We start from the raw sequence: 49,695 nt of genomic DNA on the forward strand, positions 1-49,695 counted from the left end.
TCTTGAATTTGGGATATCCAGCTTTTTTTGAGAAAAATAAGGAGAAGGAATCACCAAGATTGTCGAAAGCATATTGAGTTATCTTCTGGCAAATTCCCGTCTCTTTAATCCATGTGAACTCAGGTTTTACATGATTGTTAAAGAATTTCTTGAGCAGGTATTTATTGGGCTTCAATCCATCTTGATCAAGGTGGCTCCAAGTAGCCAATCCCCAGTTATAAGTAAACCTCGCTATTCCAGCGTGTTTGCTCATGACTGTTGCCTGACTCTTGTTTAGCTTTAACTTTGTTTTGATGGATAAAAGCATTGTTCGACCTCAACACTGTATTTCTTTGTTCAATTTAGCGAGGCGATCGCATGGTACACCAGGATTTTGTCTATAAGTGTACCACTTTGTCTATTTAATCGCTAGCTAAGGACTAGCTCATTGATTATTTTCATGCAATTTGAGCTTTAGATTAATACTCTCACTAATCCGTAATTTCACTGAGTTCAAATCCTGGGTCGGTTTTTACTCCCTGCTTTTTTCCTGAGACTCCCCTATAATCAAAATAAGCCGAATGTAAAGTTTTACTACAAAATTTACCGATAATGACAACTTTAAGCTTAGAGCAAATTGCAGCCAAGTTAGAAAGCGAAAACTCAGCCGATCGCATGGTGGCTTTGGCTAACTTGCGAAACGTGTCGGCTGAAACGGCTGTACCTTTGATTAAAAAGGTGTTGAACGACGAAAGTTTGCAAGTGCGATCGATGGCTGTGTTTGCTCTGGGAGTCAAACCGACAGCAGAGTGCTATCCCATTCTAGTCAAATTGCTAGAAACTGACCCAGATTACGGGATTCGCGCTGACGCTGCTGGTGCTTTGGGCTATCTGGAAGATATCAGAGCTTTTGAGGCTTTGGTGCGCGCTTTTTACGAAGATACTGAATGGCTGGTGCGCTTTAGTGCGGCGGTTTCTCTGGGAAATCTCAAAGATCCGCGGGCTCGCGACGTGCTGCTGAAAGCTCTCGACTGCGAACAAGTGGTGATCCAGCAGGCGGCGATTTCGGCTTTGGGGGAAATTAAGGCAATTGACGCGATCGATCGCATCCTCAACTTTGCTCAGTCAGAAGATTGGCTGATCCGTCAGAGGCTGGCTGAAGCTTTGGGCAATTTGCCGAGTGTGAAGAGTGTTTCGGCTTTGAAATACTTAGAAAAAGATAAAAATTCTCAAGTAGCTGAGGCCGCAACATTTTCTCTCAATCGCTTAGAGAAAACAGAAGCCTAAAATTTTTTAGAGGCGGGTTCACCAAAAATCTGTAAAAGCAGTAGAATCAGATAAACCCGCCCAGCCCTCTTTGCGATGTTTTAAACAAGTTATTAGACTTGAATTGCCTAAATCTTTGATTGATAGAACAACCGCAGATGCTCTTGGGATAAACACAGATAAACGCAGAGGTTTTTCAAGGCCAGAGAGTGAATGAGGGCGAGAGGTTTTTTGATTGTGTTGGAAGAGGGAGTTAAATGCCGTACAGTCAATTTAGCCTCGAACAAATTAAGAGAAATTTTGGCATAACTTTTACTAGGAGGGTTGGCTTGTTTGCCGACATTCCCGAAATAGAACCCAGCATTTTTTTGCAAGAAACTTTGCAATTTAATCTACCTTTAGCACTAGAAAATAATTCCGATAAAGCTCGCTCCGAGCTAATTGTCGCGCCGATATTAGTTGAAATCAAAAAACGGCTGCCGGAACGGATGAGTTTATTTTCAGGTAGAGAGTTTACTGTAGACCCTGCTAGGGGTTTGAGCGGTTATTGCGATTTTCTAATTAGCCGATCGCCCGAACAGCTAGTCATCGAATCCCCAGTCATCGCTTTGGTTGAAGCAAAAAACGACAACATTCTATCCGGCTTAGGGGAGTGCATGGCAGAAACGATCGCAGCCCAAATATTTAACCAGCGTCAAGAAAATAACATTCAGACAATTTATGGAGTTGTGACAACAGGAAGTATCTGGAAATTCTTTAAGCTAGAAGGAATTGCGATCGAGATTGATACAGACGAATATTTTATTAATAATGTTTCTAAAATCCTCGGTATCTTAATAAATTTTATCGACTGTTGAGTAAAATGAGAATGTATCATGTAAGTTGCGACGGCAAATCGCAAGTTAAAATAGTTGTTTAAATCCTTTAACCATCACTAGCCATGAATCAAGCACCGAATCCTTTTAACTCAAATCCCTCCGATCCGCTAGACCCCTTGGAGCAACAACCTGACGATCGAGGTGAAGAGTTGCCGAGACAGTACCACCCAGCTACTAAAAAAACTCTCCAAAAATTATTTCTGATTCTGATAGTTGTCGGGGTAGTGATTGGTGGGGTTCTATCTGTAGGTGTGATTTCGCTGATGCAAAAAGCCGGATTGACTGATGTGCCGGCGCGGGTACAGAATCCGAAGTAATATCTACTCGGAAGAATCTATCGATGCTAAATTCAGCAGTTTTCAGGGATGAAGCCTGACAAAATATGATGGTTTGTATGGATTTTTTTACAATAGACTTGAATTGTAAAAATACTGAGGACGGGCTAGAAGCCCATCCCACAAACTTTTTTTTCTTGTGGAATGGGCTTCTAGCCCGTCCTAAAATTTGATTGAAAGAACTTTTGCACTTCAGTTCTAATATAGCAACCACGCCCGACAGTGAGGACGTTCTTAATTGCTGAAACCGTTGCTTTTCTTGCTTCTTGCTTCTTGCTTCTTCCTTCGCCTATAATTGATGATTAAAAATTCGACAGCCAAGCCCGATCGCACTCCACAACCGCAGATTTCCGAAAAACTTGTTTCCGCTGGCTTTCACGCTCTTTCTGACCCCCTGCGGATTCAGATTCTGGAGTTGCTGCGGGAACAGGAGTTGTGTGTTTGCGACTTGTGCGATCGGCTTGGTGTCCCTCAGTCTAAACTCTCTTTTCACCTCAAAACCCTAAAAGAAGCCGCTTTAGTTCGCAGCCGCCAAGAAGGCCGCTGGATCTACTACAGCCTCAATCTAGCTCAGTTTCTCGCCCTGGAAGAGTACCTGTCGGACTATCGGCGCTTTAGCCAGATCCTGCCGGCGCGCCCTTGTTCCGATGCGGGTTGACATATCAATATTTCTTGATTAGTAATATCGTGTCCGGTAAAGTAACCGCTATTGGTTCGATCGTTCCGACGAAGAGTCCTGGCTTGATGCGGACTAAAGTCCGAAGGATCGAACCAATAGACTTGACACATCAACTTTTTTTGATATGATGATTTGGAACCAATGAGTTGAGAGCGATGGGTGCAGCAGCAAAGAAGTTAGCTTCGGGCGAAAATCGAGATTGCAGTCGAGAAGCGATCGCGGAATGCCTCGGCACGTTTATTCTAGTTTTTGCAGGCACCGGCGCGGTGATGGTGAACAAAATTAGCGGTGGTGCTGTCACTCATTTGGGCGTTAGTTTTGTATTTGGTGCAGTTGTAGCCGCGATGATTTATGCGATCGGGCATATCAGCGGCGCGCACTTTAACCCAGCCGTAACTTTAGGATTTTGGGCGAGCGGTTTTTTCCCAAAATACAAAGTTTTGCCTTACATTTTGGCGCAGTGTGCGGGGGCGATCGCAGCTTCCACACTGCTACTAATTAGCTTAGGAAAAGTGGGAAATCTCGGTGCAACTATCCCTCTTAACGGTAATTGGTTGCAGTCTCTAATTTTAGAAACAGTTCTGACTTTTATCCTGATGTTTGTGATTCTGGGTTCGGGGCTTGACAGGCGCGCTCATATCGGTTTTGCGGGGATAGCAATTGGCTTGACCGTAGGCTTGGAAGCTGCATTTATGGGGCCAATTACGGGAGCGAGCATGAATCCGGCGCGATCGCTCGGCCCGACCTTAATTGGTGGCATTTGGGAACACCACTGGGTTTACTGGGTTGCTCCAATTTGGGGCGCGCAGTTAGCCGTCGCTGTTTACCGACAAATATCTAACGGATTTCGGGATTTTAATTGAAAGGATTATGGCAAATTTCACGCATAAACCGAGAATTCTGTTTTTATATGGCTCGTTAAGAGAGCGTTCTTACAGCCGCTTGTTGGCGGAAGAATCGGCTCGAATTATTGACGATTTCGGTGCAGAAGTTCGGTTTTTCAATCCTCTAGAATTGCCGATTTATGGCAGCGTTCCCGATACGCATCCGAAGGTTCAAGAATTGCGGGAATTGAGCCTTTGGTCGGAGGGTCAAGTTTGGTCGAGTCCAGAAATGCACGGCAATATTACGGGCATTATCAAAAATCAAATTGACTGGATTCCTTTAAGTATTGGGGCTGTCAGACCGACTCAAGGCAGAACTTTGGCGGTGATGCAGGTTAGCGGCGGTTCTCAGTCTTTTAATGCTGTGAATACTTTGAGGATTTTGGGCCGCTGGATGCGGATGTTTACGATTCCTAATCAGTCTTCGGTGGCTAAGGCTTATCAGGAGTTTCATGATGATGGGACGATGAAGGATTCTCCTTTTCGCGATCGCGCGATCGATGTCATGGAGGAATTGTACAAGTTTACCTTGCTGTTGCGGGAGCACACCGACTATTTGACCGATCGCCACAGCGAACGCAAGGAACAAGCGGCCAAGGAGGCGATCGCAGTTGCAAATCGCGCCCTGGAAGTTAATTAAGGCGATTGAAATCGCGGAGAATCACCCGGCGATTGAAATCGCGGCTACACAGACAAAACCCGCCTTCGCGGGTTGAAGAATCACCCGGCGATTGAAATCGCGGCTACACAGACAAAACCCGCCTCCGCGGGTTAAAGAATCAAGGATTTTTCTTCAGTCCACGGAGGTGGACTTCGCTTGTGTAGCCGCGGTTTCTAACCGCCGGGGCCCTAACTAACAACCAACAACCAATAACTAACAACCAATAACCAACAACCCAAAAAACACCATGAAAAAAGTAATGTTCGTTTGCAAAAGAAACTCCTGTCGATCGCAAATGGCAGAAGGATTCGCTAAAACCATCGGCAAAGACAAAATAGCCGTCACCAGTTCCGGTTTAGAATCAAGCAGAGTTCACCCGACAGCAATTCAAGTCATGTCAGAAATCGGCATTGATATCACCGATCAAACATCTAACGCCTTAAGCGAATTCAACGCCGAAGATTACGATGCAGTAATTTCTCTCTGCGGCTGCGGCGTGAATTTACCTGAAGCGTGGGTATTGCGAGAAGTATTTGAAGATTGGCAACTCGACGACCCCGACGGACAACCAATCGAAACTTTTCACCGCGTTCGAGGTGAAATCAAAGCAAGAGTTGAGAAATTAGTTGAAACCCTCAAATAAGACTTCTCCGAGCTATCTGAGTTGTAGAATTACCCGGCGATTGAAATCGCAACTACAAAAACACTCACGCGCCTGCGCGGGTTGAACAATCAATAATTTCTCTTCAGTCTGCGGAGGCAGACTTTGCTTGTGTAGCCGCGGTTTCTAACCGCCGAGGCTTTGTACCGAATAATTCAAATCTGTCGCTGTCGCTTCCCTTGAATTCATGCTAAATTATCAGAGACGTTCCACCAGAACGCCTCTAAATTCGTTGCGAGCACAGACTAAAAAATTTAGCACATGATTCAGACCGCAATCACGCCTTTCAAAAATAAACTCAACTCAGCTTTAACTAAAAAGCCGATCGCAGTTTTACAAATTAATCTAGGCAAACGCTGCAATCTCGCTTGCAGTCACTGCCACGTAGAAGCTAGCCCAACACGAACCGAAGAACTTTCCCCAGAAATATGCGAACAATTAATTGAAATCATTCGCCGTTTTCCTCAAATTCAAACTGTTGACCTCACGGGCGGTGCTCCCGAGATGCTTTACGGTTTTAAACCGTTGGCGGAAGCTGCAAGGGCCGCAGGTAAAGAGGTTATTGTTCGTTCTAATTTGACGATTTATTTTGAGAAAGGCTTTGAAGATATTCCCGAATACTGCGCGCAACACCAACTCAGAATTGTGGCGTCGCTTCCCTGTTACCAAGCTAATAATGTTGACAAAATGCGCGGCAGCGGTGTTTTTGACAGTTCGATTCGGGCTCTGCAAAAGCTGAATCAGTTGGGCTACGGAAACAACCCAAATTTAATTCTAGATTTGGTGTACAATCCGCAGGTTCCGACAACAGATAAGTTTTCGCTGACGGCGGAACAGGGCAAGTTACAGCAAGATTATCAGGTGTATTTAGCCGAACATTTTGGGATTTGTTTTAATCACTTGTTCGCAATTACTAATTTGCCTGTGGGACGGACTAAGTTTCATTTGGAACACAAAAAACTGCACAAGCCTTATCTGGGGTTTTTGGAAAATAATTTTAATCCTGGTACTCTGGATCATTTAATGTGTCGGAACGAATTGTCGATCGACTATTTGGGCAATGTTTACGACTGCGATTTTAACCAAATGGAAAATCTGCCGGCGAAAACTGGCAGCGGGGAAACTATAACTGTTGCTAAATTGCTGGAATCTGGTAGTTTAGATGTAATTCAAGAGGTGCAAACTGCTGCTTATTGCTACGGCTGTACGGCGGGTAGCGGTTCTAGTTGTGGCGGTACGTTGATTTGAGAAATACAGGACATGGCAGTGCCATTTCCCTACCCTAGAAAATGAAATACAGTAGGGACACGGCACTGCCGTGTCCCTCCCTACACGGCACTGCCGTGTCCCTCCCTACACGGCACTGCCGTGTCCCTACCCTGGAAACGACGATGTATGCAATTTAGACGGGGAGTTTAGGTAATGAATGATTTGCGATCGCCCGATGACAAAAATCCACCATCAAATAAGTGGAAGCTGTTTTTAGGGATTGGTTTAGCTGTGGCTTTGATTGTGGCGGCCAAGTTTTTCAATTTTCAAGGAATTCTGACAAATGCCCTGGAGTCGATCGCCAATCTCGGCCCTTGGGGCCCCGCAGCTTTTATTCTAATTTACATTATAGCAACAGTTTTATTTATCCCCGGTTCCTTGCTGACTCTCGGTTCTGGCGTTTTGTTCGGAGTTGTTGGTGGCACGGTTTGCGTTTCCATCGGATCGGTTTTGGGCGCTACTTGCGCTTTTTTAACAGGTAGATATTTAACTCGCGATTGGGTTTCCAAACAGATAGCAGGTAATCTCAAGTTTCAGGCGATCGACTCCGCCGTTGCTTCAGAAGGATGGAAAATTGTACTCCTGACGCGACTGTCGCCAATTTTTCCGTTTAATTTGCTCAACTATGCTTTTGGAGTCACGCAGGTATCTCTGAGAGACTATTTTTTCGCATCTTGGATCGGCATGATTCCCGGAACCGTGATGTATGTTTATATCGGTTCCCTGGCTGGTAGTTTGGCTGCAATTGGATCGCAAGGGCGATCGCGCACTACTGCTGAGTGGGCTTTGTACGGCATTGGTTTAATAGCAACGATCGCCCTCACCGTTTATGTAACCCGCTTGGCCAAAAAAGCTTTAGACGCAAAAATTTCTCCTTGAAGCCATAGCGCAAATTTGTCAAATTGTCAACAGGGATTTCACCCTACATTATAATACATTGCTAATTTAAAAAACTCCGTATTTTCTCTGTGTTATTTACAAGAATTTTGTTATAAAAACGAGATAGATATTAAAGATATAGCAATTCTCAAGTGATTCAGGTCACAGATTGGCAATTCGTAAGATCACTGACAAGTACCTCACGAAAATTGACAACCACTATATCTTAAATCACTAATATCAAGTAAGCAAAGGGAAAGTCTGAATATCAAGTTGATGCTAAAACCGAATGCTATCGCGCGATCGGAATTTATTTGTCAAGTCAGAAATGTAATGCCATTTCTCTCAAACAACCTCACTTTCAACAGTTGACAGTTGACAGTTGAAAGTTGACAGTTTGAGAGCGACCTCTACCTAGAAGTCAGAGGATTGGAGTAATGAATAGTCTGATTTTCATTTCTCCCGATCGGGGAGAGGCTTTCAACCAATTCTTTCTGGTAAACTCTGTTCTTCATCCCAAGATTAATCAGTCATTTTCAATTGTCTAATCAAAAATCTAAAAACAAAAAGTGGTATAACCCCTGATTGGTATAACCAATGAGGACTCAAACCCTCACTATTTATCTAATATTAATTCTGCCGGATTACGAATAACAAATGCCGTTTGATCTATTAGACTCTCGACGAGAACATTTGATGATGCAAAACCCAGCAAATCAAGCCCGAACTGTGTCTGTGCAGCCACCCCATCAAACAAAAAAGCTGCGCCGCTTGTGGCAAAAAATAAGTAATTCTGCTCAATTGCGGTGGCAGCAAGCGCACAGTCTTTGGCAGCACAGACGGCAGCGCCGCCATTTGCTGACCCTACTAATACTGGGCAGCACGGCTTTAAGCATTAGCACCACTGCTTGCATTAGCTATTTCGTAGTGCGCGGACTAATCCTCGACAATTTAAAGGCAATAGCACTATTAAAATTAGAAAAAGGCAGTGAAGAAATCGATAAGTGGCTCAGCAGTCGCAAAGCAGAAATAGAAACCATTGCTTACTCTCCTACTGTTCGCACTCTCGATTGGAAATTAGTTGAACCAATTTTGCAAGGAGAAACCTACAGGTTAAAAGAGTATTTCTTATTGTCATTAGTTCAAGCCGATGGATCGGTGCAGAACACTTTAGGCACTAACACCAACACCAAAGACCGCCAACACTTTCAAAAGGCGATGAACGGAAATGTCAACGTTTCCGACCCGCTGATCGGACGCAGCAGCAAGCTTTCAGCAATCATTATTGCAGCTCCACTTTGGGCATTGCCCCCCAATCCCAACAAAGTAATTGGAGTTCTTGCAGGCAGCATTAAAGTAGACCGAGTAGCCTCTGTAGCTAACAGCTTGCAATACGGTTCTGACAGCTATGCTTTTGTGCTTAATTCAGCAGGAGTGCCAATTATTCATCCCAACAATAAATTAATCGGAACTATCGACCTGCCAGCCCCAACTTTTTTAAAATCACAAGACCCAGGATTAGCAGCAATTGCGCGCAATATGACCAGCCATCAGACGAATATCGAACTGGTAAAAATAGATGACAAATGGGTGTATGTAGCCTATGCTTCCCTCAGCGAAGTTAACTGGTCAATGGCTCTAGTAATTCCCCGCGAAAATATTGAATCCCAACTCCAAGCATTAAATTTGCTGACATCCGTCGTCGGCGGACTGCTCGTCCCGGCAATGCTAGCAGCAATTTGGCTAATTTACTCCTCCGAAAACAATCGCGTTCAAGCGGAGCGAGAAGCCATGCTAAACCGCATTGCCGGACGCATTCAAGATTCCCTAGAATTAGACAAAATTGTGCAAAGCACCGTGGAAGAAATAGTGAATTTGCTGCACCTAGAACGGGCGGCTTTTGGTTGGCACGAACCGCAAAATAAAACCTTACAAATTTTGTGGGAATCATGCGAATTTGAGTGTCCCAAAGAAGCGATCGAGTTCGACCCTTACTTTTCGGAAAATTCGTCACTCCGCAGCGATAAATGCGAGCTAATTATTCTGTCGAATGACACTGGGAGCCAGAGTGCAAGTCAACCGATCGAACTTAAAGCTAATAGCTATTTAGCCGTCCATGTCGAGACTAAAAACGAGCGACAGGGTTATTTAATTTGCAGTCATGCTACCCATTGGTTTTGGAGCGGGGAGGAGATCCAATTGTTAAAAGCTGTGGCAGACCAACTGGCAATTGCCATAAATCAATCTCACCTTTACAGTCAAACCCAAGACCAAGTAAAACTGCTCAATAGTGCCTTAGATGAACTCAAAAAAACACAAACTCATTTAGTGCAGAGCGAGAAAATGTCATCCCTGGGTCAAATGGTGGCCGGGATAGCTCACGAAATCAACAACCCGGTTAACTTCATTTCGGCTAATTTGCCTCACACCACCAAATATACTAAAGATTTGTTAGATTTGGTGAGTTTATACAAAAAAACCTTCCCAGAAGTGACTCCGGAAATCGAAGAGTTTGCCGAAGCAATTGAGTTGGAATTTATCGAGGAAGATTTGCCGCATATGTTGAATTCTATGAAAATAGGAACCGAACGCATTCGCACCATAGTTCTTTCTTTGCGAAACTTTTCTCGCCTCGATGAATCTGACAAAAAACTGGCGGACATTCACGAAGGTATCGAAAATACCTTGCTGCTGCTCTCCAACCGGATCAAGAATGGGATTTATATAGTCAAGAGATACGGAAAAGTGCCTTCAGTCGAGTGCTATCCCTCTCAGCTAAATCAGGTGTTTATGAACTTGCTGAGCAATGCGATGGATGCTTTGAAGGAGATCGATCGCCTGGATAAAATCATTACTATTTCTACGGGAGTAGTTCGACAAAATGGCGGTAAGTTTCTGAAGGTGACGATTGCCGACAACGGCCCTGGCATTCCCGAAAGCATTCAAGACCAAATTTTTAACCCATTTTTTACTACAAAACCAGTCGGGCAAGGTACTGGTTTGGGATTAGCAATTAGCTACAAAATTGTAGTAGACGGACACGGCGGCAGTATCAAGATTGCTCAGCCTAAGGGCGGGGGGACGGAGTTTTTGATAAAAATTCCGATCGCGGAGGGGTATCAAGAGGCAAGCAGGAAGAGGGAAGGAACGCCACGGATGAGTGCAACGCAGGTAAAGGAGCTTTCATGAATGCTAAATTGGCTGGCTTTGGCTAAAATTAAAAGAGTTGTTGTGCAAGGAGTTTTATGGCTGTTGGCAAGGATACAATTTTTGAGCGCTTTTTGTCGCCCCTGATACGACTGGCGATCGACGAACAAGCACTGAAACGACTCTACGAAGGTATCGACTGGGAAACAGCGGGCGATCGCCACCGACAACCAGACCTAGTTTATCCCGAATATTACAGCAGCCAAAACTTTCACGGCATCGAAGGCGGCTACCTCAACCCCAGTGCAGCGGTTTCCTACGATCCAATTACGCAATACGTTTTGCCTCCCCACGAAACAGTCGTCAGACAAGGCTTAATAGACGGTGTGCGGGTGAAGCCCCGCCGAATCATCGATTTGGGATGCGGCACTGGCTCAACCACGCTGATGCTCAAACAAGCCTTTCCCGAAGCCGAAGTTGTCGGCCTGGATTTGTCGCCATATATGCTGGTAGTCGCCGAAATGAAATCGCAAAAAGCCGGCTTAAATATCGAGTGGTTGCACGGAAATGCCGAAAGCGTTGCTTTTGCTGACGGCAGCTTTGATTTAGTTGCAACTTCCTTGCTGTTTCACGAGACGCCACCTGCGGTATCGCGGGCAATTTTGCGAGAAAGTTTCCGATTGCTGAAGGTTGGGGGACAAGTGGCAATTTTGGACGGAAACCAAAAAACTTTGCGGCAGACAGAGTGGCTGACTGATATCTTTGAAGAGCCTTATATTAAGTCTTATGCAACTGGTAGTATTGATGCTTGGGCGGGGGCTGCTGGATTCGCGGCGGTGCAAACTCAGGATCACTGGTGGGTGCATCAGGTAACGCAGGGTGTGAAACCTCTTCCTGGGGAAGATTTGGAACCGGTGCGGGCGGCGAAGGTGTGGAATCCGATCGATTTGGTTCCTGATTTGGATGGCGATTTACCGGGAATTCCAGCTTACAGTTGACAGTTGACAGTTGACAGTTGACAGTTGACAGTTGACAATTGACAGTTGACAGTTGACAGTTGACAGTTGACAGTTGACAGTTGACAGTTGACAACAGCTAACAGCTAACAGTTGAGAGTTGCTATTCAATAACGAATAACCAATAACGAATAACCAATAACCAATAACCAATAACCAATAACGAATAACGAATAACCAATAACGAATAACCAATAACGAATAACGAATAACCAATAACGAATAACCAATAACGAATAACGAATAACGAATAACGAATAACGAATAACCAATAACCAATAACCAATGACTAATAACCAATAACCAATAACCAATGACTAATGACTCTAAAAGCAGTTTTATTTGATTTTAATGGCGTTATTATTAATGACGAGTCGATTCACGAGAAAATAATCGATCGACTGATGCTAGATGAAAATCTCCAACTCAAACGTGGGGAGTTTCGGGAAGTGTGCTTGGGAAGGAGCGATCGCACTTGTATTACCGAACTGCTGAAGCGCCGGGGACGATATCTGACAGAAACATACCTCGATCGCTTGCTGCTACGCAAGGCCCAAGCTTATCAGGAAACAATCAATAGTTTGGAAAAATTGCCCATTTATTCGGATGTGGCAGAATTTATTGACAAAATTCGGGTTTCCGGACTAAAAATGGCGGTAGTTAGCGCGGCAATGCGATCGGATATAGAATTGGTGTTAGATCGATCGGGTTTGGCTGCAAACTTTGAATTAATTGTCGCAGGCGACGACTTGATGGCGAGCAAACCAGCACCCGACGGCTATCTGTTGGCGGTGGAACTTCTCAACCAGAAATATCCCGGATTTAACTTGCAAGCGATCGAGTGTTTGGCATTAGAAGATACCTTTGCAGGGATAGAAGCGGCGAAAAAAGCGGGGATTCAGGTAGCGGGGGTGACTCACACTTACCCGTTTCACATGATCCAGCGCCAAGCTAATTGGACGGTGGACTATTTTGCTGATTTAGAGTTGGACAGAGTAGCCCAACTTTGCTCGATCGCCCCGACTCCACCAGCAGCATAAAACACTTGACGTTTTTAGCAGTTACGTGCTAACGTAGTTGACTGTCTGCCAAATTCAATACAAATGCGACCTGTAAGCCTTTGAGATTTGGCAATCGGGCATCTAAAATGTTAAATTAAAAGTCAATCAGGGGAATTAGCTCAGTTGGTAGAGCGCTGCGATCGCACCGCAGAGGCCAGCGGTTCGAGTCCGCTATTCTCCATAAAATCAGGGATATTTCTACAAATTTTGGGCGGGTGAGGTGGTTTGAGATTGGCTTGCGTGCGATCGAGCAATTTCTGCCTAACTCCCAACATTCATCAGGTATCGCTATAAAAAAAGCGGGTTTCTAATTTCAGACTGATTCCGGAAAAGACGTATTTGGGTTGACAAACGGGTTTCTGTCGCAGTTACTCTCAATCCCCACCAAACCTTCAATTTGTCAATAACAATAAGTTTTGTATCTAAAGGTACAACATTCTTCTAAAGCGAGTCTTAATATCAAGTCGCTATGTGTTATTATTCTCAATCATCTGACAGAGCTATTCAGGAGTAACTAGAAAAAATGACAAAGCGATTCGATCGGCGGAAATTTCTCTTATACAGTTCTGCTACCCTCACATCAAGTTTATTTCTAAAAGCTTGTAGAACTCCCACTCCAACCGCAACCCCAGCCGCTTCTCCAACAGCAGCAGGAACTACACCAGCAGCACCAGCAGCCAGCAGTGGGAACACGATCAAAGTAGGAATTTTGCATTCCTTGAGCGGCACAATGTCAATCAGCGAAAAAAGCGTTGTGGAGGCTGAACAATTAGCGATAGAAGAAATCAATAAAGCTGGCGGCGTCCTCGGAAAACAAATCCAAGCAATAGTAGAAGACGGCAACTCAGACTGGCCGACTTTTGCCGAAAAAGCCAAAAAATTGATCGATCAAGACAAAGTTGTCACCGTCTTTGGCTGCTGGACATCCGCCAGCCGCAAAGCAGTGTTACCAGTATTTGAAGAAAAAAATCATATGCTCTGGTATCCCGTACAATACGAGGGTCAAGAGTGCTCCAAGAATATCTTTTATACCGGGGCTGCGCCGAACCAGCAAATCGAACCAGCAGTAGACTGGCTGCTAGCAAATAAAGGCAAAAAATTCTTCTTAGTCGGGTCGGACTACGTTTTCCCCCGCACCGCAAACACTATTATCAAAGCACAGCTAGCAGCCAAAGGTGGCGAATTAGTTGGGGAAGATTACATACCTTTGGGCGGTACAGAAGTCACGCCAATTATTACTAAAATCAAGGCAGCTTTACCCGAAGGTGGTGTCATTTTCAATTCCCTCAACGGCGACAGCAACGTCGCATTTTTCAAACAGTTGCAGGGCGCAGGTTTGACCCCGGACAAATATCCGTCAATGTCAGTCAGTATAGCAGAAGAAGAAGTAAAGGCGATCGGCGTAGAATATCTCAAAGGCCATTACGCCGCCTGGAATTACTTCATGACTGTGGAATCTCCGGCAAATAAAAAATTTGTGGAAGCTTTCAAGGCAAAATACGGCAAAGACAGAGTGACTAACGACCCGATGGAAGCAGCTTACATCATGGTTTACCTGTGGAAGCAAGCCGTCGAAAAAGCAGGAACACCAGACGATTTGGAAAAAGTGCGGGCAGCAGCTTTGGGTCAAACTTTTGACGCCCCGGGTGGCAAAGTAACCCTGGAAGTTAACCATCACCTTTCTAAATTTGTGCGGTTGGGCGAAGTGAGAGAAGATGGTTTGTTTAACATCACTTTTGCTACGCCAGAAGCCGTGAAGCCGATTCCTTGGAATCAGTTTGTCGCTGAAACAAAAGGTTTTTCTTGCGATTGGTCTGACCCCGCAAAAGGCGGCAAATTCAAGGCACCATAAGTAGCCAAGACCAATTTTATTTAATGTTGGCAACAGATATTCGATCCCCCCTAACCCCCCTGGTGGGAGGGGGGACAATATCTTGATTTCAAAGTCAACCCCTACTCCCCTTATTAATTAAGGGGGATTTAGGGGGATCGAGACTTGGCTACCAGCGCTATTATACAGATGGTTTTAGTTCTAAGTTGAGACGCATGAAATAAAACCTACCTCTACAAAAAATATTTATTGTATGTAAAAAAGTAAGAGGAAAAAAATGGCGATCGACTTATTGGACGGTTTATTTAATGGCATTAGCATCGGCGCTGTTTTGCTAATTGCAGCCCTGGGATTAGCGATTATTTTTGGGCTGATGGGCGTAATTAATATGGCTCACGGCGAGTTGATGATGTTGGGGGCTTATACAACTTTTGTAGTGCAGAATTTCTTCAAAGGTATCGGAGGATTTGCCTTTGAAACTTATATTTTATTTGCCATTCCCCTCGCTTTTTTAGTGGCGGCATTAGTAGGATTAATTCTCGAACGGGGAGTGATTCGTCATCTCTACGGGCGGCCGCTAGAAACTCTGCTGGCGACGTGGGGCGTAAGTTTGATTTTGCAGCAGTTTGTTCGCAGCGTCAGTTGGGGGCTGGTAACGGGAATTGCGGTGTTTTGTTTGCTGTTTTTTGGCGGCTTGCAGGTGCTGAAACGGCGCCCCGATTTCGATCGCACTCGCAGCACATTTATCGCCATAATTTTGCCTCTGTCTCTCGGTATTTCCTGGGCAGTGAGCGCATTTTTAGGGGAAACTTACAAACTGGCAGTAACTCAACCTTGGTTTGGCGCTCAAAACGTTGATGTGACTGCGCCTGCATGGCTGCGCGGCGGCATCCCGCTGGGAACTTTTCAGTTACCCTACGCCCGACTTTTTATTATTGCGCTGACAGGCATTTGTTTGGCAGGAATTTACCTATTTTTGCAAAAGTCTGTGTGGGGATTGCGGATTCGCGCTGTGACGCAAAATCGCAGCATGAGCGCTTGTTTGGGAATACCTACCGAACAAGTAGATGCGCTGACTTTTGCTTTGGGTTCGGGATTGGCTGGTGTCGCTGGGTGCGCGATTAGTTTGATTGGTTCTGTAGGGTCAAATACCGGACAAAATTATATAGTCGATACCTTTATGGTGGTGGTTGTGGGCGGTGTGGGCAAGATTATGGGGAGTGTAGTTGCTGCAATGGCGATCGGCACTGCAAATTATCTCATCGGATCGGGAACACTTGCATTAATGTTTGCTCCTGTCAAGCCTTTAGCTGATTTTTTCACATTTTTCGCCACCACCAGCATGGCAAAAGTCATGGTATTCGCCTTAATTATGGCTTTTCTGCAAGTGAAGCCGGGCGGAATTTTTCCGCAAAAAGGACGGACTGTTGAGAATTAAAAACTACAGCTTTGAGCGGCAAAAAAATGAAGAATACAGAAAAAAAGGCTCTGTTTAAAGAAGCAGCAATTGTAGGGGCGATCGCCATAATTGCGATCGCGATCGTCCCAGGAATACTTGCTGACGCTCGTCTCAACCAATTGGGACGATTTTTAGCACTAGCGATTGTAGCTCTCGGTATAGACTTAATTTGGGGATATACAGGTTTGCTCAGTCTGGGACATGGCGTATTTTTTGCGATCGGTGGCTACGCCTTCGCCATGCACCTAAAACTGCAAATTCCCCCAACCGCCAGCAGTCAATTACCCGAATTCATGAACCTCTACGGCGTCACCGAACTGCCCTGGTTTTGGCAACCATTCTATTCATTTCCCTTCTCAGTCATCGCCCTATTCCTCATCCCCGCCATCTTGGGCGGACTTTTAGGTTACTTAGTATTCCGCAATCGCATTCGAGGCGTTTACTTTTCAATTCTCACCCAAGCAGCCACAATTGTATTTTTCAACTTCTTTAACGGCCAGCAAAAACTGATTAACGGCACCAACGGACTCACCGACTTTAAAACCCTATTCGGAGCCACAGTAAACGGCAGAGATACTCAATATATTTTCTACATTCTCACCGTACTATTTCTAGCAGCAACTTACGCCCTCTGCCGCTGGCTGACAAGCGGGCGTTTCGGGCGCTTGCTACTAGCAATTCGCGACGACGAAGTGCGCCTGCGTTTCTCCGGCTACAATCCCACAGGATACAAAGTTTTAGTATTTGCAATTTCCGCCGGCTTAGCCGGGATTGCAGGCGCTTTATTCACCGTACAAACGGGAATTATTTCGCCAAAGGCAATGGATATAGCATTTTCCATCGAAATGGTAATTTGGGTAGCAGTCGGAGGTCGCGCCACATTATCAGGAGCAATATTGGGAGCGCTGCTAGTCAACTTTGGCAAAAGTTTCTTGAGCGAACAATTCCCCGAAGTATGGCTGTTTTTCCAAGGCGCGCTATTTTTAATAGTAGTCACAGTCTTGCCAGACGGCTTAGTCGGATGGGTGCAATATCAAGATTTTGAGCCAATTCGTCGCTTGTTCAGAAAACCCAAGTACGTATCTACTTACCCTAGCCTGGAACAAGACCCCGAAATACAGCACGAAAAAGAAGAACTTGAACATTGATTGCAAAAATATCGTGTATATATAAGTAGGCGGACATAAATAAATGTCACCCGGAAGAGAGAAACGAAGCAATCGCCATAGACTTGACACCAGCTTTCCTGCGGCTCGCTTCGCTAACATGACTCGCTCCCCAGATGCAATATATATGTCCACCTACTTAGATATCAGTAGCAAGCAGCTTCGTTTTTTTAACTTGAGGGGAAACGTATGGCAGATATTATTGACTACAAAATCTACGGCGACGATTTGCAACTCATCGAGATTGAACTCGACCCCAAAGAAGGCGTGAGGGCTGAAGCTGGAACCATGACATACATGGAAGGCGACATCCAAATGCAAACATCCACAGGTGGTGGCCTATTTCAAGGTTTCAAGCGGATGCTGACAGGAGCGGGTTTTTTCATTACCACCTTTGTCAACGCCGGAAATCGCAAAGCCCGCGTCGCTTTTGCCGCACCCTATCCGGGTAAAGTAATTCCCCTCGATTTAGGCAAACTTGGCGGTAAATTTTTGTGTCAAAAAGACTCATTTCTCTGTGCCGCCAACGGGATTGAAATTGAGGTAGCTTTCACCAAGCGGCTGGGTGCCGGTTTCTTTGGCGGAGAAGGCTTTATTCTGCAAAAATTACAGGGTAACGGGTTAGCTTTTGTTCATGCGGGAGGAACAATCGTTGAGAAAAATTTGGGAGTTGGCGAAGTGTTGCGGGCGGACACTGGTTGTTTGGTAGCTTTTGCGCCGACGGTAGATTACGATATTCAGTTTGTGGGCGGCTTTAAAAATGCTTTATTTGGTGGCGAAGGCTTGTTTTTAGTCAAGCTAACCGGGCCGGGTAAAGTGTATTTGCAAAGTCTGCCACTCTCGAAGTTGGCTGAGCGGATTATGGCTGCAACTCCAGCTCCAGTAACGAGCACTTCTAACAGTATTTCGTTTGACTTTATGAGCAATCGCGGCTAGTGCTAATGTAGCCCATGTAGGGTGCGTCAGCCCGCAGATTTTTCGGTTTTTCCAGAGACTTTTTACTGACGCACCCTACAACTAAAATTCAGGACAAGTAGTTAAGCAAGGTGCGTCAGCCGGCAGATTTTTCGGCTTTCTCAGAGACGGTTTACTGACGCACCCTACAACTAAAATTCAGGACAAGCAGCAGTTATGTAGGGTGCGTCAGCCCGCAGATTTTTCGGCTAGCTCAAAGACTATAGGCTGACGCACCTTCCAAAGACAATTCAGGACAAGCAGTTATGTAAGGTGCGTCAGCCAGCAGATTTTTCGGCTTTCTCAGAGACGGTTGACTGACGCACCCTACAACTACAATTAAGGAAAATCAAGAAAAATCAGTTGTATATTGCGGAATTAAAGTTATGAAGGGAAAAGTATTAGAGATAGAAAATTTGACTGTTAGTTTTGATGGTTTCAAAGCCATCAACGGTTTAAATTTCAGCATGGATGCGGGGGAACTGCGAGTTATCATTGGCCCTAACGGTGCGGGGAAAACAACTTTTCTCGATTCGATTACGGGGAAGGTGCAGCCGACGGAAGGGCGAGTGATATTTAAGGGCAAAAATTTGCGCCAATTGTCCGAATATCAGATTGCGCGTCTGGGTATTGGCCGCAAGTTTCAAACGCCGCGAGTTTACTTGAATTTAACGCCGCGCGAAAATTTGGAGCTATCTTGCAACGGCAATAAAAATGTATTTCCAACTCTGTTTAAGCCTGCTCCTGCTGCTGAAAAGCGCACGGTGGCGGGTTTGTTAGAAACTATTGGTTTGGTTGCTAAGGCTGATGTTTTGGCTGGTTTGCTTTCTCACGGGGAAAAGCAGTGGTTGGAAATTGGGATGTTGGTGGCGCAATCTCCTGATTTGTTGTTGGTGGATGAGCCTGTGGCGGGTTTGACTGATGAGGAAACTGTGTTAACTGGAGAGTTGCTGATTTCGCTGGCCGAAAGTCATTCGGTGTTGGTAATTGAACATGATATGGAGTTTGTGCGGCAAATTGCGCGGCAGGTGACGGTGTTGCATCAGGGTGCTGTTTTGTGCGAGGGAACGATGGATGAGGTGCAAAATGACGATCGGGTAATTGAGGTATATTTGGGAAAACCAGAAGAGTGAAGAAGTTCGGCAACGGATTGTGTAACGGATGTAACGGATTACCGATTACTAATTACTAATTATCAAACATATGCTGCAAGTTTCTGATTTGAATGTTTACTATGGCGAAAGTCACATTTTGCGCGGTGTCGATTTAAGTGTTAATGCGGGGCAAATGGTTTGCTTGATCGGCCGCAATGGTGTTGGCAAAACTACTATGCTAAAAACCCTAATGGGCTTGCTGCAACCTCGCAGCGGCACAATTAATTTTGGCGGACAATCTATTGTCTCTAAGTTGACTCACCAGCGGGCTAAATTGGGGATTGGTTATGTGCCTCAAGGGCGCGAAATTATTCCACGATTGACTGTGAAAGAAAATCTGTTGTTAGGTTTGGAAGCGAAACCAACTATGACAAAAAATCCTGAAGTTCCTGATGAGATTTTTGAGTTATTTCCGGTTTTGAAGACTATGCTCGATCGCATGGGGGGCGATTTGAGCGGGGGACAGCAGCAGCAGTTAGCGATCGCTAGGGCTTTGATGGGTGAGCCGAAGTTGCTGGTTTTGGATGAACCGACGGAGGGAATTCAGCCGTCGATTATTTTAGACATTGAAGCTGCTGTGCGCCGGGTAGTTGCGACTAGGGGAATTTCGGTTTTGTTGGTGGAGCAACATTTGCATTTTGTGCGGCAAGCTGATTGGTATTATGCTATGCAGAAAGGCGGGATTGTGGCTTCTGGAAGCACTAGCGAGTTGAGTGATGAGGTGGTTCAGAGGTTTTTGGCTGTTTGATTTATATTTTTGGACTTATCAATACCAAAGAAACCGGGTTTTTTATGCGATTAAGGGTTTTGATGCAGTAGCTTCGTAAAAAAAACCCGGTTTCTGCCTCTAGGAAAGATTTTGTGATTAATTTTTTCGGCCGTCTGGCATGGTTGTGCCGGCCATGCTGGCTCGATCGATACTAGCGCCATCTATATTAGCATTCCGGAGGTTCGCATTTGACAGATTTGCGTCTCTGAGGTCGCAAAATCGCAAGTCTGCACCGTCTAAATTGGTTCCTGTCAAGTTGGCTTTTCGGAGGTTGGTGTTGCTGATTCTCGCTCCGATTAACTGGGCTCCGCTTAAGTCTGTGCGAGCCATATTGGTGTTGACAAAATCTGAGATCTCGAAGGTACTACCGCTGAGGCTGGCGTCTGATAAATCTGCTCCTGTGACGATCGCATTTTTTAAGCGTATGTTAACTAATTTTATAGCTCGGAGGTCGCAACGGACGCAGCTTTGGGTTAGCAACAGCGTTTCGACGTTGGCGTTGATTTGGTCAATTTGTTGCTGGGAGAACCTTTCGGCAAATTCTGGGGAGACGTAACCGAGCTTTTTGGGATCTTCTGCTTTTGGTTGGGGTGTTGGTGTTTGGGGTGTTGGTGTTTGGGGTGTTGGTGGTTGAGTTGTCGGTGGTTGGGGTATTTGTGGTTGGATGATTGGTGGTTGAGGTGTTGGTGTTTGGGGCGTTGGTGTTTGCCCGATCGCCCTTAGTTGCAGCCCCACCTTCGGATATTCTAGAGTGGCGGCAGAAATTAGCAGGGCGATCGACAGTATTGTGATTTTTTTCATAAATAAATAACTTCTTGCTTGCAAGAATACCATTTACAGCAAATTCTCTGTAAAGATGGTACACTCAATCGAGTATATTAAGCCAAAAATAAAACATTCCTGATTTCAGTCAAAAGTGTTACGGTATGCGATCGCAAATAATTAACCTATGCCTTACAGTAAATTTACTCTCAGCAAAGCTGTAGAGGATTTCAATCTTACGATCGTTGAAGGCGCGCGTTTCTTCCCCGAAATTGCGCCAGTCACTCCTAGTCTTTTGCTTCAGGATACTCTTAAAGAAACGATTCCATGGGCGATCGCAGTCAGCAGTGAAAAAGCTCGATCTGAGGGGATTATCAATCCTGTGTTGCTGGAAGTCAAACGGCAGCTTCAAGGGCAGATTAGCGTTTTTTCCGGCGAAGAATTCAATGTAGAACCGGAGGCTGAACTCACAGGCTATGTGGACTTTCTCCTAAGTCGTTCCCCGGAACAACTATTTATTAAAGCCCCTGCGGTTGTCTTAGTGGAAGCCAAGAAAGAAGACCTTAAACCAGGTTTGGGGCAATGCCTTGCAGAAATGGTTGCCGCTCAACGTTTTAACCAACAAAAGCAACAGCCGATATCGACTATTTACGGAACCGTAACTAGCGGTACAGTTTGGCGGTTTCTTAAACTAGAAGAGCAATGCGTATCTATCGATCTTACTGATTATTCTCTGCTTCCGGTTGAGCAAATATTGGGCTTCCTCGTTTGGATGATGACTGAAAATTGCTAGATATTAGGTTGGGCTAAATAGAGCCAAATTCAGATAAAAAACTTCGGAACCGTCAGGGGCGCGAATCAACTTTTCTATTACCGCAGGTAGTTGCTGTTGGCGGTACAACTCTGGAATTTCGCAGAAACTTTCTTCGGCAATTTCCAAAATCTTCGGCATCTCAGGAATGGGAATTCCCAAGCGATCGCTTTTATTTAAGCTGCAAACAATCAGGTAGTTGCAGTCAGCAATACTCCGACTGCTAGGAAATATTTTAGATAAATTAATCAGGGTAATTAGTTCTTCTTGGTGCCGAACTAAACTTTGACCGCTATCTAAAAAACCGTAGGGATTAAAGTCTTTGACAACACGCTGCACTTTTTCTATAGGAACCGCATAATTAACGTTTCCCAGTTCAAAGGACACAAGTTTTCGAGGAGGAGTTCTGACAGCGCCTTGTTTCTTGCTGCGAAAGCGGCGATTGTAATTCGTGTGAGTCATGCGATTTTTGATTTTTGATTGGGAATCTATTCGTTACCAGGCACTGCTGGGAAATAGTATTTTTTTCTAGGTATGTAGTTGCGCTTCAGCGCTCTTTGTATATATATGAAAGAGCGCTAAAGCGCAACAACGTACCTTTATTTAATGTTTGATTAATTTTGGTATTGCTTCTAAAAGTTGAGATTCACTGTAAGGTTTCGTAAAATATTGATTGGCGCCTAATTCCATTGCCATTTGTCGGTGTTTTTCGCCGCTGCGGGATGTCAGCATGGCTACGGGAATCTTAGCAAACCGCTGGGTCGATCGCATAGAGCGCAATAATTCAAATCCATCCATCCGGGGCATTTCAATATCGACAATCGCCAAACTGCAATCAAGACCATTTTGCAGCTTTTCCAGGGCATCCAAGCCGTCTTTAGCCTGAACTACGCGGTAGCGGGCACGAGTCAGCATCAGAGACAACAACTGCCGAATTGTATAGGAATCGTCTACTACCAAAATCTGGGGCGACTGACTCGAAGTCGGCGCCACTTGTGGCACTTTACCAGACACAGGGGCGATCGAACTATTGGATAAAGGTTGACCCACCAAATCATCCACATCCAAAATAGTTACAACTTTACCGTCCCCCAAAATCGTACTCCCCAAAACCCCGCGAGGCTTGGATAGAGGTGGCGGCAAAGGTTTAACCACAATTTCCTGCTGGCCGATCAGGCGTTCCACGGCCACCGCCAGCATTCCTTCGGTAGAAGCCAAAACCAAGACGGGAATGTGATCTTGAGTCAAAGGGTCTGGAGAGGGGCCATCGGGCCCGACGACGCTGTATTCGAGCAAATCTTGCAGTCGCACCAAACGAATAAATTCATCCCGCCACCACAACATCGGCTGATTGCCGGCGGTGTGAACTTCCGAAGCTTTAATATGCAGAATTTCCTCGACTGCATCTAGCGGTACTGCTATTTTATTGCGATCGGTCTTTACCATCAAAGCCTCAGTAATCGACAGCAACAATGGCAGTTTGATGATAAAACTCGTACCTTTTCCCAGGCGAGAGTCCACCTTCACAGTCCCCCGCACAGTCCGCAAATTTGTTCGCACCACGTCGAGTCCGACTCCTCGCCCGGAAAGATCGCTCACTTCCTCGGCAGTGCTGAAACCGGGCCAAAATAGAAAATCATAGAGTTCGGCAATCGAAAATTCTTGGGCTTGTTCTTCCGTCGCTAAACCCTTTTTAACTATTTTGCGGCGAATGATTTCCGGGTCAATACCTTTACCGTCATCGGCGACAGTAATAATAGTTTGGCCGCCTTGGTGGCGGGCTTCGATTTCAATTTGACCGCTGGCGGGTTTGCCAATTGCTTGCCGAACTTCGGGCATTTCGATGCCGTGATCGAAGGCATTTCTTACTAAATGTACCAAGGGATCGCGCAAAGCGTCGAGCAAACTTTCGTCAATTTTGGTATCCCTTCCTACTAACAGCAGGTTGACATCTTTATCGTAGGTGAGGCACATATCCCGAAGCGCCCTCGGTAAGTGGTCTACGGCGCGACTGAAACTCACGACTCGCAACTGCATGACGCGGCTGCGAAGTTGTTCGGTGATGCGGCGCAGTTGGTCGGTACTGCGCTCGAATTTCATTGCTAAGGTGTCTAATTTGGTGGCGGATTGAGAAATTGCTTCGGCGGTTTCGATGACTTCTGCGGCGGTTGAGTGGAACTCTGTATAACGATCCATCTCTAAGATATCGAAGTGAGAATGGTCGATCGAGGATTTGTCGTTAACAATCAGTGGAAATTCTGTTTCATATCCTGCAAGTTTTCCTAATCCCGAATTGCCGTTTCCTCCTCTCCAGTCTGCAAAACTCAGTCTGTCGTATTCTTCGCGCAACTGGCCGCCGAATTGATTTAAATCTACGATACTGCGGCGAATTCGCTTGACTTCGCCGCGCAATTCGGATTCTTGAAGTTCTAAATTTGTACGGTTGATCACTAATTCTCCGACCAGATTCACTAATTCGGTCAAGCGTTCTAAGTCTACGCGGATTGTCGGCCTTTGTGGGTTGGGGAGGGGGGGAGAGGGAGAGAGGGGAGAGGGGGAGAGGGGGAGAGGGGGGGAGGTTTCGGATGTTTGTGATTCGTTTGGGGGTGGGGGGGAGATTTGGGGGAGTTCGTTAGCGCAGCCCTCGAAGAGGATCGCCCTTCCGTCTAATAGCTGCTGGCGTGCGGTTTGCAACGACTGGGCGATCGCCCAACCCTCCGACTGCAACCGCTGTAAAGTCAAATCTGGAGAGTCGATCAAATCTCTGAGGGGTTCAGCGACTTTCCCAAAATCCGGCAATTGCAGCATTCCAGCCAAGCCGGAGAGTTGGTAATAAACCTGGTTGAGGGCGGTGACGCTTTTTGGCAAATCTGCCTCCGAAGCTTGGGAAAGCTCAGTTTCTAGGCGATTGAAGATTGGCGGCAATTCGTGTTCAAAAATCAGTTTCAGGGTTTCCGGGGCTGCCGATCGACTGGCTGCGGGAACGGGCGGCGGCCCCGGCTTGCCGTACTTGGCCTCGAACTGGGCATGAATTTGGGCGATCGCCTCCAGGTTTGACCTTTGATCGGGAGTGCTGACATCCGAGTGGTGAATTGCTTCGGCCGCTATCTTTTTGAGAGCATCCACCCCTTGCAGCAAAACAGTTATAGTGACCGGTTCCAGGGCCGACAAGTCCGTGCGATCGCGCAAAATGACAAAACAGTCCTCCAGCGTGTGAGCCGCCGCCGACACGTCTTGAAAGCCCAACATCGAACCCGCACCTTTAATCGAGTGAGCGGCCCGAAACATTTCTTTAACACCCGCTTGTCGCCCTTTCAAATCTGCGCCTTCCATCGCCAGCAGGTGAGTTTCCATTGATTGGAGAAACTCTTGCGTTTCTGCGGTAAAAGCATCTATTAATTCGTTTAAATCATCATCATCCATATATAGCAGTTGACAGTTGACAGTTGACAGTTGACAGTTGAGAGCTTGCCGTGAGCGTAGTCGAATGGTTGACAGTTGACAGTTACAAGGTACGGGAATCAAACCGTTTATGCTATAGGGTTCTAAGCTCTATTCATCAGGTTATTTATGTGAGCGCCGGATGTGGCGGTTGCTATAAATATGAATATCGGTGCCCAGTACTTTTGAACTATTACCGATAACCTCGGTTTTTTATTAATCCTTTGAACTCAACGAACTTTCTTTCGTTATTTCCGATTGCAAGCCAAGTTGTTGCCGCACTGCTTGCAATGATTTTCCTCTTTTTGCCTTCGGACGATCGCTTGGAGCCGGCACATCGTCAGCAGAAATAACTGGCTTTTTTAGAGCAGCCAGGAGTTGGTTTAATTCTGCTTGAAGTTCTGCCAATGATTCTCCATAAGGTGCAGTTTCTTTTTCGGCGCAGGCTGCGATCGCACCCGTATCGTCATAATACACCGTGCGAATTGTGTACCCGCCATCCTCAAAAAATACTCGATAATCCCAGTTCATCATAGTTCTTCCTCTTCCCCTTGAAATATGTATTTATTCCCAGGCTTGCCAGCGATGCGCTCTATACTGACAATTTTAACTTGCTGCTCAACGTTGTACAAAACGCGATATAGCCCCACTCTCAATTCCCATTCTGCTGTATTGTTTGGACGCAGGGGTTTCCGGTTGCGCGTCTCCGTAGTGGGTTCATAACAAAGGTTAGCTTCAATACCGTCAACAATTACATTCTGTTCGTGTTTTTTAAACCACTGCAAATCCTCAATTGCTTGGTCTGTAAACTCGATTTCAAACACGATAGCTGCACCTTAAAATATTCCAAATACCGATCTATGCTAGCATTCATCATCGCACACTGTGACTTCTTAACGGGAGCCTCTTAATATCATCTCCGAAAAGGATGACCCTAATAAGATTGGTTTGTAGTGAGGACTTTAGTCCGCATCCATAGAAGGACTAAAGTCCTCACTACAAACCTTTGACTAATAACTAACTGCGGAAATTAGCCACCGACTTTTGCAATTTGCTGACAGAACCGGATAAATCATCAAGCGATGCTTTGACATCGGAACCTTTTTGGGCAGTTGTATTTGCAATCTCATTGACTTGCTGCATACTGTTAGAAATCTCCTCAGCCGAAACAGTTTGTTTAGCCGAAGCGCGAGTAATATTCTGCACCAAAGCATTCATTTCTCGACTAACTTCGATGATGGCATTCAGGTGAGTTTTAGCTTCGCTTGCTAGCTTAGTACCTTCCACTACCTCCAGTGTCCCCGATTCCATTGCCTTCATCACGCGGCTGATTTCTTCTTGAATTGTACCCACAATTTCCGAGATTTCCTCAGTCGCGCCGGCCGATCGCTCTGCCAACTTCCGCACCTCTTCGGCGACAACCGCAAAACCTAAACCTTGTTCGCCGGCTCTGGCTGCTTCAATCGTAGCATTGAGAGCTAACAAATTGGTTTGGGAAGCCAGTTGAGAAATCGAAGTGACAATTTTGCCGATTTGTTGCGAAGATTCGCCCAAACGCTTCATCATTTTTGAGGTAGAGGCGATCGTCAACCGGAGCTCGTTAATGCCTTCGACAGCGCGATCGACCGCCATACCGCCGACTTCTGCGGTGTGAGAAGACTGCTGAGCAACGGTTTCGGCGCGCACCGAAACATCTCGCACGTCGCGGATCGAATTCACGATTCGCTCGATTTCCCGCATGATTGCAGATATTTTTTCTGCTTGAACTTCCGCCTGTTGAGTGAGTTCGCTGGTATTGTTAATTGACTCGCCGGTGGCAGATGTTACCTGTTCCGCTAAAGTTTGAATTCCCGTTACCACCTTCCGCAGAGAACCAATTAAAAAGTTAAAAGAGTCGGCGACAGCACCTAAAACGTCATTCGTTACTTCCGCCCTGACTGTCAAATCCCCTTGAGCTGCGCCTTTAATTTCTCCCAACAGTTTGAGGACTTGCTGCGTCATCGAATCGGCTTCAGCTTTGCGTTCGGCTGCAAATTTTTCCAGTCCTTCCTCTGCCTCTTTGCGCTCGGTAATGTCAAAGCGGATGGCGATATATTTGACTATGGTACCGCTAGTATCGAAGATGGGGGCGATCGTGGAATCTACCCAATAAAACGAGCCATCTTTGCGCCGATTTTTGATTTCCCCTTTCCACACCAAACCGCGAGAAATTGTCAGCCACATTTCGGAAAAAAATGCTTTGGGATGGTAGCCAGAATTGACAATGCGGTGGTCGCGGTGCAGCAGTTCTCCCATGCTGAAACCGGATATTTGGGTGAATCTTTCGTTAACGTAAGTAATTATGCCTTTGAGGTCAGTTTCGCTGACGATCGCAGCTTCATCGAGGGCATTTTGCCGCGTTTTGAGTTCTTGCAGCAAGCGTTCCTGTGCCTCGGCCAACTGCTGCATCTGCTGCTGCGATGCTTTTTCCTGGGTGACGTTGCGGCAAACGACTACACCACCTTTAATTGCTCCTGTTTCGTCTTTGAGCGGCCGGCCGTTAATTTTGACCCACAGGCCCTCAGGCTGGGCTGCGTGGCGGGTGAAAATATCTACATCGTCAACGGATTCTCCTCGAAGCGTGCGTACTAAAGGGATGTCGGCTGTGGGATAGGGAGTGACGGTATCGGGCAAAAATACACCGTATTTTGCCGCCCACTCGTTGGGGAGAGCATCTGTGGAACCCGAGCCAAACATATTTGTAGCGGCGGGGTTGAACAACACAAAATTGCCATTGGCATCGGCAGCAACCACGCCGTCGCTAATGCTGTTAATTAGCAGTTGCAAGAGATTGCTTTGCCCTCTAAATTCCTCTTCAGAACGGGCTAATTGGGCTGTTGTTTCTTGCAGTTGACTAATTGTTTGTTTGCTTTCGGTAATGTCGCGCGCGACTGCATACATGATCTTTTCTTCTATTAGCGGTCGCGATTTCCAGGACAGCCATTTGTAGGAACCGTCTTTGCAGCGGTAGCGATTTTCAAAAGATATTGTTTCGGCACCGCCGGCTACTTTTGCCGTTTCTGCCAAGGTTTTTTCCACGTCTTCGGCATGGACAAAATCGATAAAAGATTGGTTTTGGAGTTCTTCTACTGTGTAGCCGAGGGTTTTTGCCCAAGCGGGATTGAGACGCTTGAATTTGCCTTCAAAATCGGCAATGCAAAGCAAGTCTAGGGACAGGGTGAAAAATCGATCGCGCTCTGCTTCGGCTTTTTTGCGATCGGTAATTTCGATCGCCACACCGCCAACACCGATCGGTTTCCCGTCCTCTCCGGCCAAAGGAAAGTAAGAAGCCAGCCAATCTCGGATTACGCCCGGTTGATTGACGGTTGTACCTGCAACCTCAATATTTAAAAGCGGCTGGTTGTTTGCCAAAACCCCCTGCAAAATCGGCTGTAGAGTATCGACCATTTCCGGTATCACTTCTCTGACGGTTTTGCCTAGGTGTTCGGCAACTGAGACGCCGGTCGTTTCGGCCAAACTTTCGTTGACTTGCACGAACCGCAACTGCTCGTCAAAAATAAACATCGAGGCTGGGGCGGCGGCGAAAAATGCGTCAAAGCGGGATTGACGCAAAACTAATTCTCGTTCTAGGGCTTTGCGATCGGTAACTTCCAGAACGAAAGCACCGATACCAAGGGGTTTGCCGTCCTCTCCCGGCAAAGGAAAGTAAGAAGACAGCCAATCCCGCACCACATCTGGGTGGGCAGTGGTAGCGTGGGAGACTTCGAGATTTAAAATCGGTTCGTTGGTACTCAAAACCTGCTGGTACAGCGGGCCGAGAACCGGTGCCATTTCCGGTTCGGCTTCCCATAGGGTTTTGCCGATGTATGCTGAAGCCGGCTGGCCCCCGAGTTCGGCTAATTTTTCGTTGAACTGCATGAACCGCAGTTGGTCGTCGGTGATGAACATTCCCGCTGGTGCTGCGGCGAAAAAGGCATCAAAGCGAGCTTGACGCAAAGAAAGCTCTCGTTCTAGGGCTTTGCGATCGCTCAGATCGCGGCCTTCTGGAATTAATAGCACGACTTTGTCGCTCTCGTCTTTGATGGGTTTGAGGGAGAAGTCAAGGGTTGCGAGGAAACCCCCGGTAAGTAGGACTTCCGCTTCGTAGCGAACTACCTCGCCGGCGGCGGCTTTGGCGACAGCTTCTCGTACCTGTTGCTTGACTTCTGGGGAAATCTGCCACCACGGGGTTTCCCAAAACGGCTTGCCTACTACCTCTTCAATCCCCACCTCAGCGGCAAGGAGGGCTGTTTGGTTGATTTCCAAAACAGTACCGTCTGGCTCTAGCAGCCCCATGAATTGTAACGATTGGTCGAAAATGGCTCGGAACAGTCTTTCGCGATCGCGCAGCATTTCTTCTGCCCGTTTGCGATCGCTGATGTCGCGGGTAACTGTTGCCAACCCCATCGGCTCTCCTGTTTCTGGGTGTTTGACTGTAAATACGCTGTAGTCAACGGGAATGCGATCGCCGGTGCGAAAGTGCTTCAACCGAAACTCGCCCCGCCAAGAGCCAGTCTCCATGACGCACGGCATAATTTCTGCTGTGAATTGCTGGAGGTCTTCGGGAAAAAAGAATTCCCCCGTATTCTTAGTTTTGAGTTCTTCTGGAGAGTTGAGTCCCACTAGCTTCGTGCCAGCGGGGTTCAGGTAAAATGGCTCTCCCTCCATTGTTGCCATCCCGATAAAATCCGAGCTACTTTCGACGATCGATCTCAATCTTTGATTTTCGATTTCGGATTGCTTGCGCCCTGTAATGTCGTTGTTGGTTTCTAAAATTGCTTTGGGTTTTCCCTGTTCGTCTCGCTGCAAATTCCAGCGGCTGAATACGGTAATTTTGGTGTGGTACTTGGTGGTGTGAATCAGTTCTCCTTCCCAATAATCCCGCTCTGCTAACTGTGCCGATATTATTTCTAAAGGCTGGGGAAACATGGTGTGAAAAAGAGTGTGGGTCAGTTGACCCAAAGCTTCTTGTTTCGTGAAGCCGTACATTCTCTGGGCGCCTTGGTTCCAATAATTAATCGTGCCGTCAATGTCTCGAACAATCAAAGCATCGCTGGCAAGGTCGAGCATTTGCAAGTTCTGCTGCAAGGCTTGTTCGGTGCGCTTGCGTTCTGTAATGTTGCGGGCGATCGTTGACATAAATTCAACTTCTCCGCTCTGGGATTTGTGGGCAATAATTACTTGGGAAACGGGTATTTCTTCGCCGTCTAAAGTCTGCCAAATTGTCTCGCCGCTCCACACCCCGTCCCGGCAAGCTGCGGGGATACCAACTTCCATCAGAGTGTCCATACTTTTGGGCGATGTTACGTCAGAAATACTAATTCCGGCTAAATCTGAGTCCTTGCCAACTCTCAACATTTCTCTGGCTGCGCGGTTGAGATAGATGCTGCGCTGTTGGGAGTCTGCCATGCCTACCCAGTCGGTGGTGGTTTCTAAGATTGCTTTGAGCCGCAATAGTTCTTGTTCGGATTCGCGCCGTTGTGTGATGTCGCGCGAGAAGCCGAGAACGCCTAGAATCTTGCCTTCTGCGTCTTTGAGGGGCGATTTTTGGGTGTCGAAGATGTGTACTTTGCCGTCTGCTAAGGAGGCAATGTCGTTGGGGTTATGGACTTCCTGACCGTTGAGTACGGCTGTGTCATCAGCGCGCCAGCCTTTAACTTGTCTTTGAGGATCTGTTTGGGTATGGAAGTTGCCGAATATTTGCTCTGTGGGTACGTTGAGTTCTAGGTCATCTTTGCCTAGCATTTCTGCTTGGGTTTTGCCGAAGGCGGCGGCGAAACCTGCGTTGACTAGGCTGTAGCGGAAGTTTCGATCTTTGACGAAGATCAAGTCTGGGGTAGCGTCAATAACTGTTCGCAGCAAGTTTTGGGAGCTTTCAGCCTCGGCGAGTGTCTCCCGCAGTTGTTCTTCCATACGCACCCGGTTGGTGATTTCTCTAATGGCGCAAACGAGGACTTTGCTGCCGCCGGCATCTACAAAGGTAGATTTTTTGACCGACAGAAAACGGGTATTTCCGTCCGGTTCAGTAATGGTTTCTTGGGTTTCGCTGCTGGTGTTTGCCCAGAAAACTAATTGGTTTTTTTCTTCATATATGTCTGCTTGTTCTTTGGGCAAGAAGTCGCGGTAAGCTTTGCCAATTAGTTCCGATCTGCTGCGACCGATGTATTGACAAAAGGCATCATTTAATGCTAGCCAGCGGTGCTGTTCGTCTTTGACATAAATCGGGTCAGGGATGGTGTTGATGATGTTGTTTAAAAATTGTTCAGAGGCTTTTAATTGCTCTTGAACAGCGGTGCGATCGCGAACTTCCTGTTGCAATAGTGCGTTGGTTTGCTGAATCTGCTCGGTTCTGTCATTGACTCGCTGCTCTAGTTCTGCGGTTAGCTGCTGCAATTTGGCTTCTGTCTGTTTGCGCGCTGTTATGTCGCGGCCTTCCGCGAGAATTTGAAATACTTCTCCTGTTTCATTTAACAGGGGCTTAAATGATATGTCAATTACTGTCACCTGGTTGTTGGCTCCGGTGATTTCGTATTCTTCCCGTACAAACTTGCCTGCCGAGACTTGTTTAATGTTGGTTTTGAGGCGCTGCTGGTTGGTTGGGGATGATGCCCACCAAGGTGTGTGCCAAAATTTTAGCCCCAGCACTTCTGATGGTTCCAAATCGCCCAATTCTAATGCTGTCTGATTTGCTTCGATCAGAGTGCCGTCTGGGTTCAATAATGCGATTAGTTGAAAAGCTTGGTCGAAGATTGCCTGAAATCGCTGGGTTGTTTCGCTGAGGGCTTGTTCTGTTGCTTTTTTGGAGGTAAGAATTTGGGTGGAACCTACTAAGAATTGGTAGCGGTTGGACAGACTCAAAAAGGCGATCGCCGGAATGACAGTTATCCAATCCGATACAGTTTGTGCCACATGGGAGTGCGGCAATCCCAGGTATTCGGCTGCGTGGCCGCTGTGGCCGAAAGCGCAGCTCCAAAATATGGCTGCTGTGACTGTGGCGAAGATGTCGAACCCGAATTGACGGTTTCGCCACAAACCTAAGCTGATTAGCGAGGCGATCGCAAAGTAACAGAAACAAATAATACAATTGGCAATCCCAGCTACCAGCGAAATAGAAAAGTCAGGTAATGTCAGGGTGAATGTCGTGGCGATCGAACTATAGATAAAATTCATGATAAAATTAAGAATTGGTAAATTAAAGGCGATCGATTTTAGATTTTAGATTTTAGATTGACTCCATATTCTTCCTTTGTCAATTGTCAACTGCCTAAAAACCTCACTGTCAACTGTCAACTGTCAACTGTCAACTGCCAACTGCCAACTGTCAACTGTCAACTGCCAACTGTCAACTGTCAACTGTCAACTGTCAACTGTTTAATTACCAGCGTTCGGAATGGGCGATCGCCTCGACATCCACTATCATTAGCAAGCGTCCTTCGGAATTGTACAAACCTTTTAAGAAGGGAGCCAAGTCGGGACTGACATCTACTGCTGAGACAGTGCGATCGGGATTTAGAGACAAAACTCCTTCGACACGGGAGACAGCCAAGCCCATCCGCATTTTCGACAATCTCACATCTCGCGGATCGGGCGCTTCCACCACTAAGATGCGGCTGCTTGGGTGGTGGGTGTCAACCGGATCGAGCCCAGCAAACCGTCCGAAGTCTGCTGCTGCTAGGATTTCGCCCCGCAAGTTGGTTAATCCCAACAAAAATGGCAGGGTGTTAGGAACCGGGGAAATCGGTTGTTCGTTGAGGGAAAGAACTTCCCGCACTGCTTCTAACTCTACGCCAAAGAGACTGCCTCCTTGACCGAAAAGGAGAAATTGCTTTGTTCCAGTTGTCTGATTCCCCGCCGCCTGGGTAGCAGTTGTTTTCATTCCTGATTTTTTGTTTCTAGTGTATCTTACAAATGAGGAATTTGCTTTGCTAGGAAAGCCGATCGCTCCGAGAGTTTATCTGGATCGGTTTTACAGGATCAAATGGTTAAATAAATAGCGGGCTGGGCAACTGGAATGATTTCTCTAATATATCTACCACTTTTAAGGAATTTAGAAACCATGTTTGTTGAAAAAAAAACTGGGTTTCTCGCTATGATATTTGGTGAATGCTACTGAACACTTGATATAGCACAAAAGAGTGTGAGTGAGGTCAAGCGCGATTACCAATTACCTATTGCCAATTACCTCACTATTAGGAGAACGGCTATATTAGACCTCTTGCAAAAAAAATATATGTTATCCTTAAAAGTTTGCTCAAGTTTAGGTCAAACTTTGAATTATGGGGTTGATTGGCATCTCCTTAAACTTGTTCAGCCTGCTAGATTATAAAATTGTCTAAACTTTCTATAATAGCACAAAATTATTTTGCAAGAGGTCTATTTTGTTTAAGCCCAAAGCAGTCGCTGCACGATGTTGACGAGTTGCTGAGGCTCAAATGGTTTGCTGACGTAAGCATCGGCGCCTAAATCGGTTCCCCAAGCTTTATCGATATCGGTGTTTTTATGAGTACAAAATACTACTGGCAAGTGTGCAGTGGCGCGATCGCCCCGCAATTCTCTGATCACTTCAAATCCGTTCATTCGTGGCATCACTACGTCTAACACCACGAGATCCGGCGGCACTTCTCGGATCAGCGCGATCGCTTCTTCGCCGTCACCAGCCCGGATCACCTGCATTCCGGCATCTTGAAGAATGCGACAGATGATTTCCAGTTCGCTGGGAACATCGTCCACTACTAAAATTTTTGACATAATTTCACACTTCCTTACTATTGTTCACGGCGGATAATCTCGCTCCAGAAGCTGCTGGGGTGATGGCTTTCGCCCCGCTTCACTACGGTTATTTGATTGCGCCATTTTGCAAACAAATCAATGCACTTCTAAATACAATATAGCCGGTCACATAGCCTCAGCGAAGAAGGAAGAAGGAAGAAGGAAGAAGGAAGAAGGAAGAAGGAAGAAGGAAGAGGGAAGAAGGAAGAGGGAAGAAGGAAGAGGGAAGAAGGAAGAGGGAAGAGGGAAGAAGGAACAAGAAAGAGGGAAGAATAAGCCAGAATAAGCCAGAATAAGCCAGAAAGAAGAAGTCCGATGAAGTCGGAAGAGAAAAAAAGCTATCCCTGCCTCCGTGACTTCCGTGTCGCGAATCAAGGGAATTGGGAATTCCCAATTCCCACTTAAGAATGAGAATTAAATAACTTACACAAGTTTGTGGGGTGGGCGGGAGAGCCCGTCCAAAAAGGGCGGGATCTCCCGCCCACCCCACAATAACAATTAAAATTGTAAGTTATTTAATTTGCGATCCTTAGCCGCATTTAAGCTTCGATAATTACTCGCAAATTGCCGCGTTTTTTCATCACCCGACAAGCGGTTGAGGAACCAGATCTCTCAAATTCCAAATCTAGCAAAGTTGAGCCTATCCTTAAGTTGTTTAGCGACAACTTATTAATCGATTCTGGTAAGGCTGGATCGATAATTCGCAGTTGGTTGTTAGGGGCATCGGGAACTAAATTTAACATCATTTGCAACAGTTGAAAAATGCTGCCAGTTGCCCAAGCTTGGGGCGAGCAAGCTACAGGATACTGCACGGGGCGATCGCTCTGGCTGTTGCGCTCGTAGCCGCAAAAAAGTTCGGGGGGACGCTCGTAGGGTTGCAGCAAAGTCATGTCAAATAAGCCTTGAGCTACTTCTAGGGCTTGTTCGACTCGGCCGAGCGATCGCAATCCCATAGCTGTCAAAGCGTTGTCGTGCGGCCAGACTGAGCCTGTGTGGTAGCCTATGGGATTGTAGGCGGGAGATAAGGAGGATAGGGTGCGAATTCCCCAACCGCTAAACATATCTAGGGCTTGCAATCTTTCAGCTACGCTGCGAGCTTTTTCTCGCGACAAAATGCCGAGGTGCAAACAGTGTCCCGGATTTGATGAAATGCTGTCTACAGGTTTGCCTTGGCCGTCTAATGCTAGGGCGCAATAATCTAAATCTTCGATCCAAAAATCGCGGTTGAATCGGGTTTTTAGGTCTTTTGCTTCTTCTAGCCAGCGATCGCATAAATCGATGCGTTTCTTGATGCGGGCAATCTCTGCCAGCCTGGTTTTGGCAGCGTAAACGTAGGCTTGGACTTCGCAAAGGGCGATCGCTCCTTCTGCAATGACGCCCGATCGGTTGACGATGCAATCTCCCGAGTCTTTCCAGCCTTGATTTGCTAAGCCGCGCTGGGATTTTTTGTAATAGCTGAGGTAGCCTGTGGCGGCACATTTGCGATCGATCCATTCCATCGCTGCCAAAGCATTTGGCCACAAAAGATCTAAAGTTTGGCTGTCGTATGTCCAGGCGTAATATTCAGCGTAAAGCATCAACCACAAAGGCGTAGCATCGACTGTTCCGTAATAGGGAGTGTGGGGAATTTCGTTGCAGCGAGCCATTTCTCCCATGCGAATTTCATGCAGTATTTTGCCCGGTTCTTCGTCGCGCCAATCGTCGTCGGTTTTGCCTTGATAGTGAGCTAAGGTTGTCAGAGTTTGTCTGGCTAAACTTGGATCGAGAATTAAGATTTGAGCAGCGGCGATGATGGAGTCGCGCCCGAATAATGTCGAGAACCAGGGAACTCCGGCTGAAATTGCTTTGCCTTTGCCAAAGGTTTGTCGTAGGGAATAAATGTCTTGTTCGGCGCGTTTTAGGAGTCGATTAAAGGTGTTTTTATCTGACTTAATTCTGGTAATTTCGGTCAGCCATTCTCGCTCTTCTAAAAGTTCCGCTGCTTTGGCTTGAACTAGGTTTACGGGAGTGGTAACTTGGGAGATCGATTTGCCGTCGATCAGCATTTTGAGCCGATATCCCAATTTGATTGCTTCGTGGGATTTTAGGGAGATGCGCCATACTGCTGTATTCCCCTGAAACAGTGATGGTGGCTGGTTGTAAAACTCGATCCGAGATTCCATTACTAAGCCGTCTAAACCTTGGTAGGCAAGGGTTAAATCTTGTTGAAGATCGCAGAAAGGATATGGGGCGATCGCTCGATCGCCGATCGAGTTTTTTGCTGATTCTTGAATTGGCACATTTGGGTTTTCTACTGCCGGATTTTCACCGTGGCTATTGCCGTTTGCAGCGTCAGGAAAAGCTGCTTTGTCTGCAAATTCGCTGGGGGATGCTCCGTCGGTTTTTTGGGGCATCAGGCGCAGGAGTTTCCCGCGCTGGGAGCGGCCGTAACCCCGGACTTCAAATAAGTCTAAGAAATCTGAGCTGAAGCTGAGACTTATTTCAAAGCTGACTGGTTTTGTGGTGAAGTTGGTGATTTCTATTTCTTCAAATAAACCGCCGTTGAGCACCATTTCTCGCCTGATGCCGATGGTTTCTGCCTGGATGCGATCGTCAATGCGGGGATTGGAGCATAAAACTGTTTGCAGGTAGCCTTTTTCGGCGTTGCTGCTGAGCAAAATTGGCGATCGCCCTTCTATTTGCAATTCTAGGCGGCTGAGGAAGCGCGTGTCGTGGCAAAACAACCCAAAGCTAGACACGTTGTCGTCTTCTAAGCAGCCTGAGATGTTGCCGAGGGTGTCAGTAATCAGAAATAAATCATCGTCTTTGAGGGTGAGTGTTGGTTGAGGTCGATCGGCGATCGCGCAAGGCCACTCGGTTACGGGTAACTCCGCAGCAGCGACAAATGTTTTTCCTTCTATTTCATAGGTATCGGTCATTGTTTACAAAAAGTGGATTCCCAGCTTTCAAAAGTTTAATTTTCTTGAGCTTTTGACTCTTGACTTTTTGGCATTAAATTTTGAGGCGAAGCACCCTGATGTAATGCTTCACTATTGAGATCATACCATTTTTTTTCAACTGATGCCAGCAAATAGTTGACTTCCTAAAATAAATTTCATTTTTCTTAAATCCGGACTAAAAAGTGAAGTGCTCGGTAAAAAATCAGCATGATATCGACCAACTAATACAGCAGTTTTTAATAGACTTATTGCAAAAATAGCTAGGACGGGCTAGAAGCCCATCCCACATTTTTTTCTTGTGGGATGGGCTTCTAGCCCGTCCCCAAAATAGCTAGGACGGGCTAGAAGCCCATCCCACATTTTTTTCTTGTGGGATGGGCTTCTAGCCCGTCCCAAAAAATTAATTAAAAAAACTTTTGTAATATTATCTAATCTTCTGAAATACATTAGGGACATGGCAATGCCGTGTCCTTCTTCCTCTTGCTGCTGAGAATCTTCTACTGAAAGTTCGAGCCTGTTTTACGACAACTAAAATGACAATTAATTAAACTCAGGTAAAAACCGGGTGTTTCCATAAAACAACCCGGTTGATTGAATGTGGTAAGTAAATTTTGGATAACTAAACCCGCCTTGCGTTTAATTTGTCCTCGCCCAGCTATCTGCCGTGCAGTTCTAATTCTGTCAAATGATGCGCGTGACCGTTTTGAGAAAATCGCTCTTTTAAAATTTGTCGGTAAACTGCTTCATAGCCATCGACCATTGTTTTAACGCTGAAGCGATCGATCGCGTGTTGGCGACAAGCGCTGCGATCGAGTTCTCGGGCCGGCTCGATGGCGGCGATACATTCTGCCACGCTTTCGCACAGAAAACCCGTTTTTTCGTGAACAATAACTTCGGAAGTCGAGCCTAATTTCATGGCAATTACGGGCGTTCCCGTTACCATGGACTCAATCATGACTAACCCGAAAGGTTCGCGCCAAGTAATCGGAAATAATGTGGCGACTGCACCGCCCATCAGCACGCTTTTTTGGGCGTGGTTGGCTTCGCCTAAATATTCTATTTGCTTGCCGTCAATGTGCGGCTTGATTTCTTGCTCGAAATATTCGCGATCGACAATATCGACTTTGCCGGCAATCTTTAAATGCCAGCCGGAAGCCTTAGCAATTTCTATGGCTAAATGAGCACCTTTTTCGGGCGAAATACGACCGAGAAAAGCTAAATAAGGAGGATTGTCCGGCTGCGGGTGAAATTCGTAAGTCGCCGGATCGATGCCGTTATAAACTGTGGCGACGTAGTTGAGATTTAGTCTTTCTTCCCGCTGAGAGTTAGAAATACTTAGATAGGGCTGAGTGCGGGCCAAGCTAAACATCTTCTCGTTGTCTGGGGTAAAAATGCCGTGGAGGGTGTGAACTGTGGGCGTTTTTACTAAGTGCGAGTAAGACAAAGCTGTGCAGCCTACGTGGGAATGAATGATATCAAATTCTCCGGCTTTTCCATATACTTTGCTCAGTTGCATCATATCGTAAATGCCGTATTCTTTAACGGTGGGATCGAGACGCAGCGCTCTGGGGTGAACTGATTCTAAAGTAGCAGAAGTAATTGAATCGCCGGAGGCAAATAAGGTGACTTCATGTCCCCTTCTGACTAATTCTTCGGTCAAGAGGCTGACCACCAGTTCAATTCCTCCGTAAGCTGGGGGCGGAACTCGCTCGAACAGGGGGGCAATTTGGGCAATTCTCATCACAAACCTTCTAATTTTATTTACTGTAAAATTTCCTACGCGATTGAGGATTGTTACACTAGGTAGTGTTAGCAACTTCTCTTAACTTTTAAGTTACTGTCGCGCACAACTAAATTTAATAACAATTTACAAATTTAGTCTATGCTACTTGAGAGGGAGATTGTGATTTCAGTTGACAGTTGACAGTTGACAATTGACAGTTGAGTGCGACCTCTACCTGGAAGTCCGAGGATGGGAGTAATGAATAGTCTGATTTTAATTTCTCAAGGGCGATCGGGCTTTGGGCTTTAAACCAATTCTTTCGGGTAGGGCGATCGCACTTGTGTGCTTCTTTTTTGAGTTCACAGGACTACTGCCGCACGGACAAGCTAGCTTGACTTCTGCCGAAAGAGAGCATAACGCCCAACCCCAGCTAGTTTTCCCAGTCGTACCTTCCCTGAATATCGAAAATTGTGTAAAATATTACAATCACAGAAATGACGCGCGGGCGAGCCAATCAACGGGGTTTTCAATTGCGATCGATCGCACACTTGCGAGAGATTTATGTACAAAAGTCGGTTGAAAGTTGACAGTTGACAGTTGACAGTTGAAAGTTGACAGTTGACAGTTGACAGTTGACAGTTGACAGTGACTTCTACATGGAAGGAATATAGTGCAATACCGTTTACTTAAGACAGATCCCCCCTAACCCCCCTTGAAAAAGGGGAGTAGGGGGTGGGACAAGAATGCTCTCAAAGTCCCCCTTCTTAAGGGGGATTTAGGGGGATCTCCGGCGCATAAATAGTGTTAAGTCAACCGTATTGGAATATAGTGCTGTCGCGAACTCGCAAGTTGTAGAATACGCGAGCTCTTGCGTGCTCGCACTATAATAAAAAAATGCTTTTCGCAAAACAGAGATGCTCCCCTTTAAACCAATTCTTTCTGGTCAAAAATTGCATCATGCTAGTGCAGCAACTTTATAGCAAACAAATTATAAATATGAGCGTTCAGTTTCGCCAAATTCAACTACCGGAAAATCCCACCCAGCCACTGCCAGAAAAAACAAAAAATGCGGGAAGCTTTGTACAGAAAAGCAAGCCAAATGTTCCCGAAGTGAAAGCAAGTGTTTTGCGAGAAATGGCAGAAATTATAGCAGATATTGAGAGCGATCGAGCTGACAGTATTACTCCTCTAGAATGGACTTATTGTCTCTGGGCTAAATCTCAATGGGATCTAAAAAATCCCGTGAAGCGAAGCTATCCCGTAGGGAATCGCACCAGAGAAATATCTCAAGCTATTTGGCTGGTAGCTCAGAACAATGTGCGCCTGAAACAGCAGTTGTTGTGGCGTTTGGCGCTGCATTACAGCCACCAGTTAGAAAATCCTGTTTCTAGCAATGCTCCCGCCCTCGATCGAGCTTTGGTAGAGTGCTTTGCCGACTTTGCCAATACAGCGACTGGCACCGATGCTTTGCCAGTACAAATCATTAAAATACTGACCCGCGATTTACCGGATTACGAGCTAGCAAAATTGACTTGGCAATACCTAAAAACCCCAGTAGAACTATTAGGAAAAGCTCAGTTACCCGCAAGTATCCCCGTAGTCGATCGCGCCGGGCCACACCTTGCCGGAATTTTTGCCAAAAATCAGGTTGCCGATTTGTCGGGTGTAGAATGGCTGCTCAGGTGCTTGAAGGAAATGCCACCAGCGTCGCAACTTGCAGCAGTTGAAGAGTTGTTAGTTAAAATTTCGAGCGATATTCTCAAAAATCAACGGCCGAAATTGGTTGAGTGGGTGCGAGACGAATATTATCCGAAATTGCAGTTACTTTCGGCTCCCGCTCAAGAGTCGCTGAGGCGATGGATTGGCGGACTAAATTACAGTTATTTCCAGAAAACAATCGATTTGGTGGCCCGGATGCTGCGGCTGTCTGATGCGGAAATTAAGCAGTTGGAGGAGCGCCGGGATTTTTGGGCAAATTATACCGATCGCCTGCTGCGGGTGCGGTTGCTGTTGCCGCAGTCGTCTGTGAGCGCGATCGGCTACCAGTTGCCCTTTGATGTGGATATCTTGCCGGAAGACGGCAATCCTCCAACGGAAGTTTGCATTTTTCAGTTGGAGGGCTATTGCGCGATCGAGTTTTTCCGGGGCACCGGCGCCGAAATTCGCTTGATTAAGCGTACCAAAGAGAGCGATCGGCTGTTGTTTGTCAAAAAAGAACTGTCTGTTAAGCGCATCAGAAAATTAGGTGGCGAAGTGCACGATCGCGTTTTCATGTGGCAAAGTTCTTGCGAAAAGTGGCTGAAGCAGAAAAAAATTATGCCCAATGAGGGGACTAAATCTTTTCAGGGAATGTCGCAGTATTACGGCAAATATGATTCTACAAATGGCTTGAGAATGCCGGAACCTCAGGAACAAAAAGAGCGGGAAGTTTTATTGAAAAAGTGGCAGAAAGAAATGGAAAGTTTGGCAGCAGAGAGCAAATAGTCAGTTACCAATACTATCTAAAGTAATAGTTGAATCGGGAGAATCTCAGTTTAGTATTACTTAAGCGCACAAAAAAGATGAGATGACATCAAATGTTTGAGCGTGGTTGTACCGTAAAATTTTGCACCGCATTCATCTCCTCGTGCGAGACTTGCAGTCCGAAAAATTTTAGCGAGGGACGTTGGGGGCGATACCGCTGTCAAGTCTCAACCTTTTTCCTCTCTACGGCTGCTCGGTTCAAGCTGTGGATGCGTTTTTGATCTAGCGTGCGATTCATCGGTGAGAAAGATACTGCGATCGGCTATAATCAAGAGTTAGAAAAAAAGAACACCGATCGCGCAAAAATATGGTTGCCACTCAGAAGAATCTCAACATAGCCGCCCTGGAAGCAGAATACAGTCAAAAAACACCGCGAGAAATTCTCAAATTTGCCCTAGACAATTTTGACAATATTTCAATCTCTTTCAGCGGTGCCGAAGATGTAGTTCTGATCGACATGGCATCAAAAATTACCAAAAACTTCCGCGTTTTCACCCTAGACACGGGACGGTTGCACTCAGAAACCTATGAGTTTCTGGAGCGAGTTAGAAAACATTACGGCATTAAATTAGAAGTAATGTTTCCCGATTCAGCAGAAGTACAAGCCCTAGTAGATGAAAAGGGATTGTTTAGTTTTTATGAAGACGGCCACAAAGAATGCTGTGGCGTGCGGAAAGTCAAGCCGCTTCGCCGCAAATTAAATACTCTCGATGCTTGGATTACCGGTCAGCGCAAAGACCAAAGTCCCAGTACCCGCAACGGTATTCCGGTGATTGAAGTTGACGGTGCTTTTTCAACTCCAGACCATGAATTAATTAAATTCAACCCCTTAGCAAACTGGTCTTCGGCAGAGGTTTGGGAATACATTCGCGCTTTGGAAGTGCCTTACAATAAGTTGCACGAACGCGGTTTTGTTAGCATTGGTTGCGAACCTTGTACGAAACCAGTATTGCCGAACCAACACGAGCGCGAGGGTCGTTGGTGGTGGGAAGAATCGACGATGAAAGAGTGCGGTTTGCACGCTGGTAATGCACAAAAATAGTTGACAGTTGACAGTTGACAGTTGACAGTTAACTAATGGGAGCATCTCAGTTTTGCATTTATTATAGTGCTGTCCCCGCTCGCGAGCTGTACAATACTCGCGAGCTCTTAAGCTCGCACTCAAAGAAAAAATGCTTTTTACAAAAATGAGATGCTCCCTAACTAATGACTGAGGACTGATGACAACTAACAACTAACAACTGACAACTGACAACTGACAACTGACAACGGAAAAGTTTTTAAGCCAGGTACTTATGCTCGCCTCAACTAGCGAATTGCTGAACACAGCCCGGAGAAATGCTTACGCGATCGGCGCTTTTAACGTGTACAATCTCGAAGGAGTAAAAGCCGTCATCGATGCCGCCGAAGCGCTGCAAAGTCCTGCGATGCTGCAACTTCACCCCAGCGCCCTCAAATACGGAAAATCGCCTTTAGTCGCGCTTTGCATGGAAGCAGCGCGCAAGTCCTCCGTGCCGATCGCAGTACACTTAGATCACAGCACCTCAGAAAAAGACATTCACCTCGCCCTCGCCGCCGGTATCAAGTCCATCATGGCTGACGGTTCTCCTTTGTCTTACGAACAAAACTTGATATTTACTCGCGAAATGACTGAGTTATCCCACGCTAACGGTGCGGTAGTTGAAGCGGAAATCGGCAGAATTAGCGGCACGGAGGACGGTTTGACAATTGAAGAAAAAGCGGCCAAGATGACCGATCCGGTGGAAGCTGTAGAGTTTATTGCAGCAACTAAGGTGGATTTTTTAGCGGTAACAATTGGCAACGTTCACGGTAAATATTTCAGCGAACCGAAACTCGATTTTCCGCGTTTGGCAAAAATCCGGGCTTCTGTTTCGGTGCCGTTAGTGTTGCACGGCGCTAGCGGTTTGCCGGAATCGATGATTAATCAATCTATTAAATTAGGTGTGTCTAAGTTTAATGTAAATACGGAAGTTCGCGATGCTTATATGGATGTGTTGAAAACTAGCAATTCTTTGTCCGATCCGGATTTGTTGGAAGTTATGGAAAAGGCGATCGCTGCTATGCGATCGGTGATTTCGGGTAAGTTGCAACTTTTTGGTTCTGCTGGTAAGGCTTATTTGCATCAATCTCCTTACGCGGAAGGATTTACGGCAAATAGTGTCAGCAAGAAACAAGAAAATCGGGCGGTTGAAACCGCTAAGAGGGCTGAAGCCCAACAACGTACCTCATCTTTCTGAGAATCGCTATACGTTATCTTCTTCAGTCCGCGGAGGCGGACTTTGTTTGTGTAGACGCGGTTTCAACCGCCGTCTTTTCTAACGGTTTAAAAACGGAGGCGGACTTCGTTTGTGTAAACCTGGTTTCAACCGCCGTTTTTCTAACGGTTTAAAAATCGATCGGGATCGATGCCAGATTCCCGCAACCGCTGAATCAAAGACTGCAATTGAGCTTCCGCTGACTCAGCGCGCTGCCGTTGCTGTTCCGCTTCAGTCAGAATCCAGTTGCCATCAACATCATACCAGCGCAACCACAGGCGATCGATTCCCTGAAACTCCCCTTGCCACAAACCCAAGCCCAAACCTAGATCCGGAATCCAGACTCGCGAGTCAGATAATTCTAATTCTTGATAGTGTCCGGCATTCAATACAAATACTCGCAACCTGTTAGTATAGCGGCTGAAAACAGCATAAACAGGAACCCGCAAAATCTGCTCGTAAACCTCCCATTTACTAGGCGGTTTCTCATTTGTCTCCGCCTGCAAAACTTGCCCGTTACCCGCAGCATTCGGCTGATTTCCTGAATTTTCGTCATCGATATTTGCACCTAAATCTTCTTTTTCGGTTCCCGGTGAAAGCAGTTCCACAATTACAAAAGGATTCACGCCTTCCTGCCAAGTAACGTAACTCATCCGCAGTTCAGATCCATCGTACAGTCTCGGAACTCCCACAACTCCAAACCAATCGGGGCGTTTGTGCCACAGAGGGTGCTGCACGTCATAATAAAGGTTCATGTCAGTGCCGCTAAATATCTCAGAAGCCTGATAATTGCGAGGGCGAAACGCCAGGGTTAACAACTGCGGCTGCCAATCGTGAAATTCGTCTGGCTTCCCAGGTTCCTCCGAATCTTCGCTAGGTAAATCGTACATCGTCGGCAGCGTTTCTCTGGGCGATCGCGGCGGATCGCTTTGCGGCACTGGATATTTAAAAGGAAACATATAATATTGAGAAATGACTGCATTTATGCTAACATCATTTTAATACTGCTAAGGCGTTCCAGCAAACCTTCTCAAAGTCTTATTGATCTCATTTCCTCCTCTGTGTCCTCTGCGCCTCTGCGGTTCATTTTCCTATTAATTCGCGGAACTCATAAATATTTTATTAACTGCCAGTAATTGACTCAAACTTCTGTACTATGCTCAACATTTCTCAACTGATTGCTCAAGAACTTTCCATCAATCTTTCTCAAGTCAATAATGCTCTGGAACTTTTTGCGGAGGGCGCAACTATTCCGTTTATTGCCCGCTACCGCAAAGAACGCACCGATTTGCTGAACGAAATTCAGTTGCGGGATATTTCCGATCGCTTCACCTATTTGACGGAAATTGAAGACCGCAAAAAGTCGATTTTAGAGACGATCGCCTCCCAGGGCAAACTTACGGCCGAATTGCAAGCCAAAATTGAGTCGTGCTTGCAAAAAAATGAACTCGAAGACCTTTATCTGCCTTACAAACCCAAGCGGCGGACGCGGGCGACAATTGCTAGAGAAAAAGGTTTAGAACCGCTGGCAATTTTTATTAAGTGTCTGAATTTGCCGACTGCTAAACCAGCCGATATCGAAGCGGAAGCAGCTAAATATATTTCGGAAGAAAAGGGAGTGAAGACAACAGAAGAAGCTGTCAAAGGTGCTGGGGATATTTTGGCGGAAGCAATTTCCGAAAAAGCTGAATACCGAGCTTATTTGCGAGATTTTTTAATGAAGACGGGGGTTTTTGTCTCGAAAATTAAAGATGATTTCCCGGAAGGAAGTACGAAATTTGAAATGTACCGCAGTTACCAAATTGCAGCGAGAAATGTTCAGTCGCACAATATGTTGGCGCTCTTCCGCGGGGAAACGGAGGGGGTTTTAGATTTAGATTTAGCCTTTGATGAATCGGCGGTGATGGCTTATTTGGAATCTCAGGAAATTAAAACTAGGATACCTGAAGTTAAGGAGTTTTATCGATCGACCTTGAAGGACGCTTTCAACCGCCTGATGAAGACTTCGCTGATGACGGAAGTGCGATCGCACCACAAAGCAGAGGCTGATATCGAGTCCATCACCACCTTTGAAACCAACCTCCGCGAGTTGCTGCTGTCGGCGCCGGCGGGCATGAAGCCCACACTCGCGATCGATCCGGGATTTCGCACCGGGTGCAAAGTTTCCGCCCTCGACGAAACCGGGCAGTTTTTGGAATATCAAGCCATTTTCCCCCACCAAGCCGCAGGCCAGAGACAACAAGCTGGTAAAATTGTCAAGCATTTGATTGAAAAATATAAAATTGAATTAATTGCGATCGGCAACGGTACAGCTTCCCGCGAAACCGACGACTTTGTGTCGGAAGTTTTGGCAGATATGGACAAAAAACCGATTAAAGTTATGGTGAACGAATCCGGCGCATCGATTTATTCAGCGAGTGATGTGGCGATCGCCGAATTTCCAGATCTCGACATCACAATTCGCGGCGCAGTCAGCATCGGTAGGCGCTTGCAAGATCCTTTAGCCGAACTTGTCAAAATAGACCCGAAATCGATCGGAGTCGGTCAATATCAACACGACGTTGACCAAAAACTGCTCAAAAAGAAACTCGACGAAACAGTCGAAAGCTGCGTTAACTATGTCGGAGTTGACTTAAACACAGCTTCCAAAGAATTGCTGACATTTGTGTCGGGAATGACAGCAACAGTTGCCAAAAATATCGTCAATTACCGCAACGAAAACGGCGCCTTTAAAAATCGCCGCCAACTCCTGAAAGTTCCCAAACTCGGGCCAAAAGCTTTTGAACAAGCAGCCGGATTTCTCCGCATTCGCGGCGGCGAAAACCCGCTGGATAATACAGCAGTTCATCCTGAAAGTTATCCTGTTGTCCAGGCGATCGCCAAAGATTTAAGTTTGCCGCTGACCGAAATAACACAAATATCGGCAAAAGTCAAGACTGTAGATATCAAGAAATATGTGACCGAGAAAGTCGGAGAACCAACACTCCGAGACATTATTTCCGAACTAGAAAAACCCGGAAGAGACCCGCGCGCCGAGTTTAAATATGCTACTTTCCAAGCCGGAATTAACGAAATCTCCGATTTGCTAGTTGGGATGGAATTGGAAGGCATTATCACGAATGTAGCTAACTTTGGGGCCTTTGTTGATGTGGGAGTTCACCAAGATGGTTTGGTTCATATTTCTCAATTAGCCGATCGCTTCGTGGACGATCCGAAACAGGTTGTGAAAGTCGGACAAGTTGTGAAAGTGCGGGTTTTGGAGGTGAATGAAAAGTTAAAGCGGGTGAGTTTGACCATGAAGCTGCAAGAAAAACCGCAACCGTCAAATAGCGCGAGGCTTCCCGCCCCGCGCCGGCGTTAAAACTAGCGATCGTATCGTGTGCGATCGATTAACCCCAATAAATAAAGTTCGTACTGCGGACTTCAGTCCGCTCTTAGGATCGCAAATTAAATAACTTACAATTTTAATTGTTATTGTGGGATGGGCGTCCCGCCCGTTCAAAAAGGGCGGCTCTCCCGCCCACACCACAAACTTGTGGAAGTTATTTAATTCTCATTCCTTAGACTGCGGACTTCAGTCCGCACTACGAACCCTTTTTGTTATAGTAATCTACCGGATATGGTATCCACACGACAGACAGATTTTATCGAGCTTTTTCAGATTTGCCAACGAGATCGAACAACCCTTCAGCAACAGCTTGATTGCCGTCTTTATCAAGGTGGACACTATCAAACTTAATGTACATCGGAGCAGAACGACCTTCTTTTTCGGCAATTTGCGATCGACCCCGACGAACTGGTTCCGTACCATCGAGATAGGCTACACCGAGTGACTGACTAATTTCCCCAAGTCTCTTACCCGCGTCGATAGTCAGCCGATTTTTTGGCACTCGCTGCTCGTTGTCAAAAAAACCGTCAAAAGCAATAAAGCGAGCAGGTAAGTAAACTACAACGAGCGATCGACCGTCAGCAGCAACGGAGTCTCGGAGTACGCTCAAATCTTCTTCAAACTGCTTCCAAACGCGTTCGGGGAGATCTGGAGGCACATTAGCCTGCTTCCAGCCAGAGGCTACCGTTGCGCCCAAAGGAACTTCCGGGTTGATGTTGTTATTTGATAAACCTAGCAAGTACAAGCATTTTTGGGAGTTGATTCTCAGCCAGGAAGGAGAAGCTAAGACGTGAGTAACTTGTTTTAATCCGTTTTTAAAATTGTCCAGTTTGGATTGAGGGGCAGGATCTAGATAGGGGTTTTTCGGTGCACCTTTGTCCTCGCGGCGAAACCACGTCATTGAGACCATGTTGTTGTCTACAGCCAGCACTACTATATCTGGTTTGTAGGCCGACCACTGGTTGCGATAAACATAGTTAATTTCTTTGACCGTATAACCTTCTATAGCGCTGTTGATATAGGTTGCTTTGGCACCATTTTTCTGAAAAACAGTTGCTAGTTGAGCTGGCCAAGTATCTTCTGCACCAATCCCAGTCCCAAATGTTGTTGAATCCCCCATCCCGAGGATTCGCACTTCGCCAGGGGGTTTCTGAACCGGCAGCAGGGGGCCGCGATTTCCCGCACTGCTCATCGCGATGGGACGACCTCCTGTAAATTCGCGATCGTAAACGTTATTTTTGTACTCAGGAGCAATAACTTGCAGCATTCCTTCCAATAATAAAGCTGCTAACAATAGCTTTGACAAGTCTACGGTCGTGCGGCGAAATGCGGTTTTTATATGGGAAAGTGCTTGGTCATTAAATATTGGGAGCATAACTGATCGATCCGATTAGAACTGGAAGTAAATGAAATTTGAACTTGAGGCGCCGGCAAAGGTAAATATCAGCGCAATTGCGATCGTACAAACAATCCACTTGAGCAAATTTGGGTGTAGCTGAGCCCAGCTCATCCATCGTTGCTTCAGATCCCCCCATTGAATTAGCAAAACTAGCGCCAGGTAGAATATCGGGCGATAGTCAATAGGTATCCGGCCATCAGCAAAAGTCAATATCCGCTGAAATACCACACCCGCACTGTTCAAATCAGATGATGCAAAGAGTACCCAAGAAGTACAAATCACAAAAAAGGTCAACAGCCAGTGCAGGAAATAACTGGCTTTCGACTTAGGTGCAGAGGAGAGTCCAAACGCTCTTTCCATTGACAGCATTGCCCCTTGCAAACCTCCCCAAGCAACCCAGTTCCATCCAGCACCGTGCCAGAGCCCTCCCAGCAGCATAGTGATCATTAAGTTTCCATAGGTACGGAGTTGGCCCTGCCGGTTGCCACCCAGGGGAATGTAAAGATAGTCGCGCAGCCAATTTGACAGTGAAATGTGCCAGCGGCGCCAGAAATCAGTAATGCTGTAGGCCATATAAGGCTTGTCAAAATTTTTCGGCAGTTCTATTCCGAATAGACGGGCAGAACCGATCGCCATATCTGAATAACCAGAAAAGTCGCAGTAGACTTGAACTGTAAAGGCGAACGTAGCTAGTAACAACCCCAACCCGGAAACGCTCTGGGGCCCACTAAACGCCTCACTGGTAATTGATGCCATCGGGTCAGCTATATAAACTTTTTTCAGCATCCCCCAGATGATTTGGGCAATGCCACTGCGGATCCCAAGCCAGTCTACCGGTGACTCGCACGTCAACTGGGGCATGAGAGTCTTGGCGCGGACGATCGGGCCAGCAACCAGATTAGGGAAGAAAATGACGTACAGTGCTAGGTCGAGAAATGACTTTTGGGCAGGTGTAACGCCCTTGTAGACATCGACTATGTAACTGATCGTCTGGAATGTGTAAAAAGAAATACCCAGAGGTAATAGTAGATTTAGTTTAGGCCAAGGATAAAATCCAAACAGGGAGTGTGCCGAAGCCGAGAAGAAGTTTGCGTATTTGAAAACGCAGAGAGTGCTTATAACTACAACCAAAAAACCAATTAAGGCAGTAGTTTTATCTCTGTTTTTAGTTGATGACTCTATAATGCGAGCTGTTGTATAAGCTAGCAGGGTATATAAAACCATTAGGAGTGAGTAAGGTACGCTCCACACCCAATAAAAGCAGTAGCTAGCCAATAACAAAAACCAACGTCGGTATTGCGGTGTCAGCAAGTAATAGACATACACCACCACCACCAAAAAGACCAAAAATAATGTGGAGTTAAACAGCATCTTTTGAAATCTGAAATTTTAGCGATCGCTAAGTGAATCGTATCTATAGAGATAGCAGTTGTCAATGATTGGAACATTTATTTTTCGTAACAAACCCCAAAGACGCTTTAACAGTTGACAGTTGACAGTTGACAGTTGACAGTTGACAGTTTGAGAGTGACCTCTACCCTTAAGTCCGAGGATTGGAGTAATGAATAGTCTGATTT

40 protein-coding genes and 1 tRNA gene are annotated in these 49,695 nt (G+C 46.2%); 26 read left to right on the forward strand and 15 right to left on the reverse strand.

Going from position 1 to position 49,695, the window contains the following annotated elements; translation table 11 throughout:
• The coding region (locus JGK16_RS17195; protein WP_293191471.1) for a helix-turn-helix domain-containing protein at positions 1-307 on the reverse strand (307 nt) is incomplete at its 3' end.
• A 284-nt stretch (positions 308-591) separates the two neighbouring features.
• Between JGK16_RS17195 and JGK16_RS17200 the strand changes: the two genes are divergently transcribed.
• The 19 genes from JGK16_RS17200 (at position 592) to urtE (ending at position 20,027) form a co-directional block, all read left to right on the forward strand.
• Positions 592-1,266, forward strand: coding sequence for a HEAT repeat domain-containing protein (locus JGK16_RS17200; protein ID WP_293142775.1), 675 nt, complete (start codon positions 592-594; stop codon positions 1,264-1,266).
• A 236-nt stretch (positions 1,267-1,502) separates the two neighbouring features.
• On the forward strand, positions 1,503-2,102 hold the full coding sequence (locus JGK16_RS17205) for a hypothetical protein (RefSeq protein WP_293191473.1): 600 nt from the start codon (positions 1,503-1,505) through the stop codon (positions 2,100-2,102).
• 83 nt (positions 2,103-2,185) lie between these two features.
• A complete protein-coding gene (locus JGK16_RS17210) occupies positions 2,186-2,440 on the forward strand; it encodes a hypothetical protein (RefSeq protein WP_293175203.1) in 255 nt (84 codons plus the stop codon).
• Positions 2,441-2,756: 316 nt separating this feature from the next.
• Positions 2,757-3,116 (forward strand): metalloregulator ArsR/SmtB family transcription factor, encoded by a 360-nt coding sequence (locus JGK16_RS17215; RefSeq protein WP_293175201.1) that lies wholly within the window; start codon positions 2,757-2,759, stop codon positions 3,114-3,116.
• 176 nt (positions 3,117-3,292) lie between these two features.
• Positions 3,293-4,000, forward strand: coding sequence for an MIP/aquaporin family protein (locus JGK16_RS17220; protein ID WP_293175199.1), 708 nt, complete (start codon positions 3,293-3,295; stop codon positions 3,998-4,000).
• A gap of 7 nt (positions 4,001-4,007) precedes the next feature.
• Positions 4,008-4,661, forward strand: a complete 654-nt coding sequence (gene arsH, locus JGK16_RS17225; protein ID WP_293203300.1) for an arsenical resistance protein ArsH — start codon at positions 4,008-4,010, stop codon at positions 4,659-4,661.
• A gap of 268 nt (positions 4,662-4,929) precedes the next feature.
• Positions 4,930-5,325 (forward strand): arsenate reductase, glutathione/glutaredoxin type, encoded by a 396-nt coding sequence (gene arsC / locus JGK16_RS17230; RefSeq protein WP_293191475.1) that lies wholly within the window; start codon positions 4,930-4,932, stop codon positions 5,323-5,325.
• Between the two features lie 279 nt (positions 5,326-5,604).
• Positions 5,605-6,591, forward strand: a complete 987-nt coding sequence (gene arsS, locus JGK16_RS17235; protein WP_293175193.1) for an arsenosugar biosynthesis radical SAM (seleno)protein ArsS — start codon at positions 5,605-5,607, stop codon at positions 6,589-6,591.
• Positions 6,592-6,765: 174 nt separating this feature from the next.
• Complete coding sequence (locus JGK16_RS17240; protein ID WP_293175191.1) at positions 6,766-7,491, forward strand: TVP38/TMEM64 family protein; 726 nt, start codon at positions 6,766-6,768, stop codon at positions 7,489-7,491.
• 657 nt (positions 7,492-8,148) lie between these two features.
• Positions 8,149-10,680 carry an ATP-binding protein gene (locus tag JGK16_RS17245; protein ID WP_293191477.1) on the forward strand — a complete coding sequence of 844 codons (2,532 nt, stop codon included), beginning with the start codon at positions 8,149-8,151 and terminating at the stop codon, positions 10,678-10,680.
• A gap of 56 nt (positions 10,681-10,736) precedes the next feature.
• The gene (locus JGK16_RS17250; RefSeq protein WP_293191479.1) at positions 10,737-11,636 is read left to right on the forward strand and encodes a class I SAM-dependent methyltransferase; all 900 of its coding nucleotides are present in this window, start codon (positions 10,737-10,739) and stop codon (positions 11,634-11,636) included.
• A 338-nt stretch (positions 11,637-11,974) separates the two neighbouring features.
• Complete coding sequence (locus JGK16_RS17255; protein WP_293175185.1) at positions 11,975-12,694, forward strand: HAD family phosphatase; 720 nt, start codon at positions 11,975-11,977, stop codon at positions 12,692-12,694.
• A 129-nt stretch (positions 12,695-12,823) separates the two neighbouring features.
• A tRNA-Ala gene (locus JGK16_RS17260) sits at positions 12,824-12,896 on the forward strand.
• A gap of 342 nt (positions 12,897-13,238) precedes the next feature.
• A complete protein-coding gene (urtA, locus tag JGK16_RS17265; protein WP_293175183.1) occupies positions 13,239-14,567 on the forward strand; it encodes an urea ABC transporter substrate-binding protein in 1,329 nt (442 codons plus the stop codon).
• 256 nt (positions 14,568-14,823) lie between these two features.
• Positions 14,824-15,984, forward strand: coding sequence for an urea ABC transporter permease subunit UrtB (locus tag JGK16_RS17270; protein ID WP_293175180.1), 1,161 nt, complete (start codon positions 14,824-14,826; stop codon positions 15,982-15,984).
• 26 nt (positions 15,985-16,010) lie between these two features.
• Positions 16,011-17,153 (forward strand): urea ABC transporter permease subunit UrtC, encoded by a 1,143-nt coding sequence (gene urtC / locus JGK16_RS17275; RefSeq protein ID WP_293175178.1) that lies wholly within the window; start codon positions 16,011-16,013, stop codon positions 17,151-17,153.
• 207 nt (positions 17,154-17,360) lie between these two features.
• Positions 17,361-18,107 carry a TIGR00266 family protein gene (locus JGK16_RS17280; protein ID WP_293175176.1) on the forward strand — a complete coding sequence of 249 codons (747 nt, stop codon included), beginning with the start codon at positions 17,361-17,363 and terminating at the stop codon, positions 18,105-18,107.
• A 404-nt stretch (positions 18,108-18,511) separates the two neighbouring features.
• On the forward strand, positions 18,512-19,258 hold the full coding sequence (urtD, locus tag JGK16_RS17285; protein WP_293175173.1) for an urea ABC transporter ATP-binding protein UrtD: 747 nt from the start codon (positions 18,512-18,514) through the stop codon (positions 19,256-19,258).
• Between the two features lie 70 nt (positions 19,259-19,328).
• Positions 19,329-20,027, forward strand: a complete 699-nt coding sequence (gene urtE / locus JGK16_RS17290) for an urea ABC transporter ATP-binding subunit UrtE (RefSeq protein ID WP_293175171.1) — start codon at positions 19,329-19,331, stop codon at positions 20,025-20,027.
• Between the two features lie 117 nt (positions 20,028-20,144).
• On the opposite strand, the gene JGK16_RS17295 is transcribed toward urtE, so the two are convergent.
• On the reverse strand, positions 20,145-20,849 hold the full coding sequence (locus tag JGK16_RS17295) for a pentapeptide repeat-containing protein (protein WP_293175169.1): 705 nt from the start codon (positions 20,847-20,849) through the stop codon (positions 20,145-20,147).
• A 148-nt stretch (positions 20,850-20,997) separates the two neighbouring features.
• Here JGK16_RS17295 and JGK16_RS17300 point away from each other — a divergent pair, with 148 nt between their 5' ends.
• The gene (locus tag JGK16_RS17300) at positions 20,998-21,603 is read left to right on the forward strand and encodes a hypothetical protein (RefSeq protein ID WP_293175167.1); all 606 of its coding nucleotides are present in this window, start codon (positions 20,998-21,000) and stop codon (positions 21,601-21,603) included.
• Between the two features lie 3 nt (positions 21,604-21,606).
• Here JGK16_RS17300 and JGK16_RS17305 read toward each other — a convergent pair whose 3' ends face one another.
• The 7 genes from JGK16_RS17305 to JGK16_RS17335 all read right to left on the reverse strand — a co-directional run bounded on the left by JGK16_RS17305 (position 21,607) and on the right by JGK16_RS17335 (position 33,849).
• Complete coding sequence (locus tag JGK16_RS17305; protein ID WP_293175165.1) at positions 21,607-22,083, reverse strand: chemotaxis protein CheW; 477 nt, start codon at positions 22,081-22,083, stop codon at positions 21,607-21,609.
• A 141-nt stretch (positions 22,084-22,224) separates the two neighbouring features.
• A complete protein-coding gene (locus JGK16_RS17310) occupies positions 22,225-25,044 on the reverse strand; it encodes a hybrid sensor histidine kinase/response regulator (RefSeq protein WP_293191482.1) in 2,820 nt (939 codons plus the stop codon).
• Positions 25,045-25,278: 234 nt separating this feature from the next.
• Positions 25,279-25,596, reverse strand: coding sequence for a hypothetical protein (locus JGK16_RS17315; RefSeq protein WP_293191484.1), 318 nt, complete (start codon positions 25,594-25,596; stop codon positions 25,279-25,281).
• Positions 25,593-25,886, reverse strand: a complete 294-nt coding sequence (locus JGK16_RS17320) for a type II toxin-antitoxin system RelE/ParE family toxin (protein WP_293175159.1) — start codon at positions 25,884-25,886, stop codon at positions 25,593-25,595. Before JGK16_RS17320 ends, JGK16_RS17315 begins: the two co-directional genes overlap by 4 nt.
• 193 nt (positions 25,887-26,079) lie before the next feature.
• Positions 26,080-32,271 (reverse strand): PAS domain S-box protein, encoded by a 6,192-nt coding sequence (locus JGK16_RS17325; protein ID WP_293191486.1) that lies wholly within the window; start codon positions 32,269-32,271, stop codon positions 26,080-26,082.
• Positions 32,272-32,476: 205 nt separating this feature from the next.
• Positions 32,477-32,977 (reverse strand): chemotaxis protein CheW, encoded by a 501-nt coding sequence (locus tag JGK16_RS17330; protein ID WP_293142860.1) that lies wholly within the window; start codon positions 32,975-32,977, stop codon positions 32,477-32,479.
• Between the two features lie 506 nt (positions 32,978-33,483).
• The gene (locus JGK16_RS17335) at positions 33,484-33,849 is read right to left on the reverse strand and encodes a response regulator (protein WP_293175153.1); all 366 of its coding nucleotides are present in this window, start codon (positions 33,847-33,849) and stop codon (positions 33,484-33,486) included.
• A gap of 106 nt (positions 33,850-33,955) precedes the next feature.
• Between JGK16_RS17335 and JGK16_RS17340 the strand changes: the two genes are divergently transcribed.
• A complete protein-coding gene (locus JGK16_RS17340) occupies positions 33,956-34,156 on the forward strand; it encodes a hypothetical protein (protein ID WP_293175151.1) in 201 nt (66 codons plus the stop codon).
• 253 nt (positions 34,157-34,409) lie between these two features.
• Here the strand turns inward: JGK16_RS17340 and JGK16_RS17345 are convergent, their stop codons facing one another.
• Entirely contained in the window at positions 34,410-36,788 is a 2,379-nt protein-coding gene (locus tag JGK16_RS17345) for an amylo-alpha-1,6-glucosidase (RefSeq protein WP_293191489.1), read from the reverse strand.
• A 676-nt stretch (positions 36,789-37,464) separates the two neighbouring features.
• On the reverse strand, positions 37,465-38,550 hold the full coding sequence (locus JGK16_RS17350; protein ID WP_293175147.1) for a glycosyltransferase family 4 protein: 1,086 nt from the start codon (positions 38,548-38,550) through the stop codon (positions 37,465-37,467).
• A gap of 280 nt (positions 38,551-38,830) precedes the next feature.
• On the opposite strand from JGK16_RS17350, the gene JGK16_RS17355 reads away from it, so the two are divergent.
• The 4 genes from JGK16_RS17355 (at position 38,831) to JGK16_RS17370 (ending at position 43,313) form a co-directional block, all read left to right on the forward strand.
• Positions 38,831-39,112 (forward strand): hypothetical protein, encoded by a 282-nt coding sequence (locus tag JGK16_RS17355; protein ID WP_293175145.1) that lies wholly within the window; start codon positions 38,831-38,833, stop codon positions 39,110-39,112.
• Positions 39,113-39,528: 416 nt separating this feature from the next.
• On the forward strand, positions 39,529-41,016 hold the full coding sequence (locus tag JGK16_RS17360; protein WP_293191491.1) for an EH signature domain-containing protein: 1,488 nt from the start codon (positions 39,529-39,531) through the stop codon (positions 41,014-41,016).
• A 346-nt stretch (positions 41,017-41,362) separates the two neighbouring features.
• Positions 41,363-42,097: a phosphoadenylyl-sulfate reductase gene (locus JGK16_RS17365; protein ID WP_293175141.1), complete on the forward strand. Its 735-nt coding sequence runs from the start codon at positions 41,363-41,365 to the stop codon at positions 42,095-42,097.
• Between the two features lie 253 nt (positions 42,098-42,350).
• A complete protein-coding gene (locus tag JGK16_RS17370; protein WP_293175139.1) occupies positions 42,351-43,313 on the forward strand; it encodes a class II fructose-bisphosphate aldolase in 963 nt (320 codons plus the stop codon).
• 140 nt (positions 43,314-43,453) lie between these two features.
• Here JGK16_RS17370 and JGK16_RS17375 read toward each other — a convergent pair whose 3' ends face one another.
• Positions 43,454-44,290: a Uma2 family endonuclease gene (locus JGK16_RS17375; RefSeq protein ID WP_293191493.1), complete on the reverse strand. Its 837-nt coding sequence runs from the start codon at positions 44,288-44,290 to the stop codon at positions 43,454-43,456.
• Between the two features lie 197 nt (positions 44,291-44,487).
• Between JGK16_RS17375 and JGK16_RS17380 the strand changes: the two genes are divergently transcribed.
• Complete coding sequence (locus JGK16_RS17380; protein WP_293191495.1) at positions 44,488-46,692, forward strand: Tex family protein; 2,205 nt, start codon at positions 44,488-44,490, stop codon at positions 46,690-46,692.
• Between the two features lie 283 nt (positions 46,693-46,975).
• Here JGK16_RS17380 and JGK16_RS17385 read toward each other — a convergent pair whose 3' ends face one another.
• The 3 genes from JGK16_RS17385 to JGK16_RS17395 form a co-directional block, all read right to left on the reverse strand.
• Entirely contained in the window at positions 46,976-48,094 is a 1,119-nt protein-coding gene (locus JGK16_RS17385; RefSeq protein ID WP_293175133.1) for a GDSL-type esterase/lipase family protein, read from the reverse strand.
• A gap of 15 nt (positions 48,095-48,109) precedes the next feature.
• On the reverse strand, positions 48,110-49,489 hold the full coding sequence (locus JGK16_RS17390; protein ID WP_293191497.1) for an MBOAT family O-acyltransferase: 1,380 nt from the start codon (positions 49,487-49,489) through the stop codon (positions 48,110-48,112).
• Between the two features lie 18 nt (positions 49,490-49,507).
• Positions 49,508-49,695 (reverse strand): hypothetical protein (locus tag JGK16_RS17395; RefSeq protein ID WP_293191499.1); only part of this gene is annotated, 188 nt, incomplete at its 5' end.

The organism is Microcoleus sp. PH2017_09_SFU_O_A, assembly GCF_020738625.1.
Taxonomy (GTDB): domain Bacteria; phylum Cyanobacteriota; class Cyanobacteriia; order Cyanobacteriales; family Microcoleaceae; genus Microcoleus.

Coding starts and splice junctions, on each gene's coding strand:
- JGK16_RS17350 (WP_293175147.1), bottom strand. CDS start 38,550: ATGAGAATTGCCCAAATTGCCCCCCTGTTCGAGCGAGTTCCGCCCCCA.
- JGK16_RS17270 (WP_293175180.1), top strand. CDS start 14,824: ATGGCGATCGACTTATTGGACGGTTTATTTAATGGCATTAGCATCGGC.
- JGK16_RS17210 (WP_293175203.1), top strand. CDS start 2,186: ATGAATCAAGCACCGAATCCTTTTAACTCAAATCCCTCCGATCCGCTA.
- JGK16_RS17280 (WP_293175176.1), top strand. CDS start 17,361: ATGGCAGATATTATTGACTACAAAATCTACGGCGACGATTTGCAACTC.
- JGK16_RS17255 (WP_293175185.1), top strand. CDS start 11,975: ATGACTCTAAAAGCAGTTTTATTTGATTTTAATGGCGTTATTATTAAT.
- JGK16_RS17310 (WP_293191482.1), bottom strand. CDS start 25,044: ATGGATGATGATGATTTAAACGAATTAATAGATGCTTTTACCGCAGAA.
- JGK16_RS17375 (WP_293191493.1), bottom strand. CDS start 44,290: ATGTTTCCTTTTAAATATCCAGTGCCGCAAAGCGATCCGCCGCGATCG.
- JGK16_RS17360 (WP_293191491.1), top strand. CDS start 39,529: ATGAGCGTTCAGTTTCGCCAAATTCAACTACCGGAAAATCCCACCCAG.
- JGK16_RS17205 (WP_293191473.1), top strand. CDS start 1,503: ATGCCGTACAGTCAATTTAGCCTCGAACAAATTAAGAGAAATTTTGGC.
- JGK16_RS17390 (WP_293191497.1), bottom strand. CDS start 49,489: ATGCTGTTTAACTCCACATTATTTTTGGTCTTTTTGGTGGTGGTGGTG.
- JGK16_RS17305 (WP_293175165.1), bottom strand. CDS start 22,083: ATGACTCACACGAATTACAATCGCCGCTTTCGCAGCAAGAAACAAGGC.
- urtA (WP_293175183.1), top strand. CDS start 13,239: ATGACAAAGCGATTCGATCGGCGGAAATTTCTCTTATACAGTTCTGCT.
- arsH (WP_293203300.1), top strand. CDS start 4,008: ATGGCAAATTTCACGCATAAACCGAGAATTCTGTTTTTATATGGCTCG.
- arsC (WP_293191475.1), top strand. CDS start 4,930: ATGAAAAAAGTAATGTTCGTTTGCAAAAGAAACTCCTGTCGATCGCAA.
- JGK16_RS17295 (WP_293175169.1), bottom strand. CDS start 20,849: ATGAAAAAAATCACAATACTGTCGATCGCCCTGCTAATTTCTGCCGCC.
- JGK16_RS17385 (WP_293175133.1), bottom strand. CDS start 48,094: ATGCTCCCAATATTTAATGACCAAGCACTTTCCCATATAAAAACCGCA.
- JGK16_RS17330 (WP_293142860.1), bottom strand. CDS start 32,977: ATGAAAACAACTGCTACCCAGGCGGCGGGGAATCAGACAACTGGAACA.
- arsS (WP_293175193.1), top strand. CDS start 5,605: ATGATTCAGACCGCAATCACGCCTTTCAAAAATAAACTCAACTCAGCT.
- JGK16_RS17250 (WP_293191479.1), top strand. CDS start 10,737: ATGGCTGTTGGCAAGGATACAATTTTTGAGCGCTTTTTGTCGCCCCTG.
- JGK16_RS17245 (WP_293191477.1), top strand. CDS start 8,149: ATGCCGTTTGATCTATTAGACTCTCGACGAGAACATTTGATGATGCAA.
- JGK16_RS17240 (WP_293175191.1), top strand. CDS start 6,766: ATGAATGATTTGCGATCGCCCGATGACAAAAATCCACCATCAAATAAG.
- urtC (WP_293175178.1), top strand. CDS start 16,011: ATGAAGAATACAGAAAAAAAGGCTCTGTTTAAAGAAGCAGCAATTGTA.
- JGK16_RS17300 (WP_293175167.1), top strand. CDS start 20,998: ATGCCTTACAGTAAATTTACTCTCAGCAAAGCTGTAGAGGATTTCAAT.
- JGK16_RS17315 (WP_293191484.1), bottom strand. CDS start 25,596: ATGATGAACTGGGATTATCGAGTATTTTTTGAGGATGGCGGGTACACA.
- JGK16_RS17200 (WP_293142775.1), top strand. CDS start 592: ATGACAACTTTAAGCTTAGAGCAAATTGCAGCCAAGTTAGAAAGCGAA.
- JGK16_RS17220 (WP_293175199.1), top strand. CDS start 3,293: ATGGGTGCAGCAGCAAAGAAGTTAGCTTCGGGCGAAAATCGAGATTGC.
- urtD (WP_293175173.1), top strand. CDS start 18,512: ATGAAGGGAAAAGTATTAGAGATAGAAAATTTGACTGTTAGTTTTGAT.
- JGK16_RS17345 (WP_293191489.1), bottom strand. CDS start 36,788: ATGACCGATACCTATGAAATAGAAGGAAAAACATTTGTCGCTGCTGCG.
- JGK16_RS17365 (WP_293175141.1), top strand. CDS start 41,363: ATGGTTGCCACTCAGAAGAATCTCAACATAGCCGCCCTGGAAGCAGAA.
- urtE (WP_293175171.1), top strand. CDS start 19,329: ATGCTGCAAGTTTCTGATTTGAATGTTTACTATGGCGAAAGTCACATT.
- JGK16_RS17325 (WP_293191486.1), bottom strand. CDS start 32,271: ATGAATTTTATCTATAGTTCGATCGCCACGACATTCACCCTGACATTA.
- JGK16_RS17335 (WP_293175153.1), bottom strand. CDS start 33,849: ATGTCAAAAATTTTAGTAGTGGACGATGTTCCCAGCGAACTGGAAATC.
- JGK16_RS17215 (WP_293175201.1), top strand. CDS start 2,757: ATGATTAAAAATTCGACAGCCAAGCCCGATCGCACTCCACAACCGCAG.
- JGK16_RS17370 (WP_293175139.1), top strand. CDS start 42,351: ATGCTCGCCTCAACTAGCGAATTGCTGAACACAGCCCGGAGAAATGCT.
- JGK16_RS17380 (WP_293191495.1), top strand. CDS start 44,488: ATGCTCAACATTTCTCAACTGATTGCTCAAGAACTTTCCATCAATCTT.